At 35.3% G+C, this 57671-nt stretch carries 58 protein-coding genes, 2 tRNA genes, 1 pseudogene and 1 other annotated feature (1 of these 62 running past the window's edge); of the genes and pseudogenes, 8 read left to right on the top strand and 53 right to left on the bottom strand.

All coding sequences use genetic code 11. From position 1 onward, the window contains the following. Window positions 1-44: 44 nt before the first annotated feature. From R4Y45_RS03710 to R4Y45_RS03635, 16 genes are all read right to left on the bottom strand, one after another. Window positions 45-251, bottom strand: a complete 207-nt coding sequence (locus R4Y45_RS03710; protein ID WP_339969406.1) for a cold-shock protein — start codon at window positions 249-251, stop codon at window positions 45-47. Then, a complete protein-coding gene (gene ileS, locus R4Y45_RS03705; RefSeq protein WP_339969404.1) occupies window positions 251-3031 on the bottom strand; it encodes an isoleucine--tRNA ligase in 2781 nt (926 codons plus the stop codon). Before ileS ends, R4Y45_RS03710 begins: the two co-directional genes overlap by 1 nt. Before the next feature lie 234 nt (window positions 3032-3265). Continuing rightward, entirely contained in the window at window positions 3266-3958 is a 693-nt protein-coding gene (locus R4Y45_RS03700; RefSeq protein ID WP_339969402.1) for a DivIVA domain-containing protein, read from the bottom strand. 6 nt (window positions 3959-3964) lie between these two features. Next, window positions 3965-4795: a YlmH family RNA-binding protein gene (locus tag R4Y45_RS03695; protein WP_339969400.1), complete on the bottom strand. Its 831-nt coding sequence runs from the start codon at window positions 4793-4795 to the stop codon at window positions 3965-3967. Beyond that, a complete protein-coding gene (locus R4Y45_RS03690; RefSeq protein ID WP_339969398.1) occupies window positions 4795-5085 on the bottom strand; it encodes a YggT family protein in 291 nt (96 codons plus the stop codon). The genes R4Y45_RS03695 and R4Y45_RS03690 overlap by 1 nt, the downstream gene beginning before the upstream one ends. Further along, the gene (locus R4Y45_RS03685) at window positions 5085-5516 is read right to left on the bottom strand and encodes a cell division protein SepF (RefSeq protein WP_339969396.1); all 432 of its coding nucleotides are present in this window, start codon (window positions 5514-5516) and stop codon (window positions 5085-5087) included. Before R4Y45_RS03685 ends, R4Y45_RS03690 begins: the two co-directional genes overlap by 1 nt. A gap of 35 nt (window positions 5517-5551) precedes the next feature. Further along, window positions 5552-6913: a cell division protein FtsZ gene (gene ftsZ / locus R4Y45_RS03680; RefSeq protein ID WP_339969394.1), complete on the bottom strand. Its 1362-nt coding sequence runs from the start codon at window positions 6911-6913 to the stop codon at window positions 5552-5554. 20 nt (window positions 6914-6933) lie between these two features. After that, complete coding sequence (gene ftsA, locus R4Y45_RS03675; RefSeq protein WP_339969392.1) at window positions 6934-8334, bottom strand: cell division protein FtsA; 1401 nt, start codon at window positions 8332-8334, stop codon at window positions 6934-6936. A gap of 79 nt (window positions 8335-8413) precedes the next feature. Continuing rightward, a complete protein-coding gene (locus R4Y45_RS03670; protein WP_339969390.1) occupies window positions 8414-9289 on the bottom strand; it encodes a hypothetical protein in 876 nt (291 codons plus the stop codon). 27 nt (window positions 9290-9316) lie between these two features. After that, window positions 9317-10417 (bottom strand): undecaprenyldiphospho-muramoylpentapeptide beta-N-acetylglucosaminyltransferase, encoded by a 1101-nt coding sequence (murG, locus tag R4Y45_RS03665; RefSeq protein ID WP_339969388.1) that lies wholly within the window; start codon window positions 10415-10417, stop codon window positions 9317-9319. Next, complete coding sequence (gene murD / locus R4Y45_RS03660; protein ID WP_412747369.1) at window positions 10418-11791, bottom strand: UDP-N-acetylmuramoyl-L-alanine--D-glutamate ligase; 1374 nt, start codon at window positions 11789-11791, stop codon at window positions 10418-10420. It abuts the gene before it with no gap. Further along, on the bottom strand, window positions 11792-12760 hold the full coding sequence (gene mraY, locus R4Y45_RS03655) for a phospho-N-acetylmuramoyl-pentapeptide-transferase (protein WP_339969384.1): 969 nt from the start codon (window positions 12758-12760) through the stop codon (window positions 11792-11794). Window positions 12761-12779: 19 nt separating this feature from the next. After that, entirely contained in the window at window positions 12780-14948 is a 2169-nt protein-coding gene (locus R4Y45_RS03650) for a penicillin-binding transpeptidase domain-containing protein (RefSeq protein WP_339969382.1), read from the bottom strand. Then, complete coding sequence (locus R4Y45_RS03645) at window positions 14945-15331, bottom strand: hypothetical protein (RefSeq protein ID WP_339969380.1); 387 nt, start codon at window positions 15329-15331, stop codon at window positions 14945-14947. The genes R4Y45_RS03650 and R4Y45_RS03645 overlap by 4 nt, the downstream gene beginning before the upstream one ends. Before the next feature lie 19 nt (window positions 15332-15350). After that, on the bottom strand, window positions 15351-16307 hold the full coding sequence (rsmH, locus tag R4Y45_RS03640; protein ID WP_339969378.1) for a 16S rRNA (cytosine(1402)-N(4))-methyltransferase RsmH: 957 nt from the start codon (window positions 16305-16307) through the stop codon (window positions 15351-15353). A 160-nt stretch (window positions 16308-16467) separates the two neighbouring features. Next, on the bottom strand, window positions 16468-16806 hold the full coding sequence (locus R4Y45_RS03635; protein WP_339969376.1) for a hypothetical protein: 339 nt from the start codon (window positions 16804-16806) through the stop codon (window positions 16468-16470). A gap of 131 nt (window positions 16807-16937) precedes the next feature. Between R4Y45_RS03635 and R4Y45_RS03630 the strand changes: the two genes are divergently transcribed. Next, complete coding sequence (locus R4Y45_RS03630) at window positions 16938-17051, top strand: DUF4044 domain-containing protein (protein WP_339969374.1); 114 nt, start codon at window positions 16938-16940, stop codon at window positions 17049-17051. 43 nt (window positions 17052-17094) lie between these two features. On the opposite strand, the gene mreD is transcribed toward R4Y45_RS03630, so the two are convergent. The 10 genes from mreD to R4Y45_RS03580 form a co-directional block, all read right to left on the bottom strand. Continuing rightward, a complete protein-coding gene (gene mreD, locus R4Y45_RS03625; RefSeq protein ID WP_339969372.1) occupies window positions 17095-17622 on the bottom strand; it encodes a rod shape-determining protein MreD in 528 nt (175 codons plus the stop codon). Window position 17623: 1 nt separating this feature from the next. Next, window positions 17624-18484 carry a rod shape-determining protein MreC gene (gene mreC / locus R4Y45_RS03620; protein WP_339969370.1) on the bottom strand — a complete coding sequence of 287 codons (861 nt, stop codon included), beginning with the start codon at window positions 18482-18484 and terminating at the stop codon, window positions 17624-17626. A gap of 43 nt (window positions 18485-18527) precedes the next feature. Then, on the bottom strand, window positions 18528-19526 hold the full coding sequence (locus R4Y45_RS03615) for a rod shape-determining protein (protein ID WP_339970249.1): 999 nt from the start codon (window positions 19524-19526) through the stop codon (window positions 18528-18530). A gap of 91 nt (window positions 19527-19617) precedes the next feature. Then, window positions 19618-20196, bottom strand: coding sequence for a JAB domain-containing protein (locus R4Y45_RS03610; RefSeq protein WP_339969368.1), 579 nt, complete (start codon window positions 20194-20196; stop codon window positions 19618-19620). Between the two features lie 55 nt (window positions 20197-20251). Beyond that, window positions 20252-20905 carry an HAD family hydrolase gene (locus tag R4Y45_RS03605; RefSeq protein ID WP_339969366.1) on the bottom strand — a complete coding sequence of 218 codons (654 nt, stop codon included), beginning with the start codon at window positions 20903-20905 and terminating at the stop codon, window positions 20252-20254. Window positions 20906-20917: 12 nt separating this feature from the next. After that, entirely contained in the window at window positions 20918-22180 is a 1263-nt protein-coding gene (locus R4Y45_RS03600; RefSeq protein ID WP_339969364.1) for a bifunctional folylpolyglutamate synthase/dihydrofolate synthase, read from the bottom strand. A 1-nt stretch (window position 22181) separates the two neighbouring features. Continuing rightward, on the bottom strand, window positions 22182-24824 hold the full coding sequence (locus tag R4Y45_RS03595; RefSeq protein ID WP_339969362.1) for a valine--tRNA ligase: 2643 nt from the start codon (window positions 24822-24824) through the stop codon (window positions 22182-22184). Window positions 24825-24862: 38 nt separating this feature from the next. Then, window positions 24863-25084: a binding site (T-box leader), on the bottom strand. A gap of 28 nt (window positions 25085-25112) precedes the next feature. After that, a complete protein-coding gene (gene thiI / locus R4Y45_RS03590) occupies window positions 25113-26333 on the bottom strand; it encodes a tRNA uracil 4-sulfurtransferase ThiI (protein ID WP_339969360.1) in 1221 nt (406 codons plus the stop codon). A gap of 14 nt (window positions 26334-26347) precedes the next feature. Continuing rightward, window positions 26348-27496: a cysteine desulfurase family protein gene (locus tag R4Y45_RS03585; RefSeq protein ID WP_339969359.1), complete on the bottom strand. Its 1149-nt coding sequence runs from the start codon at window positions 27494-27496 to the stop codon at window positions 26348-26350. A gap of 116 nt (window positions 27497-27612) precedes the next feature. Next, a complete protein-coding gene (locus R4Y45_RS03580; protein ID WP_339969358.1) occupies window positions 27613-29319 on the bottom strand; it encodes a septation ring formation regulator EzrA in 1707 nt (568 codons plus the stop codon). A gap of 291 nt (window positions 29320-29610) precedes the next feature. On the opposite strand from R4Y45_RS03580, the gene rpsD reads away from it, so the two are divergent. The 4 genes from rpsD to R4Y45_RS03560 all read left to right on the top strand — a co-directional run bounded on the left by rpsD (window position 29611) and on the right by R4Y45_RS03560 (window position 32362). Further along, a complete protein-coding gene (gene rpsD, locus R4Y45_RS03575; protein ID WP_339969357.1) occupies window positions 29611-30225 on the top strand; it encodes a 30S ribosomal protein S4 in 615 nt (204 codons plus the stop codon). 85 nt (window positions 30226-30310) lie between these two features. After that, window positions 30311-30778 (top strand): YueI family protein, encoded by a 468-nt coding sequence (locus tag R4Y45_RS03570; RefSeq protein ID WP_339969355.1) that lies wholly within the window; start codon window positions 30311-30313, stop codon window positions 30776-30778. Window positions 30779-30780: 2 nt separating this feature from the next. After that, window positions 30781-32064: a replication-associated recombination protein A gene (locus R4Y45_RS03565; protein ID WP_339969353.1), complete on the top strand. Its 1284-nt coding sequence runs from the start codon at window positions 30781-30783 to the stop codon at window positions 32062-32064. Between the two features lie 4 nt (window positions 32065-32068). Beyond that, window positions 32069-32362: a hypothetical protein gene (locus tag R4Y45_RS03560; protein WP_339969351.1), complete on the top strand. Its 294-nt coding sequence runs from the start codon at window positions 32069-32071 to the stop codon at window positions 32360-32362. Between the two features lie 26 nt (window positions 32363-32388). On the opposite strand, the gene R4Y45_RS03555 is transcribed toward R4Y45_RS03560, so the two are convergent. The 19 genes from R4Y45_RS03555 to R4Y45_RS03465 all read right to left on the bottom strand — a co-directional run bounded on the left by R4Y45_RS03555 (window position 32389) and on the right by R4Y45_RS03465 (window position 48368). Then, window positions 32389-33351 (bottom strand): DUF2785 domain-containing protein, encoded by a 963-nt coding sequence (locus tag R4Y45_RS03555; protein ID WP_339969349.1) that lies wholly within the window; start codon window positions 33349-33351, stop codon window positions 32389-32391. A 26-nt stretch (window positions 33352-33377) separates the two neighbouring features. Next, entirely contained in the window at window positions 33378-34556 is a 1179-nt protein-coding gene (locus R4Y45_RS03550; protein ID WP_339969347.1) for an FtsW/RodA/SpoVE family cell cycle protein, read from the bottom strand. 33 nt (window positions 34557-34589) lie between these two features. Next, window positions 34590-34820 (bottom strand): DUF2969 family protein, encoded by a 231-nt coding sequence (locus tag R4Y45_RS03545; RefSeq protein ID WP_339969345.1) that lies wholly within the window; start codon window positions 34818-34820, stop codon window positions 34590-34592. An 8-nt stretch (window positions 34821-34828) separates the two neighbouring features. After that, window positions 34829-35119, bottom strand: coding sequence for a membrane protein insertion efficiency factor YidD (gene yidD / locus R4Y45_RS03540; RefSeq protein ID WP_339969343.1), 291 nt, complete (start codon window positions 35117-35119; stop codon window positions 34829-34831). After that, complete coding sequence (gene mreB / locus R4Y45_RS03535; protein WP_339969341.1) at window positions 35119-36102, bottom strand: rod shape-determining protein; 984 nt, start codon at window positions 36100-36102, stop codon at window positions 35119-35121. Before mreB ends, yidD begins: the two co-directional genes overlap by 1 nt. Before the next feature lie 202 nt (window positions 36103-36304). Continuing rightward, on the bottom strand, window positions 36305-36733 hold the full coding sequence (locus tag R4Y45_RS03530; RefSeq protein ID WP_339969339.1) for a F0F1 ATP synthase subunit epsilon: 429 nt from the start codon (window positions 36731-36733) through the stop codon (window positions 36305-36307). 11 nt (window positions 36734-36744) lie between these two features. After that, complete coding sequence (gene atpD, locus R4Y45_RS03525) at window positions 36745-38181, bottom strand: F0F1 ATP synthase subunit beta (RefSeq protein WP_339969337.1); 1437 nt, start codon at window positions 38179-38181, stop codon at window positions 36745-36747. Between the two features lie 16 nt (window positions 38182-38197). Continuing rightward, the gene (locus tag R4Y45_RS03520; protein WP_339969335.1) at window positions 38198-39148 is read right to left on the bottom strand and encodes a F0F1 ATP synthase subunit gamma; all 951 of its coding nucleotides are present in this window, start codon (window positions 39146-39148) and stop codon (window positions 38198-38200) included. 15 nt (window positions 39149-39163) lie between these two features. Continuing rightward, window positions 39164-40672: a F0F1 ATP synthase subunit alpha gene (atpA, locus tag R4Y45_RS03515; RefSeq protein WP_339969334.1), complete on the bottom strand. Its 1509-nt coding sequence runs from the start codon at window positions 40670-40672 to the stop codon at window positions 39164-39166. A 21-nt stretch (window positions 40673-40693) separates the two neighbouring features. Further along, window positions 40694-41236, bottom strand: a complete 543-nt coding sequence (gene atpH / locus R4Y45_RS03510) for an ATP synthase F1 subunit delta (protein ID WP_339969332.1) — start codon at window positions 41234-41236, stop codon at window positions 40694-40696. Further along, on the bottom strand, window positions 41236-41748 hold the full coding sequence (gene atpF, locus R4Y45_RS03505) for a F0F1 ATP synthase subunit B (RefSeq protein WP_339969330.1): 513 nt from the start codon (window positions 41746-41748) through the stop codon (window positions 41236-41238). Before atpF ends, atpH begins: the two co-directional genes overlap by 1 nt. A gap of 46 nt (window positions 41749-41794) precedes the next feature. Continuing rightward, on the bottom strand, window positions 41795-42016 hold the full coding sequence (gene atpE, locus R4Y45_RS03500) for a F0F1 ATP synthase subunit C (RefSeq protein ID WP_056974883.1): 222 nt from the start codon (window positions 42014-42016) through the stop codon (window positions 41795-41797). A 27-nt stretch (window positions 42017-42043) separates the two neighbouring features. Next, window positions 42044-42754: a F0F1 ATP synthase subunit A gene (atpB, locus tag R4Y45_RS03495; protein WP_339969326.1), complete on the bottom strand. Its 711-nt coding sequence runs from the start codon at window positions 42752-42754 to the stop codon at window positions 42044-42046. A gap of 158 nt (window positions 42755-42912) precedes the next feature. Continuing rightward, complete coding sequence (upp, locus tag R4Y45_RS03490) at window positions 42913-43542, bottom strand: uracil phosphoribosyltransferase (protein WP_339969324.1); 630 nt, start codon at window positions 43540-43542, stop codon at window positions 42913-42915. Window positions 43543-43575: 33 nt separating this feature from the next. After that, window positions 43576-44814 carry a serine hydroxymethyltransferase gene (gene glyA, locus R4Y45_RS03485; RefSeq protein ID WP_339969322.1) on the bottom strand — a complete coding sequence of 413 codons (1239 nt, stop codon included), beginning with the start codon at window positions 44812-44814 and terminating at the stop codon, window positions 43576-43578. A gap of 34 nt (window positions 44815-44848) precedes the next feature. Then, window positions 44849-45862: an L-threonylcarbamoyladenylate synthase gene (locus R4Y45_RS03480; protein ID WP_339969320.1), complete on the bottom strand. Its 1014-nt coding sequence runs from the start codon at window positions 45860-45862 to the stop codon at window positions 44849-44851. Between the two features lies 1 nt (window position 45863). Then, window positions 45864-46709 (bottom strand): peptide chain release factor N(5)-glutamine methyltransferase, encoded by an 846-nt coding sequence (gene prmC / locus R4Y45_RS03475; RefSeq protein WP_339969318.1) that lies wholly within the window; start codon window positions 46707-46709, stop codon window positions 45864-45866. Next, complete coding sequence (prfA, locus tag R4Y45_RS03470; RefSeq protein WP_339969316.1) at window positions 46702-47784, bottom strand: peptide chain release factor 1; 1083 nt, start codon at window positions 47782-47784, stop codon at window positions 46702-46704. Before prfA ends, prmC begins: the two co-directional genes overlap by 8 nt. A gap of 14 nt (window positions 47785-47798) precedes the next feature. Next, window positions 47799-48368 carry a thymidine kinase gene (locus R4Y45_RS03465; RefSeq protein WP_339969314.1) on the bottom strand — a complete coding sequence of 190 codons (570 nt, stop codon included), beginning with the start codon at window positions 48366-48368 and terminating at the stop codon, window positions 47799-47801. Between the two features lie 147 nt (window positions 48369-48515). On the opposite strand from R4Y45_RS03465, the gene R4Y45_RS03460 reads away from it, so the two are divergent. Further along, the gene (locus R4Y45_RS03460) at window positions 48516-49868 is read left to right on the top strand and encodes a Mur ligase family protein (protein WP_339969312.1); all 1353 of its coding nucleotides are present in this window, start codon (window positions 48516-48518) and stop codon (window positions 49866-49868) included. A gap of 11 nt (window positions 49869-49879) precedes the next feature. On the opposite strand, the gene R4Y45_RS03455 is transcribed toward R4Y45_RS03460, so the two are convergent. Together R4Y45_RS03455 and R4Y45_RS03450 are read right to left on the bottom strand one after the other, a co-directional pair. Continuing rightward, on the bottom strand, window positions 49880-50887 hold the full coding sequence (locus R4Y45_RS03455; protein ID WP_339969310.1) for a serine hydrolase domain-containing protein: 1008 nt from the start codon (window positions 50885-50887) through the stop codon (window positions 49880-49882). Beyond that, window positions 50887-51561, bottom strand: a complete 675-nt coding sequence (locus R4Y45_RS03450; RefSeq protein WP_339970248.1) for a histidine phosphatase family protein — start codon at window positions 51559-51561, stop codon at window positions 50887-50889. Before R4Y45_RS03450 ends, R4Y45_RS03455 begins: the two co-directional genes overlap by 1 nt. A gap of 167 nt (window positions 51562-51728) precedes the next feature. On the opposite strand from R4Y45_RS03450, the gene R4Y45_RS03445 reads away from it, so the two are divergent. Together R4Y45_RS03445 and R4Y45_RS03440 are read left to right on the top strand one after the other, a co-directional pair. Next, a tRNA-Glu gene (locus R4Y45_RS03445) sits at window positions 51729-51800 on the top strand. 7 nt (window positions 51801-51807) lie between these two features. Next, window positions 51808-51880: transfer RNA gene (locus R4Y45_RS03440), tRNA-Gln, on the top strand. Window positions 51881-51913: 33 nt separating this feature from the next. On the opposite strand, the gene R4Y45_RS03435 is transcribed toward R4Y45_RS03440, so the two are convergent. The 6 genes and pseudogenes from R4Y45_RS03435 to dapD all read right to left on the bottom strand — a co-directional run. Beyond that, on the bottom strand, window positions 51914-52972 hold the full coding sequence (locus R4Y45_RS03435) for an aspartate-semialdehyde dehydrogenase (protein ID WP_339969308.1): 1059 nt from the start codon (window positions 52970-52972) through the stop codon (window positions 51914-51916). Window positions 52973-52974: 2 nt separating this feature from the next. Next, window positions 52975-54158, bottom strand: a pseudogene (locus R4Y45_RS03430) (aminotransferase class I/II-fold pyridoxal phosphate-dependent enzyme). A gap of 12 nt (window positions 54159-54170) precedes the next feature. Beyond that, window positions 54171-54950 carry a 4-hydroxy-tetrahydrodipicolinate reductase gene (gene dapB, locus R4Y45_RS03425; RefSeq protein ID WP_339969305.1) on the bottom strand — a complete coding sequence of 260 codons (780 nt, stop codon included), beginning with the start codon at window positions 54948-54950 and terminating at the stop codon, window positions 54171-54173. Further along, window positions 54943-55860, bottom strand: coding sequence for a 4-hydroxy-tetrahydrodipicolinate synthase (dapA, locus tag R4Y45_RS03420; RefSeq protein ID WP_339969303.1), 918 nt, complete (start codon window positions 55858-55860; stop codon window positions 54943-54945). Before dapA ends, dapB begins: the two co-directional genes overlap by 8 nt. Before the next feature lie 19 nt (window positions 55861-55879). Further along, entirely contained in the window at window positions 55880-57025 is a 1146-nt protein-coding gene (locus R4Y45_RS03415; RefSeq protein ID WP_339969301.1) for an N-acetyldiaminopimelate deacetylase, read from the bottom strand. Window positions 57026-57046: 21 nt separating this feature from the next. Next, on the bottom strand, window positions 57047-57671 hold the 3' portion of the coding sequence (gene dapD, locus R4Y45_RS03410; RefSeq protein WP_339969299.1) for a 2,3,4,5-tetrahydropyridine-2,6-dicarboxylate N-acetyltransferase. It continues 86 nt past the right edge of the window; the window shows 625 of its 711 coding nt (coding positions 87-711); its start codon lies off the right edge, out of view — the gene reads right to left on this strand; the stop codon is at window positions 57047-57049.

Below are 57671 nucleotides of genomic sequence, written 5' to 3'. Positions count from 1 at the left end.
AATAAAAAAGAAAAAGCCGATAGCACTCAACTTTTTCTTTTGACTTAATCTAATACTGTAACATTAATAGCTTGGTAACCTTTTGGTCCCTTAGCTAATTGAAACTCAACGTTTTGTCCAGGTTTTAATGTTTTGAACCCTTCTGACATAATAGCTGTATAGTGAACGAAGTAATCTTGATCCATAAAGTCTTCATAAATAAATCCAAAACCTTTTTTTAGATCAAATTCTTGTACTGTTCCTTTTATCATTAATCTTCAAATCCTTCTGCTACTGCTTCTGGGAAGTCTGACTCCACAATTTTAGCACAGCGAGCACATAGTTCAGGTAGTTTTTCATCAACACCTGTATCTGTACATACCTTACGACATCTTGGACAAACCTCACCATCAGCGTGTTCAACAACGACTGCCATATCTTCATAGTGGTCAGCGTTTTCTGGTGCTTGATCATCACTTACAACAAGTTCTGATGTAATCAATAATACACGAACATCTGAATTCAAGCTATCTAATAATGACTTCACTTCTGAATTAGGATAAATTGTCACTTTAGACTCTAGTGATTTACCAATTACTTTTTGATTTCTAGCTTCTTCAAGGGATTTCAAGACATTATGACGGAACTTCATAAATGCTTGCCATTTTTCAAGAAGTTCAGCTTCATTTTCAAAAGTTTCAACTTCTGGCATTTCAGCTAATTGTACATATTCTTCAGGTTCTTTCAAGAATGACCAAACTTCTTCAGCTGTATGAGTCAAGATAGGTGTCATTAGTTTTGTTAATTTCACTAAAACATCATACATAACTGTTTGCATTGTACGACGAGCTTTAGAATCAGCTGATTCAATGTAAACAACGTCTTTAGCAAAGTCTAAGTAAAAGGCTGATAAATCATTTGTGATAAATTCAAAAACGAGTTTATAAACATCATTAAAGTTGTAACTTTCATAAGCCTCTTCAACCGCTTTAACCACTTGGTTTAATCGAACTTCAATGTATTGATCAGCACCTGGCATATCTTCAAAAGCAACACGATTTTCTTTTGGATCAAAGTCAGTTGTATTTGATAGCATGTAACGCATTGTATTACGGATTTTACGGTAAACTTCAGATACTTGTTGCAAGATTTCCATTGACACTGCAACGTCAGCACTTGAGTCAACTGATGAAACCCATAAACGGATAATTTCAGCACCCATTTGTTTAATAACTTTGTTTGGTTCAATAACGTTTCCTAGAGATTTACTCATTTTACGTCCTTGACCATCTAACACAAATCCTTGTGAAAGTAATGACTTGTATGGTGCTTGTCCATGAACAGCAACACTTGTGATGATACTTGAGTTAAACCAACCACGGTATTGATCTGATCCTTCTAAGTAAAGGTCAGCAGGATAGCTTACTTCAGGACGAGCTTGTAAAACAGCTGTGTGTGATGAACCTGAATCAAACCAAACATCCATGATATCATTTTCTTTTGTAAATTCACCGTTTGGACTACCTTCATGAGTGAATCCTTCAGGTAATAATTCTTTAGCTGTTTTCTTATACCAAACGTTTGACCCTTCTTTAGCAAATAAGTCAGCTACATGTGCAATTGTTTCTTTTGTAATGATAGCGTCACCATTTTCAGCATAGAAAATTGGTAGTGGTACACCCCATGCACGTTGACGAGAAATTACCCAGTCACCACGGTCACGAATCATATTATAAAGTCTTGTTTTACCCCATTCAGGTAAGAAGTTCACTTTATCAATTTCAGCTAAAATTGCTTTTCTAAAGGGTTCGATTGAAGCAAACCATTGTGTTGTCGCACGGAAAATAACCGGTTTTTTAGTTCTCCAGTCATGTGGGTAACTGTGAGTAAAGAATGATAGTTTAAGTAGTGAACCATTTTCTTTTAACTTATCAGTCACCATTTTATTACCATCATCATAGAATACACCTTCAAATCCAGGTGCTTCATCAGTATAATGACCAGATTTATCAATTGGTGATAACACAGGTAAGTTATATTTCATACCTGCGATAAAGTCATCTGCCCCGTGACCTGGCGCTGTATGAACTAAACCAGTACCACTATCTAGTGTGACGTGATCTCCCAAAATAACAAGTGATTCACGGTCATATAGTGGATGTTTAGCCTTAACATATTCCAAGTCTTGTCCCTTGATTGTTTTTAAAACTTTAACATCTTCAAATCCTAAAGTTTCGCTAACTGTTTCAAGCAAGTCTTGTGCAACAACATATTTTTGACCATCAGCTTCTACTACCGCATAGTCAAAGCGAGGATTAACAGCAATGGCTAAGTTTGATGGAATTGTCCAAGGTGTTGTTGTCCAAATAATCATCTTAGCGTCTTCATCTAAAATGCCCTTGCCATCTAAAATATCGAAGGCTACATACATAGATGGTGATTTAACATCTTTATATTCAATTTCGGCTTCGGCAAGTGTTGATTCAGAAGATGGTGACCAATAAACCGGTTTTTTACCTTTGTAAATGTAACCATTTTCATACATTTGACCAAAGACTTTAACTTCTTCTGCTTCGTATTCCGGTTGCAGTGTAATGTAAGGATGATCCCAGTCAGCTGCAACACCTAAACGTTTAAAATCTTCACGCTGTTTATCAACTTCGTTAAGTGCAAAGTCACGACACATATCACGATATTCTGAAAGTGAGATTTCTTTACGATTAACTCCCTTTTTAGCTAGTTGTTGTTCGATTGGTAGACCGTGTGTATCCCAACCTGGAATAAATGGTGTTGAGTAACCTGTCATTGATTTATAACGGACAACAAAATCTTTACTAATTTTATTTAAGGCATGTCCCATGTGAATATTACCATTAGCAAATGGAGGGCCATCATGCAAAATAAATTGTGGTTTACCTTCGTTTAATTCTAAACGTTTTTCATATAATTTATTTTCTCGCCATTCTTCTTGCCATTGGCCTTCGCGATTTGGTAAATTCCCACGCATTGGGAATTTTGTTTTGCCTAAATTCAAAGTTTCTTTTAATTTCATAATTAAGTTCCCCCTTTTTTAAAATAAAAAAGCTTTCATCCTATATAGGACGAAAGCTTCGCGTTACCACCTAAATTGTATCGGAATTCAAAATTCCATACCACTTAATTGATATGTATCGTATACCTCACGCTAAAGTGTTATAAACAGCTGATGGACTTCTTTAATCTGAATTTGTTGGACTTTCACCATCACCAACTCGCTTTGTTCGATTTTAAGCCGCTACTGTTCACTTTAGTTGTGTTTCTTGTAATCATCAGGAAATACGATCACAGGACCATCATCATTTGATGACTCTTGTGTTGGTGCACTTTCTTCTGATGGTTGATTAGTATGTTCAGATTGTACCTCTTCACTATCAGCTGTGTCAAGGCTATTTACCGAAATAGGTTCTTCGCCGTTTGCTGGATAGATACGTTGACGACCAAAGTATCTATCTAAGAAATATTGCCAGTCATCACTTTGGAACTCTTCTAGCTGTGTTTGTAGTAATTGGCTATATTCTTGTCTAGTTTCTAATATTCTTTGCTTAAGCAATTCATAATCATCACTTAATGACTTAATTCTTGATTGTGCTTGAGCTTCTTCGCGTTGAATTCTTTGACTAGTTTCCTCTTTTAACGATTCCACATATTTCTCAGCCTCTGAAACTAGGTTATTAGAATCAGTTTGTGCTTGATTTTTAATTTGTCGAGCAACTTCTTGTGCACTAATGATTGAATCATTAAGAGAATTCTTTTTATGGTCATATTCATCAAGTTGTTGATGCATAATTTGACGTTCTTGTTTCAACTGATCAATCTCTTGAATCATTTCGCTATAATCGACAATTACTTGATCTAAGAACTCATCGACTTGATCAGGATCATATCCCCACATTTTTCTCTGAAAATCTTTTTCATGAACATCTTTTGGTGTTAACTTCATTAAATTCTATCCCCTTTTCTTGTTTCGCCATAATTTAATTACTAATCGGTGTTTGCCTCGTTTTGTTTCGCCTTGTTCTCCAATAAATTGAAAGCGACCGAAGTGTCTAACACTAATATAATCATTCAACGCTATAGAATGAGACAGTTGTTTAGCAGCCAATGGCACCCAATTTCGCTTAACAGCTGATGATTCTACTAACTGTTTTACAGCAGAACGGCTTTGATTAGTGGCTGAAGCAATTAAATTATCAATTCGTTTTGAGGTCGTTAAAATTGACATTTCCTCGTAACTTTGTTCAGGAATAATCACTTGTGATAGCGGTACATCAAGCAACTTGATCTTAATTTTAAAAATCGAGTTAAACTCTCGTCGAACATATTCTGCTATCGTTTGATCAGCAAAAAATTGCCAAACATCACCTTGGTTGATGATATCCCCAAATAAATGAAATTCCACACCCAGTTGGTGCAGTGCTGCATAAATTTTTCCATGAGATAACTCATTAAATTTATTATTATAGCCAATTTCAAATGCCGTTATCTCGAAATCATCTTTATTAAAGTTAGACCTCTTTTCAGTCGTTAATAGTGCGCGCTTTCTTTCTGATTCTTCATGGTCACTGTGATATCCACCAAAGAAAGAAACTTGGCACGTTGTTTGAGACAATTTAATTAATTGATTCAAAATAAACTGCTCTCTCAAGGTTAAAAAAGGTGTTAGAACTTCTCCACTATATGAAAAATGAGTTTGATTAATCAAACCCACTAAATAATTGATTATTTTTTGTTCATTAGTTTCAAAAAAACTATAAAAGTCACTAGCTTGTAATTTCATTAGCTTAAAAGACTCCATATAAATAAAACGAAATTAGGAAGTATATAAGTCTGTGCAACATATATAATAAATATTCCTACAACAGGAGCAAAGCTAATTCCACTAATAGTTGGAATAAAACGTTCAATTGCACCAATATAAGGATCGACAACTCTTCCAATAAAACGACCGAATTTACTATTTTGCATAGATGGAATCCAGCTTAAAAAAGCAGATATTATAATTAAGAGTGAATATATATCAAGTGCAAATTTTATTATTTGATAAATAAAAATAATAAAATTAACCATTAATCCATATCATCCTTATTTTGTTCCATCATTTTTGTGATTTTACCGTCAATTTCAAATTTAGGAGGAGTAGCTAGAAAAATTTTGTCGCCAACACGTTCAATTTTACCGTTTAATGAATAAACTGTACCTGTTAAAAAGTCAACAACTCTTTTTGCTTGGTCATCTTCCATTCTTGAAAAGTTAATGATACATGCACCATTATTCAAAACTTGCTCTGCCACATTTTTAGCATCTGAATAAACTCTTGGTTCAAATAAGAAAATCTTATTTGATGGTTTTTTATCAGAGTTTAAAGGAACAACATTATCTCTTTTTGTGTTAGTAGTTTCGTTTTGCTGGTAATCATTTTCTTTTTCATAATCATAAGTTTCTTGTTCAATATCTTCGTCTCCGAAACCAAAGAATTTTTCAAATTTTTCAAAAGCCATAATGATTCCTCCTAAATATCTTCATTCATTATTAATTAAAATTTATTTTTTCGACGTCTGAAGAATGGTGGTAAATTATTATCATCATCTTCATGTGTTTCGACATCAGTGTTCACTGCGTTATCGTGCTTTTCAGTTCTAAAACTGCCAAAAGGATCTGATTCGTTGTCATCATCTAAATGCGCATCAAAGGACTTTGGCTCTTTGTTTTCTTTCCAATCTGAAGTTGGATCGAACGTACTTCTTTCTTTGCTACTATCGTGATTATTTTCAAAAGTAAACTCTTTTTGAGGTGCAGGTTTTACTTCTGCCTCTGTTTCCTTTTGTAACTCTTGTTGTGAGTATGCAGAATGTGTCTCAGACTGAGTATTTAAGCTTTGAGTTGGTTGTTGAGGGCGAGTATTTAAAGGTTCTTTACTCATTGAAGGTTTTACACTATCGCCGTTTTCAATACCTGTAGCAATTACAGTTACCACAACTTCATCGCCTAAACTTTCATTGATAGAAGTACCAAAAATGATATTAATGTCATCGCCTGCTGATTGACTCACAATACTTGAAGCGTCTTGAGCTTCAAATAAGGTTAAGTCAGGTCCACCTGTAATGTTTAATAGCACTTGTTTTGCACCATCAATTGAAACTTCAAGTAATGGAGATGAGATAGCTTTCTTAGTTGCTTCTACTGTACGGTTTTCTCCTGTTGCATATCCGATTCCCATTAAGGCTGAACCTTGGTTTTGCATAACAGTTTTAACATCAGCAAAGTCTAAGTTAACATAGTCAGTTGATGTGATTAAGTCTGAAATACCTTGAACACCTTGACGTAAGACATTGTCTGCTTCTTTGAAAGCTTCAAGCATCGGTGTCTTTTTATCAACAATTTCAAGTAATCGATTGTTAGCAATAATTACCAAGGTATCAACGAATTCCTTCATGTTTGAAATCCCTTGAGCAGCATTTTTGCTTCTCTTTGGTCCTTCAAATAAGAAAGGTCTCGTTACAACTCCAACTGTTAAAGCACCTGTTTCTTTAGCGATCTTGGCAACAACTGGTGCTGCTCCAGTACCAGTTCCGCCTCCCATTCCTGCTGTCACAAAAATCATGTCAGCACCTTTAAGTTCGTCTTCAATAGCTTGTGCACTTTCTTCTGCAGCACTTTCTCCAACTTCTGGGTTAGAACCTGCTCCAAGCCCACGTGTCAATTTAGGTCCTAATTGAATTTTAGTTTCAGCTTTTGAACTTTCTAGTGCTTGAACATCCGTGTTTGCTACGATAAATTGTACACCTTGTACGTCTTCATCAATCATTCGGTTAACTGCATTTCCACCAGCACCCCCGACACCAATCACCTTAATGATGGCGTTATTTGTATCTTGTGAATCAAATGAAAAATCCATAAAATATGTGCCTCCAATTATTAGTCAAAAAATTTACTCCAGAAATTTTTGAGTCTTTGTTTTCCTTGCTTAGGTTGTTTCTTGTCTGAATTCTGTTGATTAGATGAATTATTATTTTCTGATGATTGATCAAAACTGTGATCAACTGTCTCTTGTTCATCATGAGAATTGCTAGAAGAGTTAGGTTTATTAAACTTATTAAATAAATTATTATTTTTTTTATCAGAATTTACACTAACGCCTTTATTATCTATATTAACACTAATTAGGTGGTTAATTAAACGGTCAATATCCTTTATTTGAGACATATAATGGATAATACCGTAAACGTTTGTGTATTCGGGATGTCTCATACCCATTTGATCTGGACTGTAGATACGTGTTTGAATACCATAAAAGTTTTGAACAAACTCTTCTAGACCGGCTAGTTCAGCACTTCCCCCTGATATAACAATACCACCAGGAGCTTCTAGTAAGTCATGTCGATATAAAGCTGACCCAACGTTATCTAAAATTTGGTCTACACGAGCACTAATGATTTGAGATAGATATCTTTCATCAACAATATCCAAATTCTTTTGACCAATTTTTTCAACTGAGAAAGTGTCTTCAGGACGAGTTTGTGATTCCATCGCATTACCAAAATCAATTTTTATCTGTTCTGCTGAATTCTTAGATGTGTTCAAAACAACTGCAATATCATTAGTAATATCACTACCTGCTTCTAAGTCTACGAATGCATAACGCAATTGATTATGTTGAATAACAGAAGCGGTTGTTTGGCCGCCTCCAATATCCAATAAAATTGTGCCAAATTCTTTTTCATCATCAGTCAATGCTACTGATGAAAAAGCTAATGGTGCTGCTACAAAACTTTGACTTTGGTAACCCGCCGTCTCTATTGCCTTTTTCAAGTTATGCATAAGATATTTAGGTGCGGTCATCATAGTCCCTTTAACTGCTAGAACTTGTCCCATCATACGTCTTGGATCGCCTACGTTTCCCAAACCATTGACCTTAAAATATAGAGGTGTAAAACTTACAACTGCTCTATCGCCTTCAAGATGTAGCTGAAAAGCTTGGTTCAAAGCATGTTCAACATCTTGATTATTAATTTCTCTTGCTTCTTGGTCAATTTGATACTCTGTTTCAATAATTTTCAGTTGTAACATGTTAGCAGGAATAGCTGTTACCACCTGTTTAACATTATGTGTACCAGCTTTTTCTTCAACATTACTTAATACTTGTTTGATTGCTTCTGCTGTTTGATTAATATCAACAATATTGCCTTTATCTAATCCCTGAGTTTTAACAGAGGAAACCCCGATGATACGGATATCATCAGAGGAAATATCAGCAATTGTGGCTTTGACATTTCTAGTTCCAATATCTAAACCAACAACTAACTTTTGATTACTCAAAATTTATCCCCCTATACCTTAGCGTGGATGCTGTAGTCTAAATTAAATTTTATCATAAATTTTAATTATTACGATACTACTAAAGCGAATTATTATAGTTTTTTTCAGTTTCATCAGATAATGGTTGAGCAAAGTAGCCCACTTCAAAATCAATTAAGTATTTTTGACTAGCTAATTTTTCCTTTATTTTATCGTAATAATTCATTTTATCAATAATTGTGTCCTGGCTTCCAAGAACAATATTATTATCTTTCATCACCAACACAATTTGATTTTGCTTAAGACCATCTACCCGAACTTTGGCAACCTGCGTTTTAACCTTATCCGGTAACTTATTAATCAAATCGATAGTCTGTGATAGCCTTTCCTGATAGTTGTCTCCCTGAAAAGCATAATAAATAATATGATCTTTTGGCTCGTTTATATATTCTGGTGAAACGCGGCCATCTGATACAATGCGCTGATAACCAGAAGTAGTTTGAAAGTATCCGATAACCTCAGCGGGTACTGCTGTCATCTGTAGTTCATTGTAGTTATTAATTTTTAAGTCTAATCGTGCAATAGAGGGATAACCCTCGTTAATTTTATGACTCAATGTCCCTTGATTGATGTAAGCAACTAATACTTTATCATTAGGATTGAAAACAACTAATTTTTCCAATTCTTCTTTTGATACAATGTTTTCAGAATTGATATCGACTTTGCTGACATTCGATATGGGTGACATATAATAAAGACTTGCTAAGATAACTAAGATAGCAATTGTGAAAATTAATAGTAACTTTTTAACTAAAGAACGTCTTCTTTGACTTTTTAATTGAGTTAATCGATGACTAGCTTTTTCTGGCTTATTTTTTACTTCTTGCCCTTTTTGACTAATCCATCCATCTAACTCTTGTCGCGGATCTTTTTTTGTAAATTTTTTGGACTTATCTTGTTTTTTGTGACGTCCCATAATCATTCACCACCCATTTTCACTTTGTTATTGTGTAATATTATGCATTAATTCAATTAACCTATCACTGGCATCATTAATACCGTGTTTTTTAGCAGCAAGTGACATTTTTTTAGCATAAGAAGCATCTAACAAAATATGGTCAATCGAGCTAACAAAATTATAATCATTCAAATCACTTTCAGCTAGCACAACAGCCGCGCCTGTTTTTTCTAAATCTTGTGCATTTTTAGTCTGATGATCATGTGTCACATTAGGACTTGGAATCAAAATTGAAGGTGTCCCAACAGCTGTTAATTCAGCAATTGTTGTCGCACCTGAACGTGAAACCACGGCTGTTATTTCTGGCAAAATAGCCGTCATATTATCGATGTAAGGCATAATGACAATATTATCTTGTACTTCTAGCTGTTCGTTAGCAATCGTTTCTTTAACCTCATTATAGTAATGGCGACCTGTCACAAACATCACTTGATAAGGCTTTTGATTTAAAACGTCCAATGTGTCTAAAACTTTATCATTAATCGCCTTAGATCCTTGTGAACCGCCAAAAACAAGAACAGTTGGTACATCATTTTCTAATCCAAAATCAGTTAAACGCGCAAATTCTGTCATTTCCGCTACCTCTTGTGAACGAGGATTTCCGGTTTTAACTAATTTTTTCTTTTGTGAAAATTGAGATGCTGCACCGTCAAAAACGTAAGCAATTTTGGTCACAAAGTGAGATAAAAATTTATTAGTAATTCCCACAACAGAATTTTGTTCATGGATAATGGTTGGCACTTTAAGCCTTGAAGCTGCATACACAACCGCTCCACTAACATATCCACCACTTCCAATGACAACATCGGGTTTAAACTCTTTAATAATTTTTTTAGCTTCACGTACACTCTTAAAAAAGAGATTTAATGTTTTAAAATTATCAAAAGTTAACTTGCGCTTGAATCCCTGAATTTCTAACGATTTAAACTTAATACCTTCTTTTGGAACTAATTCACTCTCTAGCCCTCTTTTACTACCAACAAAAAGAACGTCCTCTAATTCGCCACGTTCTTTCATTCTTTTTATCAAAGCTAGCATTGGATAGATATGACCACCAGTTCCGCCACCAGTAACTAACACTCGCATTTAATTTACCACCAAACTCTTAACATATTTTATAAAACAATCGCCACGTTCTTCAAAACTCTTAAACTGATCCCAACTAGCTGCAGCTGGTGAAAATAAGATAACTTCACCAGGAACACTTTTTGAAAAAGCTAAAGGAACAGCTTGTTCTAAAGTATCAACCACACTAATATCAGTAATTCCTGCTTGTTTTGCTGCTTTTGCCATCAATGCCTTAGTTTCCCCATATAAAACAATTTTATTAACGTGTTCCTTCAACGCTGGAACTAATTCATCAAATTCAAATCCTCGATCTAACCCACCTGCGATCAATACTTCGGGCTTAGCAAATGAATTAATAGCAACTAATGCAGCTTCGATATTAGTAGCCTTTGAGTCATTATAAACTTTTCGGCCGTCAATTTCATCAACATATTGAAGTCGATGTTTAACCCCTGTAAAACTAGTTAAAGTTTTTTGAATAGCTTCATTTCCAATCCCCATTAGCTTCACTATAGCTACAGCAAAACTAATATTTTGTAGATTGTGCTGACCTGGTAATTTGATTTCATCAATCTTGATAACAGGTTCATTTTGGTAATATAAGAAACCGCTTTTAATTGAAATCGCAGACTCTGATTTACCTTCTAGACTGATTGGTATCAGTGAGGCTTGACTATTGTCTTCTTCTATTTTAAAAATATCTGGTTGATCTTCATTAACTAGGAGAAATTGTTCTGCAGATTGATTGCTAGTGATAGACAATTTGGCGTTTACATAATTATCAAAGGTTTTGTGATAATCCAAATGCGTAGGATAAATATCGATAATTGCTGCAATATCTGGCTTAATTGATGGCATTCCCATCAATTGAAAACTAGATAATTCAGTGACCAATACATCTTCTTCAGTAACATTTTGGACAACATCACAAACCGGAACCCCTATGTTTCCGACAGCATAGGCTTTACCTTTTTGCAAACCATTATTGAGCATATCTGTGACTAAAGTCGTCGTTGTTGTTTTACCATTAGATCCTGTAATCCCAATAACTTTAGCACGACAAATGGAGAAGCCAATTTCGGGCTCAGTCACAATTGAAATGTTTTGTTCTAAAGCTTTTTTAACCATCTGGTTTTCATAAGAAATACCAGGACTTTTAACAACAACATCAAAATCATAGTGATCAAACCAATCAAGTGCAAGTTCTCCTGAATGGATAAGCACACCCTTTGCTTGCAACTCTTGTGCGTTTTTATCTTGTGTTAAATCTTTAGACTCATTTAAAAATACCTGACAGCCTAAACTCAATAAAACACGTGCAGCAGAGTAGCCACTCTTTCCCATGCCTAAAACTAGAACGGTTTTATTTTTATAATCTGCATTTTCCAAAATTTAAATTCCTCCAAAAATCAAGTAACAGATTGAAGCGATTAAACCAACCGCCCAAAACAAGCTGTCTACTTGCCATTCATTCATACCTAACATTTCAAAATGATGATGAATAGGAGACATTTTGAATAGTCTTTTATGCGTCATTTTAAAATAAGATACTTGTAAAATAACGCTTAGTGTTTCTAAAACAAAGACAATTCCAACAATCAATAATGACCATGGACGGTCAAGTAAAATCGACACTGTTGCCAGAATGCCACCCAGTGCTAATGAGCCGACATCACCCATGAAAATTTTAGCTGGTTTTTTGTTAAAAACCATAAATCCAAGTAAACTTGCAACCAAAGTCACAATAAAAATAAAGACACTCAAGTTGTTTTGTTGATAAGCAATGATACCATATGTTCCAAAAGCAATAATACTTAACCCTGTAGCTAATCCATCTAATCCATCTGAAAGATTGACCGCATTAGAAAACCCAACAATCCAAATTGCATAAAATGCAAATAAAACAATTAAAGATGAAATTGTTCCAACGATTGGCACCTGTAAATCAGGCAAAATATTATTAGACGTTGCGATTATCAGACTGATAACTGCGGCTAATACTTGCAAGCCAAACTTTTGATAAGCTTTTAAACCTAAGTTTTGCTTTTTAAAAACTTTAATAAAATCGTCAAAGAAGCCAATCAAGCCATACACCAATAAGATTACAAGTAGTACATAAAAAGAACTAGTTACTGTATGGAATAAGCTTAAATATACAAAAGAGAAAATAGCAGTGATAACTAAGAATACAATCCCTCCCATTGTTGGAGTTCCTGCTTTTTTTTCATGCCACTTAGGTCCTTCTTCTCTAATTTGTTGTCCTTCTTTATGTCTTCGCAAATAACTGATATAAGATGGCATTGTTACACAGATACCTAAAAAGGTAATGATAATTAAAAACGCCACACTAATATTAAACATTTAATTCCCAACCTATCTTTTATTTTAATGTTACGGTAATCTGTCCGTTGTCAGCCAAAGGTTGTCCTTTAGCAATAGACTGGGCAGTTACAACGCCAGTTGTATTTTGATTATCGTAATTAATTTTTTGTCCTGTAAGTGATGCAAATTCATCTACTGTATCTTTAGTCCACCCCGTCATATCAGGCATCGTCAATGCACCATTCGTTAATAATAACAATTTCTTGGAAGTTGAAATCATCGTTGAAGGTTGCAAACTTTGACGAACGATTTGTTGGCCATCACCTAAGATAACAGGTGTTACGTTAGCTGTTTTACTTAAACTAGCCGCTTCTGAAACAGTTTTACCTGTGAAATCAGGTGCACTAACTGATGTTGGTGCTGTATTTGTTGAACTTAACACACGTGTCATTAGTGGTTTAAAGATATTAGACATAATTGTTTCTGCTGCTGCAGTCATTTTTTGTGGCTGTTTAACTGTGATATACAACGTGTATTTTGGATCATCAGCTGGTGCCATACCTACAACAGAGAAAATATAATTATTGTTTCCAGTCAAATAACCACTGCCATTTGGATTAGCAATTTGGGCGGTCCCTGTTTTGGCCGCAATATCAAATCCTGGAACTTTGTAAGCTGTCCCTGTTCCATAGTTTTGGTACACAACATCTTTCATGGCCGAAAGCACTTGGCTAGCCGTTTTTTCTGATACAACAGGGTCCCCTACGTTTTGCACTTGATACTGGCTACTATTTTCTCCTGTATTAGGGTCAGTAACATGATCAATGATTTGTGGTTTAACCATCTGTCCTTTATTAGCGATTGCACTAAAGGCTTGCATCATTTGAACAGCTGTAACATTAATCCCTTGACCAAAGGAATTGATAGCAAAGTCTAAATCTGTTTTAGACTGACGACTTCCGACAACTTCTCCTGGTAAAGTAATACCGGTTTTTTGGTTAATTTGGAAACGTTTAAGGTAATCGTTAAAAACGGTACTGCCCATTTGTTGTTCTAATTTAACCACCCCAACGTTACTAGACCTTGGGAATGCCTGAGAAAGTGGGATACTTCCCCAACCAGACCAGTTCCAGTCTCGAATAACTGAACCATTAACATTAACTGCACCGGATTGATAATACTGATTAGGATCATAGGTGCCATTTTCAATAGCTGCAGCAAGTGTCAAAATTTTCATAACAGAACCTGGTTCATAACCATCTTCCACTAAAGTATCTCGCCAGGAGTTATTCAGATTGTCTTTGGTTGTTGGGTTAAAGGTTGGTCTTTGTGATGCCGCCAAAATTTTACCTGTTTTTGATTCAGTTAAAATAGCATTCATCCCTAAAGGCTCATACTTATTTTGAGTCTCGGTTAACAATTCTTCTAGGTAACTTTGCAAACGACTATCAATGGTTAGATGAACGTCTTTTCCATTAGCTGCCTTTTGAATTTCTTGTTGACTACCTGGCATTTCATAGCCCCTTGCATCAACCAAGGCCTTTTTAACACCATCAACGCCTCTTAATGTACTATCCATGAACTGTTCAATTCCCATGTTCCCTTTGAGATATTGGCTATTATTTTCATTGGTATCCAACTGCGTAAGTCCAACAATATTAGAAGCAAAAATACCATTAGGATAAAGTCGTGAAGGCGTTTCTGTGAAATTAATACCTGGCAGTTGTAGCGCTTCGATTTGTTTTTTCATCTGTAACGACAAGTTTATACCTGCCACACCAAAACTAACTTGAAAGGCGTTTTTAGTGTTTAAATAGTTCAGTAGTTGTTCTTTAGAGGCAGGTAAAACTGTACTTAATTTTTCAGCAGTTTCCTCCTTATTAACGACATATAACGGTGTTTTTTTATCAATCGAAACCTGCGTATCACTCAAAACTGCGTATATAGAATACAGTCTTGAATCTGTTGCGATTACTTGATTATTATTATCGTAAATAGTTCCTCTATTTGCTTTTTCCGTGATTGTTCTATCATAGGCATTTTTGATTAATTGGCCTAAGTTTTGACCATCAACCTGACCAATGGTTGTAATATAAACAAACCTTAATGCAAAAATAACGAAAACTAAAAAGACAATGAGCTCTAAAAAAACACCCATCACTCGACTGTATTTCTTAGCTTTCGTATTTTGTGTTGATGATTTGTTCGTATTAGGTTTCATACTCATTTTTGAATATTCCTTATATTTCCTTCAATTAATTGAAGTTGATTTTGTTGGGCAACGCCAGCTAGTTTTTGATTGTTAGTCAGTTCACCAATATCTTGCTGTAAGTCAATATTCTTATTTTGTGCCTGTGTTATTGAACTGTTAACACTTTGTAAATGTTGCTGAGCTTGTGTGCTGAGAACACTGGTAAAGACTAAAGCAATCATTGCTACAAATCCAGTAATCCCTAATCCCAATAACATCATTTTTTCGGTAGCAGTATGTTTAACAGCTTCCTTCTTAGGCGCTTGACTTGGCTGACTTTGAGTTTTCATTTTGAAATTAGTTGGCTGCTTAGCACGATCATAATCATAATTATGTTTTCTTAGTGGACTATCTGCCATAATATTCCAGTTCCTCTCTTTATTGCATCTTTTCAGCGACACGTAATTTCGCACTGTGTGCACGATTATTATTTTCTAGTTCATCTTCACTAGCAGTAATCGGCTTTCGAGTTACTAATTTTAACTCAGGCTTAAGATGATCTGGTATAACAGGCATATTCCCCGGAACATCGACTTCTGAATGCTCTTTGAAGATGCTTTTAACAATGCGATCTTCTAAAGAGTGGAAAGAAATAACACTAATTCTTCCGCCCGGTTTAAGTAACGAAATAGCTTCTTCAAGTGACTTTTCCAATGCTTCCAACTCATGATTAACAGCAATTCGAATTGCTTGAAAACTTTTTTTAGCAGGATGTCCCCCATGTCTTCTAGCAAATGCTGGGATGGCATCTTTTATAATCTCACTTAGTTGAGTCGTTGTTTCGATTGGTGCAATTTCTCTTTGCTTTTCGATATTTCTTGCGATATTTTTAGCAAACTTTTCATCACCATATCGTTTCAAAATACGATTAAGATCTTGAAATTTCCAAAAATTAACAACTTGATAAGCATCTAAGGCCTGAGTTTGATCCATCCGCATATCTAACCTAGCTTCGTATCGATAACTAAACCCTCGTTCAGGGATATCAAATTGAGGTGATGAAACACCTAAATCGTAGTAAATGCCATCAACTTTTTCTATTCCTCTTTGTTCAAGTTGTTCTTTTATATTTTCAAAATTAGAGTGAATCAAGTTCAATTGAGAATGTTCAGGATTAGTCCCCGCATCTAAATAGTCTTTGTACGTTTGTGCTGCCTTATCCAACGCCATTGTGTCTTGATCAAAACCATACACCGTTGCATTTTTTATTTGGGACAATAAGTATCGGCTATGACCACCACCACCAAAAGTACAGTCGACGTAAATTCCCTCGTTTTTAGGATGAAGTTGATCAATGGTTTCATGTAATAATACTGTTGTGTGATTAAATGTCATAATTTTAATTCCAAATTTCTGTAGTTTAATTGAGTTATGTTCATGTTCATAAGTGAACTAAATACACTTAAATAAACAGGCTCTTGTATCTCAAATTTACCATAAATTAAGGCTTTAGACTAGTCGTTTTATCCATTTGATGTGAGATTATATTGATTCTTTATAAAAATTTGTGTAACATAGTCAAAATAATCAAAATTAACAAACTAATTATTGATAAAAATGACTGAAATCGACAAAACTTAGCCAAAAAAACCTTCATATAAATATTACGATTAACAATCGCTGTGTAGATGGCATAACCACACAATAAACAAGCTAATAAAATTAAAATCACTGGTACAACATGAATAAAATCATTAATCAGCGATAAATTAATTACAGCTGACCATGCAAAAATAGAAAACACATCATAACCACTAAAGTATTGGCTATTTTTCAAGAGCATTTCTGCTAAATAAGAGACAATTAGCCCCACAGTAATAATAATAAAAATCAAGTGTTTCCCCTCCTCGTCCTCTTAGTTTATATTAGTTTAATTAGTCTCACTACTTTAATTAGTCTCACTACAACGGATTGCAATTATTAATTTCATCGGTTACAATTTCAATTAATAAAGGAGTTTTTCAAATGAACAAAAAAAAGAGTCCGTTTCAAATTGTGACAATCGTAGTAGCTATTTTTATGGCTGTACTTATGCTAGCCGGTTTAATTATTCCGATTGTTTCTCAACTTTTTAGATAACATTAAAAAAGCAAGTATCCAATTTACAGAGATACTTGCTTTTTTATGTTGATTTAATAAATGGATATTTTTTAATATATGAAACAAATAATTTGTCTAAGATAAAAAACAAGATCATTGTTAAAATAAGTGTTTTTAAAACCGCTGGCAGACCGTAAACAAGACCCGATTTTGTTTGGATTCTAAAAACTAGTGTCATGATACCAAATGATAGTTGATATCCTAAAGTACTCATTAACACAATAAATGCTCGAGCTAATTTAATATCTGGAAACTTTTTGGCGTTGATTTGTATAACGTAAAAAATGACTGCATATAAAGTAGCATTAATCCCAATTAAGCCGGCGTAAAAGATATCACCAATCAGTCCAATTCCAATAATGACATAAACCCAATACCTATTTGAAGGGTTATAAAAAGCAATTAGAGACTGAAAAATTAAAGACAGCTGCACTGGAACGATGATTGCATTATCACCTAATAATGGTGCTAATGATTTAGAAAGCACGCCATCTACTATCAAAAACAAGAATAGTAACAAAGGTAATATCCATTTTTTCAGCATTTCCATACTATCGGTCCACACTTCTTAACACCACCGATACTATTGAAAAATTATTAATATTGGCTGCCGGCTTTATCTTGATAATATTTGAAAAGCCATAGTCCCCTGCATCTGATTTTTCGACGGTTCCAATTAGTAATCCTTTGGGCGATGCATCTCCTAATCCACTAGTATAAACCTCTGTCCCTGGTTTAATCTCAGTGCTTGAATTTACCTGCGTCATTGAAAGCGTACCTGATTTGGCATCATACCCTGATATAACTCCGATATTACTATCTAATCGATTTTCTGCACCAGTTTGGACAGAAAATCGGTTGGACGAACGAGAAGTAGTTGAAATCAACTCAACTTTTGCACTAATATTGTCGGCTTCTAAAACACGCCCAACCACGCCTTTATCCGCCATTACTGTCATTCCCTTTTCAATACCACTTTGACTACCTTGATCAATAATCACAAGGTTAGACCAAGTTGCTGATGGACGAGAAATGACTGATGCGTTAACCAGCTTATAGTCAGTTAATGTTTTTTTCAAATCTAAAGCTTCCTTCAGTTCTTCATTTTCATCCGCAACAGCTTTAGACTTAACCTTAGTCTGTGCTAAATCGTCTAACTGTTTTTTTAAGTTTTCATTTTCTTGGTACGTATTAGCCAACTGATTAACAGTTGAAACACCCGAACTAAACCAATTGACTGGAACATTAATAACTCTAGTTACAACTGAAACACTATCATTTAAAAATGTTTGCAGAAAAAATGGTTTATCTTGTTTTCTTTGCAAACTAGCAGAAGTAACAATCAATCCGATAACTACCACAACTATTGCAAAAATAGACATTATTTTTTTGTTTTTGAGTATTTTCTTCATTTGCAATTAGTCCTAAATACTAAAAAGCGACCTTTAGTCGCTTTTATTTTTTGCGCATTACATCAATGCTTTTTAGAGATTCTCCTGTTCCAATAGCAACACAATCTAGTGGATCTTGTGCAATAAATACTGGAACTTTAGTAGCTTCAGAAATCACCTCAGGTAAGTGGTTTAAAAGTGCACCACCACCTGTTAATACGATACCGTGATCAATAACGTCAGCTGCAATCTCTGGTGATGTTTCTTCTAACGTTTCTTTAATTGCAACAATAATTTCTTCAACCACCTCATGAATGGCCTCAGCAATATCTTTAGGAGAAATTTCAACAGATTTAGGTAATCCTGTTAATAAATCTCGACCTCTAATTGACATCTTTTCTAACTCTTCAGATTTTTCAACAGAAGCAGAAGCAATGTTAATTTTGATATCTTCAGCTGTACGTTCCCCAATTAATAGGTTAAAGTGTTGGCGAACATGAGAAACAATCGATTCGTTAAAACGATCTCCAGCCATACGAGTTGAGCGAGATGACACAATCCCACCTAAGGAAATTGTCGCAACATCTGTTGTTCCCCCACCAATATCAACAACCATGGACCCTGTTGGTTCCATAACAGGAAGTCCTGCACCAATAGCTGCTGAAAAAGGCTCTTCAATCACGTAAGCGTCACGTGCGCCAGCAACTTTTGTAGCATCAATAACTGCGCGTTTTTCAACTTCTGTTACCCCACTTGGGACACAGACCATTACAAACGGCTTACTATTGCCAATTGTTTTTTCCATAAAGTATTTCATCATGGCTGCAGTTGTATCATAATCAGCAATAACCCCGTCTTTCATAGGTCGTATTGCTTTAATACTTCCAGGAGTTCTCCCAATCATAGCTTTAGCTTCTGACCCAACGGCTACTATTTCTCCAGTTTTCATATTCTTTGCTACAACAGAAGGTTCTCTTAAAACGATACCCTTACCTTCCATGTAAACGATGGTATTTGCTGTTCCTAAATCAATTCCGATATTTTTTGAACCAAACCCAAACAATAAAATCGCTCCTTTTTCATGCATACATATTCTAAACCAGTATATCATAAGGACTTTACACGAAAAAGAAATATTAAAGGTTTGCTAACAATTAAATAAAATCATAAGATTTCAAACTCATAAAATCATTTTTTGAAACAATAAAATGATCCAAACATTCAATCCCCATCAATTTTCCTGCTGCTACCATTTGTTTTGAAAAACTAATATCAGCACGAGATGGTTCTAAATCTTCACTAGGATGATTGTGTGCCAAAATAATCTTGGCACTTTGATTGAGTATTGCTAGTCTAAATATCTCTCGAGGATGAACAACCGTATGAGTTAATGTTCCCTTAAAAACAATCTGCTCACTAATAATATGATTTTTAACATCTAAACAAACCAGTAGCAATACCTCTTGATTAAAGTTGACTAATAAACTTTTTAGATGCTCTCCCATCAATTGATTACTGGTATATTTTGTAAGCTTTTTTAACCGCAGTTGTTTGAATCTATTGACAATTTCTTCAAAAATATCTTGTTCTTGGTTGCAATTATCAGTCAAAGATAAGCTAGTCACATATTGATGTAAATCTGTGACAGTAGTCTGCTTAGTAAAGTGACTCATAAATTTGATTAATAATTCTTTATCAGATGCTTTTATAACTTGAATTTTATTTTTAAACATAATTCTTCTTCCTGACGTTTGACTGTAGTCATTAAATACGCCAAAAAGAAATTTATCAGTTAAATTGACTTAAAGAATCTAATGTCAACGTTGCTTGCTGTCGTTCTTTTGCTGTTGCATCCCTTAAATCAGGGACCAATACACTATCAATTCCAGCACCATTTGCCGCTTTTATACCAGGACCTGAATCTTCAAAAACAATCAACTGACTAGGTGCAATTGCCAGTTTCTTCTGAGCTGCACAATAAATATCCGGACTAGGCTTTGGTTGGTTTACAGCTTCATGACTTAAAATCACATCAAAACAATTCCGAATTGCTAATTGAGTTAACACCTGCTCAATAAATACGCGATGATTATTAGACGCAATCCCTAGCTTTACACCCGCTTGTTTTAATTGATTAATAAGTTGTTTAACACCTGGCATTAGTTGTAGTTTTCCAGAATTTATTGCCTGTTCCACATAGCTATTGGTTTGCTTCATAAAATTAGCAAATGTTTTTTCATCGATAAAATTTAAGTAAAATTTTTTAAACTGATCAGAAGAATACCCTTTAATATCTAGATAAGCTTTTTTGGGAATTGGGAGATTATCTTTTTCAATAACAGCAAGCCCTGCTTCATAATAAAGTTGCTCGCTGTTAATCAACAACCCATCCATATCAAAAATTGCACCTTTAATATCTTTACCTAACTGTGAACTATACATCCTAAAGCCCCCTTAGTTCTTATTAAAGAACTTTATGACTTCAGATGCAAAATAAAATGATCCACAAATTATCAATGTGTCAGTTGGACGAGCTTGTTGCAGCCACTGTTTGATATAGGCTACATAGTCCTCAATATAGGTCAAATTTTTAAAGTCCAACTGAGCAAAATCTGTTTGTTTAGCTGCTCGGGGATTATCAATTGTTGTGACTTTAATCTTGTAATCTGCTAAAAGATTAAAAATGCCACGGTAATCTTTGTCCTTCATAATAGCCGTTAAAATTGTGACCTTGGTTTTGTCAGGATAATGACTAGCTAGATACTTCTTTAGTTCCTTAACAGCCGCCACATTATGAGCACCGTCAACAATAATATCAGGACCTTTGTGTACTAATTGATATCTGGCTGGAATTTGAACTGAATTAAGCACTTCAACTACTTCTTTGGGAGTTAGTAGCTTAGCTACTAATAACTCATAGGCTTGAATTGCTATGGCCATATCAATTTGCTCAACATTAGCTACTGACTTAATATTTGAATAAACCTGGTGTTGTGTTTTTATTACTTGCTGCGCAACATTAAATTGCTGGTTTAACCAATAGCTATCAGCATGTTGTTCCCGTATTCGTTTTTGTATAATCGGTCTAATTACTTTTGGAACATGTCCAATCACAACAGGCCGAGTTGATTTAATAATACCGACTTTTTCTGTTGTAATATCTGCTAAAGTTGGGCCAATAAGAGCTTGATGATCCATACCAATTGACGTGATAATTGACAATTCGGGGGTAATCACATTTGTCTTATCGTGTTCTCCTCCAATACCAACTTCAATAATGGCATAGTCCACTTGATTTTTAGCAAAAGCCAAATAACCAAGAACTGTCACAAACTCAAATTCAGTAATTACAAACTCAGGTTGTTGGTCACTAATTCTAGCAAGTACTGGTCTAATAATTTCGACCAGTTCAACCAGTTCTTTATTACTAATAGGCTGATTATTAATTTGAATCCGCTCATTAAATTGAATAATAAATGGTGAAATAAATAAACCGACTTTTTGATTAGTTGCCGTAAGTAAATGACTCAAATAATAACAGGTCGAGCCTTTACCATTTGTTCCTGTAACATGAATTGTCTTAACTTTATTTTGCGGATTCTCTAATTGATCAAGCACTAATTTGATATTTTTTAACGAATTAGTGCGTTGCATTTTCGGGAGATTATGAATAAAACTGACCGCTTGATCAGCCGTCAGTTTATGAGGTGTTGCCATATTATTGATTATCCTTCAATTCTTGAATACGTTCTAATACGCTATTAAGTTGTGATTGATAATCTGCTTTTTTATCTTTTTGTTCAGCTACAACTTTTTCAGGTGCTTTGCTTACGAACCCTTCGTTTGATAATTTTTTATCAATACGTGCAATTTCACTATTTAAATTGTCAACTTCTTTATTTAGTTTTTCAATTTCTGCTGAAATATCTACTAATTCTGCTAATGGCACAAAGATTTGGGCACCTGTAATCACTGCATTTAGTGCTAGTTTTGGTGCATTGATATCTGTAGCGATTGTCATTGATTTTGGATGAACAAAACGAGCTAAGAACTCAGCATTATTATTCAAAATATCAGCTTGTGCATCCCCATCCACACGAATTTTTAAGTCAATTGGTGTTGAAAGTGGTGCATTCGCTTCGGCACGAATATTACGGATTGATTTAATAACATCAATTAAGAAGTCCATCTCTTCAATCGCTTGTTCGTCTTCAAATTCAGCGTGAGTGATTGGATATTCTGCAACCATTAAGCTCTTACCTTCATGAGGCATTGATTGCCAGATTTTTTCAGTTACAAATGGCATAATTGGGTGCATTAAGCGTAAGATTTGATCAATAACATAAACCAAGTGGTTTGCTTTAATTGCTTTTGCTTCTTGATCTTCACCCGTAAAGATTGTTTTACTCATTTCAATATACCAGTCAGCAACATCGTTCCAGATAAAGTTATATAGTGCACGTCCTGATTCACCAAATTCAAATTGATCATTTAGACGTGTAACATCTTTAACAGTTTTGTTCAAACGAGCAAAAATCCAACGATCAGATAAGTCAAAGTTTTCTGGATTTGGTAAATGAGCATCCTGCGTACCTTCTGGTAAATTCATAATAACAAAACGGCTCATATTCCAAATCTTGTTAATGAAGTTCCAAGCAGCATCCATTTTATCGTAACTAAATCTTGTATCTTGTCCTGGAGTTGAACCTGTTGATAAGAACCAACGTAAAGCGTCTGCACCATATTGATCAATAATTTCCATTGGATCAATTCCATTACCCAATGATTTACTCATCTTACGTCCTTGTGCATCACGCATCAATCCGTGGATTAAAGTGTATTCAAATGGACGTTCATTAGTTAATTCTAGTCCTTGGAAAATCATACGTGCAACCCAGAAAGGAATGATATCGTAACCCGTAACTAGTGTGTTATTTGGATAGTAGCGTTTGAAGTCACTAGCTTCGACATCTGGCCAACCCATTGTTGAAAATGGCCATAACGCACTTGAGAACCATGTATCTAAAACATCTTCATCTTGTTCCCAGTTTTCAGCATCTTGAGGGGCTTCTTCCCCAACATAGATTTCGCCTGTTTCTTTGTGATACCAAGCTGGAATACGGTGTCCCCACCATAATTGTCTTGAGATAACCCAATCATGAATATTTTCCATCCAACGTGTAAAGGTTCCTTCAAAACGATCAGGAACAAACGTTACTTTTTGATCAGTTTCTTGATTTCTTAGTGATTCTTCAGCTAATGGTTTCATTTTAACGAACCATTGTGTTGAAAGTCTTGGTTCAACTGGTACACCTGAACGTTCTGAGTGACCAACATTGTGAGCCATTTCTTCAACTTTTAATAAAGCACCAGCTTCATCTAAATCTTTTACAATAGCCTTACGAACATCAAAACGGTCCATGCCTTCGTACTTACCAGCGTTTTCATTCATTGTACCGTCAGGATTCATAATGTTGATACGTTCTAAGTCATGACGATTACCTACTGCAAAATCGTTAGGATCATGAGCTGGTGTAATTTTTACTGCACCTGTACCAAATTCACGGTCAACATAAGTATCCGCAATAATTGGTAATTTACGGTCAGTTAGTGGTAAGATAACTTCTTTGCCGATGTAGTCTTTGTAACGATCATCATGAGGATGAACTGCAATCGCTGTATCTCCTAAAAGAGTTTCTGGTCTTGTTGTTGCAATTTCAATATAACCTGAACCATCAACATAAGGATATTTAATGTGGTAAAAAGCACCTTGGTCTTCTTGGTGAACAACCTCAATATCTGAAAGAGCTGTTTGAAGAGCTGGGTCCCAGTTAATGATGTATTCATCACGGTAAATTAAACCTTTGTTGTACATTTGAACGAATACTTTTTTAACAGCATCGCTTAACCCATCATCTAAAGTAAAACGTTCACGAGAGTAGTCAAGTGATAGTCCCATTTTACCCCATTGTTCTTTAATATTTTTAGCGTATTCGTCTTTCCAGTCCCAAACGCGTTCAAGAAACTTTTCACGTCCTAAATCATGACGTGTTAAGCCTTCTTCTTCACGGATTTTTCCTTCAACTTTTGCCTGTGTTGCAATACCAGCATGGTCCATACCTGGTAAGTATAAAGTATCAAATCCTTGCATGCGTTTTTGTCTGATAATCATATCTTGTAAAGTCGTATCCCATGCATGTCCCATATGTAGCTTACCTGTAACATTTGGAGGTGGGATAACAATAGAATAAGGTTTTGCTTTCTTGTTGCCACTTGGTTTAAATAGATCTTCATCTAGCCATTGTTGGTATTGGCCTTGCTCCACTTCTTGTGGATTGAATTTTTTAGATAATTCAGTCATATTATTCCTCCTAAATAAAAAATCCTAGACAACTTAATGTCTAGGACGAATTGATCGCGGTACCACCTAAATTGAACCTAATTGTTACAAGACAACTAGATTCCTCTTTATATCACTAAAGATAACGGGGTTTACCGGTTTAATTTACTCATTTCAATTAAACAGCTCGCAAGCTACCTGTTTTTTCTGCTTTAAAATCTTTCAGCGGGTCGATTTTATCTCTGTTAGTCGAAAAAACACCTCTTGGTCGTTGCTATTGACTATATTCTACTAAATTTATCTCAAATGTCAAAGTAAATCTTCAAAGTCTGCTTGATTATTTGTTGTTAAGAAGTCTTCATCTGGATAAATATCAGTTATTTGAATATTGTCTAAGGCCTCTTGAATCATCGCTTTTGAGTCTAAAGCTTTTTCATATAAAACTGCTTTTTCAGTCTTAGGTCTAGTCTTAGGTCTAGTTGGTGCAAAAATTGTACAACAATCTTCAAACGGCATAACCGAAAGATCAAATGTATCAATTTTTTCAGATATTCGAATAATATCTGTTTTATCCAAAGTCGCAACTGGACGAATGATTGGGGTATTGGTCACATCATTAATTGCCATCATACTTTCAAGCGTTTGTGAGGCAACTTGTCCAATTGATTCTCCATTGGAAATAGCTAATCCTTTACGTTGTTCACGAATTAAATCAGTTAATTTTAGCATAAAGCGACGTTGAACCGTCATCAAATATCCTTCTGGAATATTTTGCTTAATTTGTTCTTGGATATGGGCAAAAGGAACCGCGATAAATTTAATTTTACCTGAATAAGCTGCCAGCTTACTTGTCAATGCTTTAGCTTTAGCTAGTGCTTTATCTGTTGTATAGGGTGGTGAATAGAAGTGAACCATTTCTATTTCAATCCCACGTTTCATCGTCAAGTAAGAAGCAACTGGTGAATCAATCCCACCAGAAAGCATCAACATCGCTTTACCTGCAGTACCAACAGGTAAACCACCTGCCCCTTTAATTGTTTGGTTAGATAAATAAACGGCATCATGACGTACTTCAATTCGCAAAATAACGTCTGGGTTTTTCATTTTTACTGCAATATTAGGCAGGGCATCTGTCACACTACCTCCAACTAATTGATTAATTTCATTAGTATCTAGTTCATACTCATGGTCACTACGGCGTGTGTTAACTTTAAATGATAACCCTTCTTGATAAATAGCCGTCATCATTTCAACAGCAGCTTCTTGAATATCTTTAATATTCTTAGATACTTTAACGGCTGGCGAATAAGTTTCTATTCCAAATACTTTAGCTAGTTTTTGGTCAACGACTTCCCAGTCTTCACCATTCAACTTAATGTGCATTCGATCACGTTTAGTTGAGATATCAAGATGACTTAAATCATGCAAAGCACGGCTAACATTACCATGCAAACGGTTGATGAATTCTCGACGGTTCTTACCTTTAGTCGATAATTCACCATATCTGACTAATACTTCACTAAATTGCATAGATGCAACTCCTTTTAATAACTTATATTTTTAAAACGTTTGTAGATTGTTTCAAATTGACTGATAAATTCTTTTGCTTCAGCCAAGGTATTATCAGCTGAAAAACTCAATCTAATAGCACCTTGAGCAATACGGTCATCAACGGCCATCGCCTTTAGCGTACCTGAACCAGTCTCTTCCTTACTAGAACAAGCACTAGTGGTTGAAACATAGATTTCTTGTTCTTCAAGTAAATGAACCAATGTTTCACCTCTTACGCCCTCTAGAGCAAAGGTTAAAATATGTGGGGCAAAGTGATCTGATACAGGTGAAAAAATAGAGATACCCGGTTTATCAGTTAGGTAATTGGTCACTTCCTGTTTAATAGTTGCTGTTGTTTGGGCTGCTTGTGATTGCGTTTCAAGTGCTAATCTCAAAGCTTTAGCACTAGCCACAATTCCTGGCGTATTTTCAGTTCCTGAACGTAAATTTTGTTCTTGTCCACCACCACTGAGTAGTGGTTGTAATTGACGGTTGGCTTTTTTATGTAAAAAGCCTACGCCACGAGGACCATTAAACTTGTGTGCCGAAAAACTCATTAAATCAATGCGATCATGGAAAAATTTAGGCCACAGATTTTTGCCAATAGCTTGAACTGCATCAACATGATAATGAATCGACGGATAGTCTTGTAAAATTTCACCAATTTCTTGAATCGGCTGAATCGATCCTATTTCATTATTCACCGCCATTACTGAAACTAAAATTGTATCATTTGTAATGGCTTCTTTCACTGTTTGGGGATTGACTACGCCTGTATTGTCGACTGGTAAATAAGTTACTTTAAAACCAAATTCTTCTAGTTGCTTCATTGAATTTAAGACGGCTGGGTGCTCAATTTGAGTCGTAATTAAATGATTACCTAGTTTTCGTTTTGAAAATGCCGTTCCTTTGATTGCCAAATTATCAGACTCTGTCCCGCTACTTGTAAAAATTATTTCGCTACCTTTAACGTCTAATAAAGCGGCAATTTGTAAACGAGATCGCTCTGCTAACAAAAAGCTTTGTTCGCCAAATTTGTGCAAGCTTGAGGGATTAGACCAATACTTTTGACTAACTGCTTGATAAGTATTCAGCACATCCGAATTGATGAGCGTTGTTGAACTATTATCGAAATATATCAATTTAATATCCACCTTTTAAACTAAAAAAGACCAGTAATCTGGTCTAAGTCGTTTGTTTGAACGTCTAAAATATTATAGCGGAAATACGCTTAACATTCAACACGTTAACTTATTTTTTATAAGCCTTTGTAGTAGTCGTTTTCTATTTTTTGATAAGCACCAGGTTCAACTTTTTCTAAAGCGCTTGCTATTACGTCTAAAGCACCTTCATAATCAAAATCTTGATTATATAGCTGATAAGCTTTTCGAACAGCTTCATTAATTCCTTGATTATCTTGAATATATTTATTGCTGTACTGAATAGCAATCTCTGTTAGTTCTGAAACAGCCACAATATTTTCAGAATCTGTCGTTAGTTTATTTAAATCTTGCTGCGCTAAAATCAAATCATCTGAAATTTGTTTCATATCAATTTTAACTTGATTCAATTCATTATAGATTTTTTCGATTTCAGCTTCAACTAATCGATAATATTCAATAAAACGTGCTGGATAGCCAGGTAATTTATAACGATCTAATTTACGTTTTAGCATATTTAAATTCAAATTCATTTCTTGAACAGACTGCTGTGCTACTTTTTCTGCTTCGGTCAGTCCTTCAATATCTTGTTGAATTTCTTGCTGACGAATTGCAATTTCATCTAATCGTTGATTGATTCTCAAGAAGTCAGCCTTAATTTCAGAATAAACAGGTGATTCTGTTTCTATTTTTCTAAGATCTAAATCAAAGTCATTTTTCATTTGACTAATTTCAGAACCAATATGACCACTTTCCGTAATTTCATCATTCGTTAAAATATAACTTTGATCAATATGAACCAATAAATCCATTAGTTCTGAACTCGCTAATGAGACTTTTTCAAACTGTTCTGACAATCGAGTTTGAAAATCCATTACAAAGTTCTTAGCATTCATTTCATTTTCTAATATCTGCTCAATTTCCATCATTTTGTTAGTGATGCTGTCAATTGAACTTTCTACTTCATCTAGCTTGATTTCATTTAATTGCTGATTGGCTTGATTAAGTGTTGCATTTAAATTGTCGATAAGGGTTTGAACATTCACATTTGAAAAACGATAGCCTTGGTTTAATAACTGTTGATAGTCATCGCTGATTTCTTTGACTTGTTTAGGTAACTTGTCACTTAATTTTTCATAGCTTTTTTTAATTCTTGGCAATTTTTGTGCCAAATGATTAAGCTGCAATCTCAAATAACTTAAGACACGATGTGTCTCAATGTGATTACCTTCATTATTCAACTTTCTAACGTCTGAAAATTTATTTTCAAGCCCGAGTAAATAGTCCTCTAAAAAATGAATAGTTTGACCATAATTATAAGATTTAGATAAAATATCTTTTCTCATCGCCGCATATTTATCGTAAATTTGCTCGATTTCTTGTTCTGACTCACTATTTGCAGCAATCAACTGATCAAAAACAGACTCAACATCTTCAACATCTTGCTCAGCTTCAAACACTTCTTGCTTCAAGTCAGCTAACAACGCATTGGCTGTTAAAAGTCTGAGGTGATTTGTCGTTTGTGCAACTTTTTGATTTTTTTGTTGTAACTCTTCTGAGCGAGACTCTATTCCTAAATAGACCTTTGCCCAATTATTAAAAGTAATCAGACTAGACCCTGATAAAGTAATTCCTTTAAGGTGCTGATACTTCTCATCCAATTCAGCTGATTGAAAAGCATCAATAACTGCACCAATGTGTGTCGTAACACGTTTATTTCTAACAAAATTCATTAGTAATTGAATGACAACTGCAAGTATTATTAAAATACTTATTGAAAGCACAACTGTTTGCCCTACTGACATAAAAGCTTCCCCCAATATTCCATATAACTATTATTGTATCAAAAAATAAAGCCTTTGAAGAGGTTTTTTATTAAATAAATAAACTTGATTTAAAATGCTATCTCATCTATAATAATAGGAGTGTAAAATATTGCAGCAATAAGTGGCAAGAACGTCAACATTTTATGGCGCTTTAAGTGAACGAGTACCCCGCGGCTGCACGTGGTGAAAGTATCAACATAAAATGCACGAATGCCGAACTTATTTCTTATATTTTACTCCAATAATCAAATTTTATGGAGGAACATTTTTATGTCAAGATATACAGGTCCTAGTTGGAAAAAATCTCGTCGTCTTGGAATTTCTTTATCAGGTACTGGTAAAGAACTTGCACGTCGTAACTACGCACCAGGTGACCACGGTCCAAACGCTCGTCGTGGTAAACTTTCAGAATACGGTTCACAATTACGTGAAAAACAAAAACTACGTGTGATGTACGGTTTAACTGAACGTCAATTTATGAACCTTTTCGTTAAAGCTGGTAAAATTCGTGAAGGTAAACACGGTGTTAACTTCATGGTATTACTAGAACGTCGTTTAGATAACGTTGTTTACCGTTTAGGTCTAGCAACTACACGTCGTCAAGCTCGTCAATTAGTAAACCACGGTCACGTGACTGTTGATGGCCAACGCGTTGATATTCCTTCTTACGAAGTAAAACCTGACCAAGTTATCGGACTAAGAGAACGTTCACAAAACTTGGCTATCGTTAAAGAAGCAGTTGAAGCTACAGTTGCTCGCCCTGCTTTCGTTTCATTTGACGATAACAAACTAACAGGTTCATTAACTCGTTTACCAGAACGTGATGAACTAGAACCAGAAATCGACGAATCACTTGTTGTTGAATTCTACAACCAAAAACTTTAATATTTATATATTTTGTTTATTCCCCGGTATCCTTATCGGGGATTTTTTAATACACTTTTATTAGATACAAAAGGAGGTATTCTCATTGTCAGATAAATTAAATGAACGCTTAGAACAAAGTGGGATGACTTCCACCCCACAAACTAACCCGGATGAAAGAAGAAAATACTTAGGTTCACTTCGAGAACGTGTATTAGTTAGGCTTTCAGTTGCACAATTGAAAGACCAAAAAATTGTTAAAACTTTAGTTTCTCATATTCCGAGCTATCAAAATTATCAAGTCTTAATTAACAATAAAATCAATACCGCCAATGCTTCTTTAATCATCAAATGTTGTTCTCAAAATAATATCAAGTTTTCTTTAATTAGTGATCAATCCGCTCAAATTGAAGATGACAAAACGGGTGTATTAGTGGTTTCAAGTGAAGCTATCAATGAACCTGTTATCGATATTGCTCAAAAGTATAGTGAAAATGATGAGGTTGATGCTCAACCTAAATCTCAAAAACTTTCATTTTGGGGTAAATTAAAAAAATTAATTAAAGGAGATTAACCATGTCAGCTCCCCTAGCCTTCCGCATGCGACCTCAGACAATAGCTGATATTGTCGGACAACAGCATCTAGTAGGCAAAGACAAAATTATCAATCGTATGGTTAAAGCTAAACGGCTGACTTCCATGATTTTATACGGACCTCCAGGTATTGGAAAAACCAGCATCGCTAGTGCAATTGCAGGTAGTACAAAATATGCTTTTAGACAGCTAAATGCTGCTACTGATGGCAAAAAAGAACTCAAAATCGTAGCTGAAGAAGCTAAAATGAGTGGTGCTGTCGTTTTATTACTAGATGAAATTCATCGTTTGGATAAAACTAAACAAGACTTTTTATTGCCGATGCTTGAATCAGGTAAAATCATTTTAATTGGTGCTACAACTGAAAATCCATATATTTCGATTTCCCCTGCTATCCGATCACGAACTGAAATTTTCGAATTATACCCTTTGAGTTCTGATGACATTAGTCAAGCAATTAATCGTGCTTTATCTGATCAAACCAATGGATTAGGTAAGTATCACGTCGAATTAACAGATGAAGCAAGAGAACTGCTGATAACACGTAGTAACGGCGATTTACGAAACGCTTTAAACGGTCTTGAACTTGCTGTACTATCGTCTTATCAGGAAGAATCTGATCAACTTACTATTAATGAGGCAATCATTAAAGATTCTATTCAAAAGCAAAATATTTCTGCTGATAAAAATGGTGATAGTCATTACAACCTACTTTCTGCTTTTCAAAAATCGATTAGAGGATCTGATACAGATGCCGCACTCCACTATCTTGCTCGGTTAATATTATCTGGGGATTTACCTAGTATTATTAGACGGTTAACCGTGATAGTTTTTGAAGATATTGGTTTAGCTAATCCACAAGCTTGGCTGCATACAATGACAGCTATTGAAGCAGCTGAAAAAGTCGGCTTTCCTGAAGCCCGTATTCCATTAAGCAATGCGGTTATTGAACTTTGCCTATCACCCAAATCAAATTCAAGTTTGGCTGCTATTGATCAAGCCTTATCAGATATTCAGACCAAACGTATTAGCGATATTCCTAGCCACATTAAAGATGCACATTATAGTGGTGCAGAAAAGTTAGGAAGTGGTGTTGGTTACTTATATCCTCATGATTTTGAAAATGATTTTATCGCTCAAGATTATTTGCCTAATAGTCTTAAAAATGCTCACTACTTTAAGCCTAAAGGAAACAGTAAATTTGAAATCTCATTCAAAAATCAATATCAAAAATTAAAAGATTTACAAAGAAAAGGACGTCGTTAACGTTATGATTATCAAAATTATTATGATAGCCTTCATTGCTATTATTTGCTATATTGCAGGCTGTTTATTTTATACTAAGGATAAACCCTTCCTTGTTTTTCATCCCGAAAAAGATCGTTTTCTAAGTCGAGCACTATTAATATTTGCAATTATGTTAGTAATAGTTGCTATAATTGGTGCAATTGTTACTTTCACACTACCTGCTATTTATAATATTATTACACTCATCTTAACTAGTGTCATTTTAATTGTTTTATCCATTGTGCTATCGGTTTCAATCAATACGAATATCAAATAAAAAAAGCCATTTAAAAATGGCTTTTTTTATTTGATCTCATTTCTAATTAAATTACTAATAGATTCTGGCAAATCTTCCAAAACTAACAAACTATCTATAAGACGTTCACTGTTATAGACTTGATGCCAAAATCCCAATTGTTCGTTTGAACTATAATCATCTTTGTACTGATCATTCCATTGTGTTAAAAGCATCACAATAAAGTGATTATAAAAATTATCTCTTAATGAAAAAGTTAAGACTAACTCTGCTAATACTTGATTTTCACCAAAAATAAGAGGTACATCTGTTTGTAAATAAGCAAATAATACAGCTGTCACTAAGTAAACCTTTAGTGCCCGATGAACGGGTGCCTCACAAATCTTTTTAGTGGCCTCAACAATTAAACTATAAGTTTGAATCCAACCCATTTTGGGATTGTATCCTTGATAGTCTTGTTCCAATAATGAGTAAGTCACCAATTTCAATGCAATTTTTTGGTAATCTTGTGGAGATAATAAGTTATAAAACTTTTCATCTTCAACTAAAAGGGCATTTAAAATTAATAAAACACTACTACGGACTAAAACTGCATTATTTTTGGGTTCCAAAATATGAGCATACAAATTATCTGGATTTAAGATGAAATCTTTCAACCAAATTAACTGATTTTCACTATAATAATGTTTTTTAATACACTCAACAATTGTTTTTAGAACATATTTCTCTCTAATTTCAACATCCGTTACGCCAATAAATTGTGACAAAAACTTTAAATCATCAATTTTTGGAGATTGAATATTTTTTTCTTGAGCAAGAAACTTAATTCTCTCTTTATTATCATCAGTTAATTCTGCTACTTGAACTGGACGACGTCTTTTTTGATAGTTGACTTGTTCTTTTATCTTGTGAAACTGTTGGTAAAGCGTATTGTAAAAGTCACCTGTTTCAAAACGCTTAAACAAGTTACTGACATTTTGCTCAACTTCAACTAGTTGACTGCTAGTCATTTAGCCACTCTCCTAACTGATAAATACTAAAACTCTCCTTTTCCACTGAAAATATAACTCTTATGGTGATATTTCATCGAAAGAATCAATCCAACACCAATCATATTTCCTAATAAAGCCGATCCCCCTGCCGAAATAAATGGCAATGGGATTCCGGTTAGTGGTAGAAGATCAATACTCATCCCAATATTTTCAAAAACATGGAATAAAATCATCATAATGACACCTGTCGAAACATATGAATAAAAAGCGTTACGCGTTTGAAATGCAACTTTAACCATATTAAAAATCAAATAAAAATAAGTTAAAATAACACAGATAACACCGACAAACCCAAAACTTTCACCGATAATAGAAAAAACCATATCAGTAGTTTGAACAGGTACATTAACGACTCTGACACCGAATCCTCGACCAAATAATTCTCCTGAACCAATAGCCTTCATACTTTGCCATAACTGCATGGAATTATTAGCAGTATCCCCTGACGGGTCTAACCAACTATTAATTCGTTCAAATTGGTAAGCTTTGAAATTAAATTGTCTTAAGATTCCCTGACCATTTGGTGTTGATACTAACAAAATTGCAATTGTCCCAATAACAGCTACGGTTAAGAAAACAGGTAGCAAAATTTTCCAAGTGACCCCAGAAACTAGAATTGCTCCGCCTAAGATGGCAAAGAATACTAGCATTGTCCCAAAGTCATTTTGTAATTTCAAAAGCACCGCAACAGGCAACATTACTAAAATTAATTTAGCAATTAAAATACTATCATTTCGAACAGTATGTTCTCGATAAAGTTGGTTGTGACGATAAGTTAATCGTCCCAGCATCAAAATAAATGCCGGTTTCATCACCTCTGAAGGTTGAAAAGTAAATGGCCCTACTTTAAACCAACTCATAGCTCCTGTATCAGCAGCAAGCGATCGATCATGAAATATCAAAACCAAAAACAGCAACGTGAGTCCTGCAGCATACGCATAAGGCGACACTTTAAATAGCTGTTCAGAATCAAATTGCATAATAACAGCAACAATTAAAAAACCGACAAAATACCAAATAACTTGAGAAACAATTGCTCTTAAATTAGCGCCTGAAGCTAACCAAATCGCATACATTCCGACAATAGCTAATAGTAAAACAGGTACAATAATTCCAAAATCTAGTCGATCAATTAGGCTCGGCTTTTCATCTACTTGTGCCATAATTTATACTCCCCTAGATTTTTATTTTATAATTTAAATTTTGCCATGTAAGTTAAAGTAAACTAACAAATCATTAATGGCGCTTTCTAAATTGTTTGCAAATAGTGTTTTATTCGATTTTTCAATATCTATTTGATAGCGTGATTCTGCTTTTTTAATCGTTCCAATAACTTGTTTATTTGGAATCACTACTTCATAGTAATTTTCATTTTTTTTATTAACTTCGTTAACTTCTACATTAATGTTTTTAACTTTTTTAGACATAAAATTCTCTACTCACTACTTTTTTTATTTTTGTTAATTATTTCGTCACCAATTTTATCAGATTTCTTATTTCGAAACAGTGAAAACTTATCCGGAACAAAATCAAGACCACCTTTATTGAATGGCTGACACCTCAAAATTCTTGATATCCCCATAATAGTCCCTTTAATCACACCGTGTTTTTCAATAGCTTTAAAGGCATACTGAGAACATGTTGGATAAAAACGACAACGCTTAGGTAATAAAGGCGAAATTTGAGTTTGATAAAATTTGATACACCTTAAGAAAATAAATCGCATTATCTTCTCTTAGCAATATTATCCAATAAAATACCAGTTCCAATAGCTACAGCATCTAAACTATTATCTGCCACAATAACTGGCACTTTTAAGTGGTGGGCTAAAAGACGGTCTAGATTATTTAATAAAGCTCCCCCACCAGTCAACATGATACCACGATCAATGATATCTGCAGCTAGCTCTGGTGGTGTTTGTTCTAGAACTTCTTTAGCAGCATCAATAATGCTCATCAACCCTTCAGATAGGACTTGTTCGACTTCTACTGCATTGATTGTCATCACTTTAGGTAGACCATCAATCATATCACGACCACGAACTTCAATTTCTTGTGATTCTTCTGCTTCAAAAGCTGAACCAATTTCTTTTTTGATTGTTTCAGCTGTTCGTTCACCAATCAAAAGATTATATTTTTGCTTAACATAAGCAACAATATTTTGATCCATTTTGTTACCCGCATAATGTAGTGAACGACTCGTCACAACTTCACCCATTGAAAGTACCGCAATATCACTCGTACCCCCACCAATATCAATAACCATATTACCTTGAGGTTTAAAGATATCAAGGCCAGCACCAACTGCTGCTACTTTAGGTTCAAATTCTAAGTAAACTTTATTACCGCCAGCTTTTTCAGCAGCTTGAATAATCGCCTTTTGTTCAATATCTGTTACATTTGTCGGTGCACAGATTAAAATATTTGGCTTAGATAAAAATCCTTTTAAATTCAATTTTTCAATAAAGTAAGTCAACATTGCTTCTGTAATATCAAAATCAGCAATAACCCCATCCTTTAAAGGTCTAATAGCCTTAATATTACCAGGTGTACGACCAACCATACGATAAGCTTCTGTCCCTACAGCAACAACTTCATCGTTTTTTGTATCGATTGCAACTACAGATGGTTCATTTAAAACAATACCATCTCCAGCAACATAAATTAATACATTTGCTGTTCCTAAATCGATTCCTATATTTTTAACCACGATTATCTTTCCCTTCACATGTCAATCATGTCGAATTTTAACATATTATATGATGATAACAATCTCATCAGTTTGATTTATAAAATTCTCTCCTCATATAATATCATAAATTGAACAAGTAAATATCAATTATTAACTAACAAAAACAGAAATTTAATAAAAAATAGCATTAAAAAAAGCGAACACAAAATGTGTTCACTTTTTATAGGTGCTTAGAAACATTAATTCGGTTCATTGCTTTCTTCAAAGCAACTTCAGCACGACGTTGTTGATCAATATCGTGTTGTGTTTCTGCTTCATGAAGTTTTTTCTCAGCTTCGCTTCTTTCTTGCTCAGCTTTGCTTAAATCAATATCTCTAGCACGTTCAGCACCGTCAGCCACAATTGTTGCAACATTATCTTGAAATTCGATAAAGCCACCGTTTACTGCAATTGCGTCAACGTGAGTTGTGTCATCGGTTCTTTTTACCCTAACTTCACTAATTTTTAGTGGGGCAACAATTGGTTCATGGTTAGCCATGATTCCTAAATCACCATCAATTGACTTCACACTCACCATATGTGCACGGTGACTATATTGAATGCCATAGGGAGTAACAACAGTGACAGTTATAATATTATTATCTGCCATGATTTTCACTCCTATTCTTGAGCTGAAGCTGCTTCAGCTGGTTGATGGTCATATCCCATTGATTTTGCTTTTTCAATAACATCATCAATTGGACCTACACCACGGAATGCATCTTCTGGAAGATCATCTAGTTGTCCATCTAAAATTTGTTTAAATCCAGCTACTGTATCAGCAACTGATACATATGAACCTTTTACACCTGTAAATTGTTCAGCAACGTGGAAGTTTTGTGATAAGAAGAATTGAATTTTACGTGCACGTTGCACAACTAATTTTTCATCATCAGACAACTCATCCATACCTAAAACAGAGATGATATCTTGCAATTCACGATAACGTTGTAACATGTGTTGAACTTCTGTTGCAACTTCATAGTGTTCTTGTCCAACTGTTTCTGGATCTAATGCATTAGATGAAGATTCCAGTGGATCAACCGCAGGATAAATCCCTTGTTCTACTAAACGACGTTCTAGGTTAGTTGTTGCATCCAAGTGAGCAAATGTTGTTGCAGGAGCAGGGTCAGTGTAGTCATCAGCAGGAACGTAGATAGCTTGAATAGATGTGATTGATCCATTCTTAGTTGATGTAATACGTTCTTGTAGTTGACCCATTTCAGTTGCAAGAGTTGGTTGGTAACCAACAGCTGAAGGCATACGACCAAGTAAAGCAGATACCTCTGAACCAGCTTGTGTAAATCTAAAGATATTATCAATAAATAATAGCACATCTTGTCCTTCAACATCACGGAAGTATTCCGCAATTGTTAGTCCTGTTAGTGCCACACGCATACGAGCTCCAGGTGGCTCGTTCATTTGACCAAACACCATGGCTGTTTTTTCTAGAACACCGGATTCTTTCATTTCAAAGTATAAGTCATTACCTTCACGTGTACGTTCTCCAACACCGGTAAATACTGAAATACCACCGTGTTCTTCCGCAATGTTATGAATTAATTCTTGGATTAAAACGGTTTTACCAACACCGGCACCACCGAATAATCCGACTTTACCACCACGTGTATATGGCGCTAGTAAGTCGATAACTTTAATACCAGTTTCTAAAATTTCACTACCAGTACTTAGTTCATCATAGTTTGGGGCTTCTTTGTGAATACCTTCACGTTTGAAGTCAGCAGGGAATTCTTCCCCACCATCAATTGTTTGACCTAAAACATTGAAGACACGTCCTAGAGTTTCTTTACCTACCGGCACAGAAATCGGAGATTTTGTATCTTCAACGATCATTCCGCGTTGCAATCCATCAGTTGATTCCATGGAGATTGTTCTTAAAACACCATCCCCAAGTTCAAGGGCAACTTCAAGAATGATTGAGTCGTTATCGTTTTTAGTTACTTTTAAAGCATTGTTGATATCGGGCAACTCATTATCTAATGGAAAAGCCACGTCAACAACGGGTCCAATAACTTGGACAATTTTACCTTGACTCAAACTGTCAACCTCCTTTTTATTCTTGTGCGGCTGCACCACCGACAATTTCGGTGATTTCAGTCGTAATTTGAGCTTGACGCGCACGGTTTAACTGAGTCGTTAAATCCGAAACAACGCTATCAGCATTTTTAGATGCATTTTGCATCGCTGTCATGGAACTGGCATGTTCAGCCGTTTTTGAATCTAAAATAGCACCGTAAATCATACCTTGTGCAAACTGAGGTAGTATTCTATCTAATACAGCTTCAGTTGACGGTTCAGTAATAAATTGTGCTTTAGGTCCTTCATGAACAGCATCTTGAATATCGATATCAGAAATAGGTAACATTTTTTCAGTTCTAAATTCTGATGAAATCGTATTAATATGGTGGGTATAACAAACATATAGTTCATCATAAACGCCATCCATGTACATATTAACAGCAGTTGAAACAATTTCACGGGATTCTTCAAAAGTTGGGACGTCGCTAATTCCACGAAATTCGTAAACTAGATTCATGCCTTGTTTTTTGAAGAAATCTGCACCTACACCACCAACTGCTAAAATTTCGGCTTCACGGCCTTCTTCTTTAGCTTGCTTAGCAAGTGACATCATTTGTTTAATTGCAGTACTGTTATATGAACCAACTAGTCCACGGTCTCCGGTGATAACCAAATAGCCAGTTTTCTTAACGGGACGATGGCTAATTAAATCACTCATATCACTGTTACGGAATAATGAGGCATAATCAAAGTTTTCATCATCAACAACACTATCTGAACTAACACCTAATTCATTTGTAATACGTGCTGCCATTAAGTGGGCAACAGTATTATAAAGCATTTCTTGATAATGTATATAGCTTTGATTAATCTTTTCGGTTTGATTTAATTTAACACCTGAAACCATTTGCATAGCTGTCGTAATTTGACCAGTTTTATTAATTGAACTAATTTTTCGCTTTAGTTCAAGTGTTGAGTCAGCCATCTATATTCCTCCCTCTTATTTTGATGTGAAACCATCAACAAAGTCGGAAATTGCTTGATTTAATTCATCAAGATTTTCTGGTAAATCTCCTGTTTTTTCAATTTGTTCAAGAATTGAAGCATGATTACTGTCAAAGTAGTCAAATAATTGAGCTTCAAAGTCTAGAATTTGATCAACTTCTACTTTATCTAAGTAACCTTTTGTCAATGCGTAAAGAATTAAGGCTTCTTTTTCCATTGGAAGAGGTTTGTGAAGTGGTTGTTTTAAGATTTCAACTGTACGACGACCACGGTTCAACTTAGCTTGAGTAGCAGAATCTAAATCAGATCCAAACTGAGCAAAAGATTCTAACTCACGATATGAAGCAAGATCCACACGAAGTGTACCAGATACTTTCTTCATCGCTTTGGTTTGTGCTGAACCACCAACACGAGAAACAGATTCCCCAGCGTTAATAGCAGGACGAGTTCCAGCAAAGAATAAATCACTTTCCAAGAAAATTTGACCATCAGTGATGGAAATAACGTTAGTTGGAATATAAGCTGAAATATCCCCAGCTTGAGTTTGAATGATAGGTAGTGCAGTCATTGAACCGCCACCCATTTCGTCACTCAACTTAGCAGAACGTTCTAGTAAACGAGAATGCAAGTAGAACACGTCACCAGGATAAGCTTCACGACCAGGTGGACGACGAAGTAGTAAGGAAATTTCACGATATGAAGCGGCTTGTTTTGATAAATCATCAAACACGATTAAAACGTGTTTACCGTTATACATGAACTCTTCACCCATAGCAGAACCAGCATAAGGTGCGATATATAGCAATGGAGCTGGTTCACTTGGACCGGCTTCCACAACGATTGTGTAATCCATTGCACCATATTTCTTCAATGATTCTACTTGACGTCTAACAGTTGATTCTTTTTGTCCAATCGCAACATAGATACAAACAACATCTTTGCCTTTTTGATTCAAAATTGTATCAATTGCAACAGATGTTTTACCTGTTTGTCTGTCACCAATAATTAACTCACGTTGACCACGTCCAATTGGCACTAATGAATCAATCGCTTTTAACCCTGTTTGCATAGGTTCAGAAACAGATTGACGTTGCATAACGCCAGGTGCTGGACCTTCAACTGGTCTTGTTTTTGTCGTTTTAATTTCGCCTTGACCATCAACGGGTTGTCCTAATGGGTTCACAACGCGTCCAATTAGTTCTTCACCAACTGGAACTTCCATGATTTTACCTGTACGTTTAACTTGGTCACCTTCACGAATATCATCATAAGTACCTAAGATAATGATACCAACATCGTTTGTTTCCAAGTTTTGAGCAATACCGTATGAACCATTAGAAAATTCAAGTAGTTCACTACTTAACGCGTTATCAAGCCCATGAGCACGAGCAATACCGTCACCAATATAGGTTACTGTACCAACTTCATCCACTACTAATTTATCTTGGTAGTTTTCAAGTTGTTTTTTAATTAATGCACTAATTTCTTCAGCCTTAATGCTCAATGGGGTCACCTCTCTTTATCTTTAATTTTGTAATGATTGTTTAACTCTTTTTAGTTTTGTTTGAACTGAACCATCAATCACTTGTCCTTGTGCTTCAACAATTACACCACCAATAAGTGATGGATCGATTTCATTTTCAAATTCAAAAGTTTTAAGACCAAATTTTTTGGCATATGCTTTGGCCAATTTTTCTTTTTGATCATCATCTAAAGCAACAACACTCGTTACTTTACCTACTGCTTTTTGATAGTACGCATTGTAGTAGTCATTAAAAGCAGCAATGATAAATTCAATTTTATCGAATCGTTTGTAATCTTGAACTAGACTTAAAAAGTCTTGAACATTTTGACTAAATGGTTGTGAGATTGTGGCAAGCAGTTCTTTTTTTTCGGAATCGGTTAATCTTGGGTCAGTTAAAACTGCACCAAGTTCAGGATTCTCTTTAACTAACTGCATAACTACTGACAGTTCTTCAAAATCTGTGTCTAATGTCTGTCTTTCAAGAGATAACTCATAAAAGGCTTTGGCATATCTTTGACCGATTGTTTTATTATCCAATTTCATTAGTCATCCAGCCCCTTAATATAGTTATTAATCAAATCTTTTTGATCATCGGCTGTTAAATTCTTTTGAATAAGTTTTGAAGAAATTGCCACGGCAATGTCCGCAATATCAGCTTGAGCACTATTTAAAGCATCAGTTTTTGATTTTTTAGCTTCTTCTAGTGCGTTAGTTTTGATAACTTTAGCTTCATTGTTTGCTTCATCAAGCATTTGTTGTTGTGTTGCTTTTCCGTGAGCTTTCGCATTTGAAACAATTTCAAGTGCTTCACTACGAGAGTTCTTCAAAGCATCTTCACGCTCTTGTGCGAGACTTTGAGCTTTTTTCTTAGAAGCTGCAGCGTTGTCTAAATCGTTTGAGATTTGTGAACGACGCTTTTCTAACATGTTGTTAACAGGTTCCCAAGCAAAATGTTTGATGAGGAGCATTAAAACAACAAACATAACAAAGTATAAAATAACGTCACCTAGCTCAAGTGATGAAAGTTTCAATCCGATTAGTGGATATAAACTCATTTATCTGCTCCTTTCTTTGTCAAGTTTTGACTCACTAGTTCATTAATTATCCTTTGAAAACAAATAGGATTAGAAGTGAGATAACGATTGACAAGATAGGAACTGATTCAACTAACGCAACCCCAACGAACATTGTACTTCTTAATGAACCTGAGTTTTCTGGTTGACGAGCCATTCCTTCGATTGTTTTTGAAATAAGTAGACCGTTACCGATACCACCACCAAGGGCAGCTAATCCGGCAGCTAGAGCAGCAGCTAATAATTGCATAGATAAATCCTCCGTATATTATATATATTATTCTTTTTCGATTTTATGTGATATGTATACCATTGACAATGTCACAAAAACATAGGCTTGTATTGCACCTATAAAAACAGAAAATCCTTGCCATAGTAGCGTCAAGGGCATTGCGACAACGTATGTTAATGCTCCGTTACTTTGGGCAAGTTGTCCAATTAATCCTAGGACAATTTCACCAGCGTAAATATTACCGTATAAACGTAACGCAAGTGTTAAAAAGTTACTAAATTCTTCAAATATATTTAATGGTAGTAGAAATGATACAGGTTTTACGTAGCCTTTTAAGTAACCACTAAATCCTTGTTTTTCAATACCATAATAAAAGGCCATTAATAATACAAACGATGCAAGCGTCATTGTAATCAATGGACTCGACGTTGGCGATTTAATTAAAACATATTCTCCAAATTTAGGTTCTAAAAATAATCCCAATTGGTTTGAGAAGAAGATGAAAAGAAATAGTACAAATGAGAATAAGTAGAACTTCTTCCCTTCTTCACCGGGTATTGATTGTTTCACAATACTATTTGTAAACTCAATAACTCTTTCCAACACATTTTGTTTTCTTGTTGGTCTAACTTTTGCGTTGCGAGCTAGAAGATATACAAATAAAAAGACCATGATACAGACAATCAACCCTGACATAATGTTCGTGAGATTAAAATTTAGTCCCATGAACTGAACAACGACCGGTTTTTCGCCCACTTCGTGACCTCCCCTCTAAAATAAAATCTTATATAAATCTTTAAAAAGACAATCAAATGATACCACCACATGTTCAAAAAGACAAAGCAAAAAATACGTTTTTTTCAAATATGTCGTAAATTGCTTAAAATAAAGAGACTTACATCTCTTGTAAGTCCTTATTTTGTGCCAAACAAGCGGTCTCCAGCATCCCCAAGTCCTGGGAAAATATAACCACTATCTGTCAATTCAGTATCTAATGATGCTGCATAAATATCAACATCTGGATGTTCTTTTTGAATGGCTTCAACACCTTGAGGTGAAGCAACTAGAACAACTAAGCGAATGTTTGTTGCTCCACGTTTTTTAAGTGCATCAATTGCCATATTGGCAGAACCACCTGTTGCAAGCATTGGATCCACCACAAATAATTCACGTTTATCAATGTCTGCAGGCAACTTAACAAAGTATTCGTGAGGTTGCAGAGTCTTTTCATCACGATACATCCCAATATGACCAATTTTAGCGGCGGGAATAAGCTCTAAAACACCATCAACCATTCCAAGACCAGCTCTTAAAATTGGAATCACGGCTAATTTTTTACCCGCTAATACCTTTTGCATTGATTTACCCATTGGTGTTTCAATTTCAACACTTTCCATAGGTAAATCACGAGTAATTTCATAAACCATCAATTCTGCTATTTCATTTGCAATAGATCTAAAATCTTTAGTCCCTGTATTTTTATCACGGATCATTGTTAATTTATGTTGAATTAACGGATGATCTAAAACTGTAAATTTGCTCATCTCAAATAAACTCCTTTTATTACTTTTTTAGACTTAAAAATCTAAAGGAAATTGACTAGTTAAAGCCAGTACTTGTGCTTTAACTTCTGCCAGTTTTTCTTCATTATCAAAGTTTTCAATCGCTTTCAAAATTAAATGAGCGACTTCTTTAACTTCTTTTTCTTTGAACCCACGGGTGGTAACTGCGGGTGTTCCTAAACGGATACCACTTGTCTTAAATGGGCCGTTTTCATCATTCATAATTTGATTTTTGTTCAAGGTGATTAAGACTGTATCAAGTAAGTCTTGAATTTCGCGACCATTGTGTCCTGTTTTCAGAATATCTAATAGTAATAGATGATTATCCGTTGTTCCTGAAACAATTCTCACTTGATTACTTGATTCAAAAACTTCTGCCATTGCTTTAGCATTTTTGATAACTTGTTTAGAGTATTCTTTAAATTCTGGTTGCATTGCTTCGTGTAAAGCTACTGCTTTTCCAGCGATAACATGTTCTAAAGGTCCCCCTTGGTTTCCTGGGAAAACAGCTGAATTAATCGCTTTAGCATACTCTGCTTTAGCTAAGATTAATCCCCCGCGAGGTCCTCTTAGTGTTTTATGCGTTGTTGTCGTGACAACATCAGCATAAGGGACTGGATTTTGATGTAGACCACTGGCAACTAATCCGGCAATATGAGCCATATCAACCATTAATTTAGCATCAACTTCGTCAGCAATTTCTTTGAATTTTTTAAAATCAATAGCACGACTGTAAGCAGAAGCACCCGCTACAATCAGTTTAGGTTTAATTTCAATTGCGGCTTTTCTAATTTCATCATAGTCAAGCACTTCAGTCTTGGGGTCTAAACCATAGCTATAAAAATGGTAGGTACGACCACTAAAGTTTACTGGTGATCCATGTGTTAAATGTCCCCCAGCAGACAAGTCCATTGCTAGCACACGGTCTCCATGATTCAATAACGCATAATACGCTGCCATATTCGCACTGGAACCAGAATGGGGTTGAACATTAGCATATTCTGCTCCAAATAGTTCTTTAGCACGGTCGATTGCTAGATTCTCAACAATATCAACATATTGCGTACCACCATAATAACGCTTGTCTGGATAACCTTCAGCATATTTATTTGTTAATGCACTCCCTTGAGCGTGCATCACACCTTGAGAAACAATATTTTCAGAGGCAATTAACTCAATATTTTGTCTTTGACGTTCTTCCTCTTTTTCAATAGCATCCCATAACACTGGATCTTGTTGTTTATAATCGGTCATTCCTACATCTCCTTGAATTCTATTTTCAATAAAATTAAGCCTGGTAATGTTGACCACTAGCCGCCTTATTCAAACGATTCATATACGCTTGCTCTAAGTCATCACCAGAAAATCCTTGAACAAAAATTTCATTGATATCTTGATTATCGTCGAAAAAGCGAAGACCGTCAAACAGTTTATTAGCTGCTTCTGCTACACCTTGTCCTAAAGTATAGTAAAAACGAGGGTTTTGCGGTTTTAATTTTTTTATAATATTTTCTTCAGCTATAAAAGCAGTATGATTAAGATGTTTTAATTTTACAATATTCAAAAAATCCTCTGGCTTATCAACGACATATACAGAAGCATTCGGAGCATAATGACGATATTTCATCCCTGGTGCTTTAGGAATAGCCTTATCACTTGGCTTTAAGTGATTCATTAAGACTGGTTGGTGAAGGACTTCTTGCAATGCTTTTTGACTAATCTTACCCGGACGCAAAATGATAGGTTGTTCAACTGATAAGTCAATCACTGTCGATTCCAACCCAATTTGCGTTTGACCACCATCTAAAATAGCGGCTATTTTCCCTTTTAAGTCATGATAAACATGCTGAGCTGTAGTTGGACTAGGCTTAGTTGATGTATTGGCAGATGGCCCAACAATAGGTCTGTTAAATTGTGTAATTAATTCTAGTGTAAGTGGATTATCAGGCATTCTAAAAGCGACCGTTTTTAGCCCTCCTGTGACATGTTTTGGGAGACTTCCCGGTTTGATTGGCAAGATAATCGTTAACGGACCAGGCCAGAATGTTTTCATTAATTGTTGAGCTGTTTTTGACAATTCCTTAGCATATGACTTCACCATCTCAATCGAATTCACATGAACAATCAATGGGTTATCACTTGGTCGCCCTTTTGCTCGATAAACATTTTGAACGGCTTCATCATTAGTAGCATCAGCACCCAATCCATAAACAGTTTCTGTTGGAAAAGCAACTAGCTGACCGTCAGCTAACAACTCAACACCCTGATTAATTTGTGCTTTTGTTAAAATTTTAGTTTCCATACTACGCTTTAACTCCTTTCACCATACGAGGATGACCTGCTAAATCTTCTTTAAATAATATCGTATAGTTCGGTAGGTAGTATTCAAAGAGTTCTTGTAAGTCATCTTTTTGGGTATATCCAAATTCCAAATAAAAAGATCCTTGAGGTTTTAAATAAGCATCAACTTGTTGAGCAAACTGACGATAAAAATCTAAGCCATCTTCTCCTGCAAATAAAGCAATATCAGGTTCATTACTCAATACCGATTCATCCATCACTGCTTTTTCAGTTGTTTTAATGTACGGTGGATTTGACACAATGACATCAAATTGACCGTTAATATTATGGAACAAATCGCTTTCAATTGTTGTGATTTTTTGGTGATAAGCTTCAAAATTCTTTTGGGCGATAGTTAAAGCTGCTTTTGAAATGTCACTTGCGCTAATTTCCCAAGTAGCTGGCAATTGTTCACTTAACACTAAACTAATCGCACCGGACCCTGTTCCAATATCTAACAACTGGCCGAATGCTTTACTCTGGTTATCTTCAACAACTAATGCTACCAATTCCTCAGTTTCATAGCGTGGAATTAAAACATCAGACGTAACCGTTAACTTTTTACCGTAAAAATAACTATACCCCAAAATATATTGTGGCGATTGTCCCCGGGTAAGCTGCTTAATATCTTCGTTAAATTGTTGATATTGTGTGTCTGATAATAAAGTCTCTTGATTTAATTTAAGTTGTGTAGGCGAAAAAGCTAAACGTTCACCTAATAAAAAAGCAATGTCTTCTGGATAGCTCCCAGCTTCTATTACTTGAGGAGTTGCCCAGTCAATTGCTTCTTTTATTGTCGGATTAGTCATTTTGTAACTGCTCCAATTTTTCTGTTTGGTCATACACGATTAACGCATCAATGATTTCGCCTAAATCGCCATTCATGACACGATCAAGTTTATTTAAAGATAAACCAATACGGTGATCAGTTACACGGTTTTGAGGGAAGTTATAGGTTCTAATACGTTCAGAACGATCTCCTGTCCCAACAGCTGACTTTCTTTCAGCATCGTAAGCTTCTTGGTTTTGACTTTCGTAAAAATCATAGATACGAGCTTTTAAGATTTTCATCGCTTTTTCTCTATTTTGTTGTTGTGAACGTTGGTCTTGCATAGCCACAACGATACCTGTAGGCAAGTGAGTCAAACGAACCGCAGATGATGTTTTGTTAATGTGCTGCCCACCGGCACCACTGGCACGATAAACATCGGTACGAATATCTTTTGGATCAACATCAATTTCAACTTCATCATATTCTGGCATAACCGCAACTGTTGAGGTTGAAGTATGAACACGTCCTTGAGATTCAGTTGAAGGAACACGTTGAACACGGTGAGCACCATTTTCGTATTTTAGTTTTGAAAAGACATTTTCACCGTTAATCATGAAGGCAACTTGTTTGTAGCCACCAACCTCAGTTTCAACTTCATCAATCAGTTCAATTGTCCATCTTTGACTTTCCGCATATTTTTGGTACATGTGGAATAAATCTTTAGCAAATAAAGAGGCTTCATCCCCACCAGCTGCCCCTCTAATTTCCATAATAATGTTTTTATCATCATTAGGATCTTTAGGTAGCATTAAAATAGTTAATTTTTCTTCGAGTTCTTGCTTTTCACTTGAGAGGTCACTTAATTCAGCCTTAGCTAATTCAGTAATTTCAGCATCACTATCATCTCTAATTAACTCTTCATTATCTTTGATTGCTTGTGTTACTTCTTGGTAGCGTTTGAACTTAGCAACAATCTCACGAAGACTAGCTTCCTCTTTGGTAATTTCCATGTAACGTTTGGTATCATTAATAACTTCTGGGTCAGACATCATTTCTTGCAATTCTTCATAACGACTGACAAAAACCATAATTTGTTCAATTATTTTATCCATACATAATTCCTTTCTTAAATCGGCATATTTTGATAGTGAACACGACATACTGGATAGTATGATTCGTTTCCACCTATTTTAATTTGTTGCCCTTCATAAACGGGTTTACCATCTTCAACACGCACAACCATCGTTGCTTTTTTGCGACAGAACCAACAAATTGTTTTCATCTCTTCAATTTTATCAGCATATAGCAGTAAATAATAGCTCCCAGTGAATAACTCATTTTGAAAATCATTCTTCAATCCAAAAGCCATAACCGGAATGCCTAAATCATCTACTATTTTAGCACATTGTAAAATATGATCTTTACCTAAGAATTGTGCTTCATCAATCAACACACAAGCAGCATCAGGATTGGTTGATTTAACTTTTTCAAAAATATCCATCTTATCATCAATGGCGATAGCCGGACGGCTAATCCCAATACGTGAAGAAATTACACCCACTCCTGCACGATTATCAACTGCACTTGTCAATAAAATGACAGACTTATTTTGCTCTTCATAATTATGTGCAACTTTTAAAATTTCAATTGTTTTTCCACTGTTCATTGACCCATATTTAAAAAATAACTGCGCCACATTATCACCCTACTTTGTACTTTTTCACAATTTAACAGTATAACGGAATTTTAGTAAAAAATCATAAAAAATTGTAATGTCATATCCACCTACATTAAGATTATGGTATATTTAAACTTAACGTACGTGCAAAAAGGGAGACTGATTATGAGCTTAAGATCACAATTTGCAGTAACTAGTGGAAGATTAAGTTACTGGTTTTTAAATAACTTTAGAAATGGTGGGACATCCCTTCCAGGAAAAATCGCATACAAACTAGACCCTACGGTTCTAAAAAGCCTAGCCAAAAATTATCAAACAATTATTGTAACCGGAACAAATGGTAAAACCATGACAACCGCTCTAATTGTAAAAACTTTTGAACAACAATTTGATAATGTCTTAACCAACCAATCTGGATCAAATATGATTCAAGGTATCACAAGTTCATTTTTATCCTATAAATCAAAAAAATCAAAGCAAAAACCTATTGCAATTTTAGAAGTTGATGAAGCCAATGTAGCTGAAGTCACTCGCTGGACGAACCCAAAAGCTTTTGTCTTAACTAATATTTTTCGAGATCAAATGGATCGTTACGGCGAAATTTATACCACTTACGACAAAATTCTTGAAGGAATCCGTCTAGCACCAGAAGCGACAGTTATTGCCAATGGTGATGCTAGCATTTTTAATTCAAAACCACTACCTAATAAATTTGTTTATTACGGTGTAAACTCTGACAAACAACAACCACCAACTAAAGCACCCGTTAATACAGACGGTGTTTTATGTCCAAAATGTCAGCATATTCTCTTGTATCACTCTATGACTTATGCCAACTTAGGCGATTACTTCTGCCCTAATTGTGACTTCAAAAAGCCAGAGTTAAGCTACAAGGTTACAGAAATTAGCGATTTAACAACACAAAGTTCAGACTTCAAAATTGAACAAACACCTTTCCACCTTAATATTGGTGGACAATATAATATTTACAACGCCCTAGCAGCCTTTGCAACAGCTCGAGAATTTGGTATTACAGAATCTGATATCAAAACCGCTTTTGACCTGAACAAACGTGTCTTTGGACGCCAAGAGATGATTCATATCAATGACAAAGTGGCCAACTTAATTCTAGTAAAGAATCCAGTTGGTTTAAATGAAATTATTGAATTAATTCAACGTGAAAAAGATCCCTTTACATTGGTCACCATCCTAAATGCTAATTACGCGGATGGGATTGATACTAGTTGGATTTGGGATGGGGATTATGAAAAGTTTGCTTCTCAAAATATCAAACAAGTTCTTGTGAGTGGACACCGTCATCAAGACATGGCTTTTAGACTTAAAATTGCAAACCTTCCACTTGATAAAACAACGGTTGTTCCTGAACTAGCCAACTTACTTCAAGCGTTAGAAAACGCACCAACTAAAAAAATATATATTTTATCAACATATACTGGTGTTCTTGAATTCCGTAAACACCTCGCTGATAAAGGCATTATAAAAGCAGGACTTAATTAAGTCCTGCTTTTTTATGTGTTTTCTTTCAAAAAAGTCTCAATAATCAACTCTCTTGCAGTTAAAAAGGCCTGGTTATTCGACGAAGGATGGACACGGTTAGTTAAAACCACTAATCCTGTTTGTTTTCGCCGGTCAATTATCATGAAAGTCCCCGTAAATCCTGTATGATAAAGCAATGGATAATGATGGATGGGGTCAAATAATAAATCCCACCCATAAGTTCTTGATTTAACGTGTTTAGGTGTTTTATTACCAAATAATAGATTGATGGTTTCATTATCTAACACATTATTTTTTTTAACACCACTTAAATACTTAACAAATTTGGTTAAATCATAAAGAGGTGCAAATAACCCGCTTGACCCACACCTTTCTTGTAAAGTTCGGGCTTTAGGGTCATGAACAATCCCCTGCAGTAATCCTTCTCCTGGAATATAATTTGTAGGGACAGTCTTTTCTTTTTCAGGATGAAAAGTCGTATAGTTAAGTTGTAGTGGTTTGACTGCTTCAGCCATTATAAGGTCTTGAATTGGTTGGTTATAAATTTTTTCCGCTATCAAGCCTAATAAGATAAAGTTAGTATCTGAATAAACTGCTTTTTGCTCGAATTCATTTGTTATGGGCAAGTTCAAGATAGCTTCTATTAATTCAGTCTTTGATAGTTGATCTCGATTTGGAATATAACCTTTGATACCCGAGGTATGGGTTAACAAGTGTTGAATTCTAACAGGTGCTCCTTTAAAACTATCCAAAAAATCGCCGATAGGCTCTGTAAAATTCAATCGTCCTTCTTGGTATAATTTTAAAAACACAGTGGTCGTGCCCACAACCTTGGTTAAGGAGGCAATATCATATTGCATTAGCGGAGTTAGCTGTTTTTTCTTAGGAATCCATTGTGAATAACCCAGTGTCCCTGCTGTCACCTGCTTTTGGTTAATAATGGCAAAATTAAGTCCGGGGACAATTTTATCATGATAGAGTTTTTCTAACTGGACCTGTGTATTATAAAACTTCTCCATTAGTCTACCTTTAAGTCTTTAGCATCTGAAGCATTGGCAGTCTTAACTGTCCAATTACCATCTTGATAATCTAAAACTGAAACTGAGCCATTTTTTAAGAAGCCTTTGGGTAAAGCATTGGAATCAACTAAGTAAATTAACATACTCAAGACTAATGCATGAGCTACGATTAAGACATTGCCTTCGTGATCTGTCATTTCTGAAATGATTATTCTCATTTGTTCGATAACACGTTCTTTTAATAATTCGAAATTTTCAGCTTGTTTAGTCTGATCTAAATCGTACAGATTATTGAGTAAAGCTACCAAAAAGTCAGGATCTTGATGCATCCGATAAGTTTGACGAAGACCATGTTGTCTAATGACTGTCCAATAAGCTTTAATAGCCGAAGATCCTTCTAGATTTCCAAAATAAAACTCTCGTAATCCTGATCGATAAGTGAACTCAAATTTTTGCTGGTTATATCTTCTGATAATCTCACCTGTTTGTTTTACCCGACCGCTATCACTACTGTAGGCTTTCAAAAAAGGAATATCAGCCACCAATTCTCCTGCCTTAGCAGCTTGTTTTTTCCCTTTATCAGTTAACGAAGAATCCATAACACCTTGTAATTTTCGTTCAGCATTCAATTGCGTTTGACCATGTCTAATTAAGTAAAAAGTCAAATGCGTCATTTTTTTCACCGCTCTTTCACGTCGCTATCTTATATATTCAGCCTAAACATCCTATATCTAAAATGCAATCATTATTTGTAATATTAATCGTCTTTTATAAAAAATAGAACCATTCACTTGATTTTATGAAACTATAGGAATAGAATAGGCACTGTTGAAAGAGCTATTGCCCGTTGGTCAAATGGTTAAGACGCCACTTTCTCAAAGTGGAATCATGGGTTCAATTCCCATACGGGTGATTATTACTGGGATATAGCCAAATTGGTAAGGCACTGGACTCTGAATCCATAATCTGAAGGTTCGAACCCTTCTATCCCAATCAAAAAAACACCGACATCTTGTCGGTGTTTTTTTATTTAACTAATTGTCTTTTAACCAATTCTTCTGCAATTTGAACTGTATTCCATGCAGCACCTTTTAGTAAATTATCAGAAACAATCCACATATTAAAAGCACCTGGATTTTCTTTGTCGGGTCTAATACGACCAACAAAAGTTTCACGTTTGCCCTCTGCAGTTAAAGGTTGAGGATAAAGTTGTTCTGCTGGATTATCTTCAACGATAACACCAGGACTGTGACTAAGTAGTTCTTTAATATCATCTACTGTAACATCTTGGTTTTCCGTTTCAAAATAAACCGATTCACCGTGTCCAATCACCACTGGAACACGGACACAAGTTGCCGTTACTTTTAGTTCAGTATCATTCATATCATTTTTCATGATTTTTTTAGTTTCATGAATCATCTTCCATTCTTCATGAGAATAACCATCTTCTTCAAACACATCAATTTGTGGTAGTAAGTTAAAACCTAATGGAAAATGTTTTTTATCAGACTTAACGGGCATAATATCCGCTGACATTTCTTCACCATTAACGTAAGCCTTAACTTGTTCAATTAATTCATCAATCGCAGCTTGTCCTGATCCTGAGGCAGCTTGGTAAGTTGAGGTGATAATTTGTTTTAGTCCATATTTTCTTCTAATTGGTTCTAAAGCAACCATCATTTGAATAGTTGAACAGTTAGGATTAGCGATGATTCCATGGTGATTTTTAAGTTGATCAGCATTTACTTCTGGTACAACTAATGGGACATTTTCATCCATTCTAAAGGCACTTGTATTATCAACACATACTGCACCGCGTTTAACAGCTTCAGGTAATAATTCTTTAGAAACAGCACCACCTGCGGAAGCCAGTACAATATCAATTCCTTCAAAAGCTTCCGGTGTTGCTTCTTCAATTTCAACAGTTTGACCATTAAAAGTCACAGTTTTTCCTGCTGATCGTTTTGAAGCTAGTGGTTTCAATGAAGCTACATTAATGTTGCTATTTTCTAATTGTTCAATAATTCTTGTCCCAACGGCTCCTGTAGCACCTAAAATTGCGACATGATATCCCTGTTCACTCATCGTTAATTAATCCCCTTTGATTTTAAAAATTCTGCAATATTTTTAACGGCTTGTTTCAAATCTGTTAAAGAAGCCGCATACGATAGACGAAGGTAACCTTGTCCACCTTCACCAAACACATAACCTGGCATGGTCCCCACTTTAGCTTCATAAGCTAAGTCTAATCCAAACTGTTTATCATCATTCTGATAGTTATCTGGTACTTTTCAAACATGTAAAAAGCTCCTTGTGGATTAGTGACTTCAAATCCTAAATCCACTAGTGATTGGTAAAGAAAATCCCGTCTTTCTTGATAAGCTTGCTTCATCTTTTTAGGTTCTGCTAACCCATTTTCTAAAGCTTCAAGTGCTGCATATTGTGCTGGATTAGACGTTGATGTCACCATTAGACCATGTATTTTGGTTAATAATTTCATGAATTCTTGTGGTCCCGCAACGTAACCAATTCGATAACCTGTCATAGCATGCGATTTTGAAACACCATTAATCAAAACGGTTCTTTCAGGCAATAGTTCTGCAATTGATAGATGCGGTGTGGTATAAGTCAATTCATTGTAAATCTCATCTGAAATAACAAATAAATCATACTTTTCAATGATTTTGGCTAGTGCCTGTAATTCAGCTTTATTATAAGTAACACCTGTTGGATTTCCTGGATAATTCAACAAAATAGCTTTAACGCTATCATCAGATTTCACAACGGATTCCAGTAACTCTGGCGTTAGTTTAAAACCGTACTTTGAAGTATCAACCATTACACATTCTGCTTGAGCTAATTCAGTAACCGGAAAATATAGCGGAAAAGTAGGTGTTGGAATAACCAGTTTATCCCCTTTATTTAACATTGTCGTAATTGTTGCAAATATCGCTTCAGTTGCTCCCACAGTGACTACGATTTCTGATTCTGGATTGTAGGTTAAATGGTATTGTTTTAAGTAATTAGCAATAGCTTTTCTTAAAGGTAAAATACCTGGTGTAGCTGAATAATGGGATTGGTTATTTTCAATACTAGTAATAGCAGCTTGCTTAACACCTTGAGGAACATCAAAATCAGGTTCACCAATCGTTAATTTGATTAATCCTTCAATAGTTGATATCTGCTGATTAAATTGACCAATAGCAGGAGGAGCAATCTGTTCTAAGTGGTGGTTCAATTGACTAGTTAAACTAGTACTTAAGTGTGGCATTGTGCTTTCCTCCTATAAAATGTTTTCTAATCCAACAGTTAACTCGGTCAAATTCATGACTTCTTTAACAGCTAATCTGACACCAGTCATAAAGGATTGACGATCAAACGAATCTTGACGAATAGTCAATGCTTCACCTGGTGCTCCAAATAAAACTTGTTCATGAGCAACATATCCCGGCAATCTAACAGAATGAATTTTCATTCCTTCATAATCCCCGCCACGAGAACCTGGCAGCGTTTCTTTTTCTTGCTCAGCACCTTGTGTATGAGGCTGACGAACTTGACTAATCATTTCTGCCGTTTTAATTGCTGTTCCTGATGGTGCATCTTTCTTATTAGGATGATGCATTTCAATAATTTCGGCATCTGGAAAATATGCTGCAGCTTCTCTTGCAAATTTCATTAATAAGACTGCTGACATCCCAAAGTTAGGTGCAATTAAACCGCCCAATCCATTTGTTTGAATCAATTCATTTAGCTTAGTGATTTGTTCGGCGGTTAGTCCTGTTGTTCCAACAACTGGTCGCATCCCTTGCTCGATAGCATACGCAACATTTTGATAAACAAAATCAGGTAACGTAAAATCAATCCAAACATCTGCTTCACAATCAATTGCTTGTAACTCTCCATAAACACTAGTGGTTTCAGGTAAATCATAATCAGCAGCCGATTTTCCCTTTGCACTTGGGGCAAAAACACCTACTAATTCAAAATCAGAAGTATTTTGCACCATCTTAACTGTGTTTTGACCCATTTCTCCGGTAAATCCAGCAACAACTACTTTAATCAATGACGGTCATCTCCTTTGGTAATTCTTTTGTTAAGCCATCTTTTGTAAATCCTAGTTTCAAAGCTAATGTTTCTTTTTCATCATTAGTCAATGCTACCATTGGTAAACGACAGCCTCCAACATTAAATCCTTGTTGATTCAAAATTGCTTTTACAGGTGTGGGTGATGGATACATAAAGCAGGCTTGCATTTTAGGTAATAACCGACGTTGAATTGTCCCAGCTAGTTCTACATCACCAGCTTCTAAAGCATGATACATCGCAGACATATCACTACCATAGATATGAGAAGCAACAGATATCACACCCTGGGCACCTAAAACTTTAGCAGATAGTGCTTGATTGTCTTCGCCCGTATACACTAAAAACTGTGGCAAAGTCTCAACTAACTCTGCTAAATCTTCTAGTGGTCCACATTGTTTAATCCCCATAATGTTAGAATGTTGAGCTAATTCAATAACGGCTTCATTTTCTAAATAAACGCCAGTGCGACCAGGAATATTATAGATAATAATCGGAAGTGTAGTTTGGTTAGCTATTGTTTCAAAGTGTGCTTTAATACCTCTTTGACTTGGTTTGGTGTAGTAAGGAACAACAACTAGTGCTCCGTCAATCCCATCAATTTTTTCAACTTCTTGAGTAAACGCTAATGTTTCCCGGGTATTATTACTACCAGTTCCTGCAATAATAGGAACACGACCAGCTACAATCTCAGAAAATTTTTGATAAAGTTCAATTTTTTCATCGTGTGTCAGAGTCGCTGTTTCACCTGTCGTTCCTCCTATTACAAACCCTTCTGAACCATTTTTTAATAAATGTTCAGTTAATTCAGCTAAAGCAACAAAATCAATCGCTTCGTTTTGATCAAAAGGTGTCACAATAGCAGTCAAAATTGTAGCATCTGTTAACATTATTCTTTTCCTCCTCTTATTATCTAGACATTCGCCAGTTTAAAAACGCAACAATTGTTTCTGGGGCTGTCTTTAATGCTTCCTCACTAGGTGAAAAATACTCTGAATGTAATGGATGAGTATCTTCAACCCCTAGCCAAAACATCGTACCTGGAATTTTTGATAGTAAGTAACCAAAGTCTTCGCCAGTCATTGCCGGCGTTGTTTCAACAAAATTAACATCTTGATGAGTCGACATGAATTCGATAAACTGTGCCGTTAATTTGTCATCATTTTCAACTGGTAGATAACCACCTTGATTCAAGGTTACCTGAACATCTGCATTGAAGCTTTTGGCGGTAAATTCACAAATCGTTTTAATTCGTTCATTGATGGCTTCAATCATTGTTTGTGTCAGTCCGCGAACTGTCCCTTGAATCACAGCTTTATCCGCAATAACATTACGAATCGTTCCAGATTGAATTTTACCTAGTGTTAAAACGCCACTTTCAAGTGGGTTAATATTTCGTGAAACAATCGTTTGTAATTGTGTAATCAAATAGGCACTTGCCACAACCATATCATTGGCTGTATGAGGAAAAGCCGCATGTCCGCCTTTTCCTTTAAGTTCGATATCTACTTCGGTTGTCCCTGCAAACAGTGTCCCTTGACAACAACCAATTGCACCAGCTTTTAAATCTGGATTATCATGCAACCCATAAAATTCGTCTGGTCGCCATTGGCCCTCAAAAGCTCCTAACTCATAAGCGATTTTGCCACCGTTTTCACTTTCTTCTGCTGGTTGAAAAAAGAAAATCAAGTTATCTGTGGGTTGATTATCAGCATAATAACTTAAAATACTTAAGGCAACTGTTAAATGAATATCATGACCACAGGCATGCATTTTCCCTGCATTTTTAGAAGCAAATTCAAGCCCTGTTTGTTCTACTACTGGAAGGGCATCCATATCTGCTCGATAACCAATTGTTCGCTTGGGATTTGATCCTTCAACACGAACAAGCAATGCTGTTGGTAACGCATCTAGGTGCTTGAAACTTAAATATTGTTGGTTAAATCCTGCAATAATTTTTTGGATACGTTGTTTGGTTTCTACCTCTTCCAAAGCGAGTTCTGGATGCTGATGAAATTCTCTTCTAATAGCAACTCTTTGTGGTTGTGATAACATTTAACTTCCTCCTCAAGTTTCTTACATTTTTCTTAGGGCTTCTTCTAATCCTGTTTTTGATTTTGTTTGATCATCAATTTTTTTCAAGACTCTAGCAGGTACCCCACCTACTACGGTATAAGGTTCAACATCTTTGGTAACAATTGCACCAGCCGCTACAACTGCACCTTTTCCAACACGAACACCTTCAATCACAACAGCATTAGCACCAATTACGACATCATCTTCTACAATAACAGGTGTTGCAGAAGCTGGTTCAATTACGCCAGCTAGAACTGTTCCTGCACCAATATGGGCATTTTTACCAACAGTTGCACGTCCGCCTAAAATAACGCCCATATCAATCATTGTACCTTCGCCAATTTCAGCTCCAATATTAATTAAAGCTCCCATCATGATAACCGCGTTATCGCCAATGTACACTTGATCACGAATAATTGCACCAGGTTCAATACGGGCATTAACTGTTTTCATATCTAGTAGCGGAACCGCTGAATTTCTCATGTGGTTTTCTAACTCATATTCTGTAATAACATCTTGATTATCAGTTAACACTGGTTCAATATCTGCCCAGTTACCAAATAATGTCCCTGTTTTTGTTTCTACGAACGCTTTAATCGTTTCTGGGAACTCAATTTGATCAAGT

The organism is Holzapfeliella saturejae (assembly GCF_037546065.1).
Taxonomy (GTDB): Bacteria; Bacillota; Bacilli; order Lactobacillales; family Lactobacillaceae; genus Holzapfeliella; species Holzapfeliella saturejae.
This window is presented reverse-complemented; position numbering and strand designations above follow the sequence as displayed.

Coding starts and splice junctions, on each gene's coding strand:
- R4Y45_RS03710 (WP_339969406.1), bottom strand. CDS start 251: ATGATAAAAGGAACAGTACAAGAATTTGATCTAAAAAAAGGTTTTGGA.
- ileS (WP_339969404.1), bottom strand. CDS start 3,031: ATGAAATTAAAAGAAACTTTGAATTTAGGCAAAACAAAATTCCCAATG.
- R4Y45_RS03700 (WP_339969402.1), bottom strand. CDS start 3,958: ATGAAGTTAACACCAAAAGATGTTCATGAAAAAGATTTTCAGAGAAAA.
- R4Y45_RS03695 (WP_339969400.1), bottom strand. CDS start 4,795: ATGAAATTACAAGCTAGTGACTTTTATAGTTTTTTTGAAACTAATGAA.
- R4Y45_RS03690 (WP_339969398.1), bottom strand. CDS start 5,085: ATGGTTAATTTTATTATTTTTATTTATCAAATAATAAAATTTGCACTT.
- R4Y45_RS03685 (WP_339969396.1), bottom strand. CDS start 5,516: ATGGCTTTTGAAAAATTTGAAAAATTCTTTGGTTTCGGAGACGAAGAT.
- ftsZ (WP_339969394.1), bottom strand. CDS start 6,913: ATGGATTTTTCATTTGATTCACAAGATACAAATAACGCCATCATTAAG.
- R4Y45_RS03670 (WP_339969390.1), bottom strand. CDS start 9,289: ATGGGACGTCACAAAAAACAAGATAAGTCCAAAAAATTTACAAAAAAA.
- murG (WP_339969388.1), bottom strand. CDS start 10,417: ATGCGAGTGTTAGTTACTGGTGGCGGAACTGGTGGTCATATCTATCCA.
- mraY (WP_339969384.1), bottom strand. CDS start 12,760: ATGTTTAATATTAGTGTGGCGTTTTTAATTATCATTACCTTTTTAGGT.
- R4Y45_RS03650 (WP_339969382.1), bottom strand. CDS start 14,948: ATGAGTATGAAACCTAATACGAACAAATCATCAACACAAAATACGAAA.
- R4Y45_RS03645 (WP_339969380.1), bottom strand. CDS start 15,331: ATGGCAGATAGTCCACTAAGAAAACATAATTATGATTATGATCGTGCT.
- rsmH (WP_339969378.1), bottom strand. CDS start 16,307: ATGACATTTAATCACACAACAGTATTATTACATGAAACCATTGATCAA.
- R4Y45_RS03630 (WP_339969374.1), top strand. CDS start 16,938: ATGAACAAAAAAAAGAGTCCGTTTCAAATTGTGACAATCGTAGTAGCT.
- mreD (WP_339969372.1), bottom strand. CDS start 17,622: ATGGAAATGCTGAAAAAATGGATATTACCTTTGTTACTATTCTTGTTT.
- mreC (WP_339969370.1), bottom strand. CDS start 18,484: ATGAAGAAAATACTCAAAAACAAAAAAATAATGTCTATTTTTGCAATA.
- R4Y45_RS03610 (WP_339969368.1), bottom strand. CDS start 20,196: ATGTTTAAAAATAAAATTCAAGTTATAAAAGCATCTGATAAAGAATTA.
- R4Y45_RS03605 (WP_339969366.1), bottom strand. CDS start 20,905: ATGTATAGTTCACAGTTAGGTAAAGATATTAAAGGTGCAATTTTTGAT.
- R4Y45_RS03600 (WP_339969364.1), bottom strand. CDS start 22,180: ATGGCAACACCTCATAAACTGACGGCTGATCAAGCGGTCAGTTTTATT.
- R4Y45_RS03595 (WP_339969362.1), bottom strand. CDS start 24,824: ATGACTGAATTATCTAAAAAATTCAATCCACAAGAAGTGGAGCAAGGC.
- thiI (WP_339969360.1), bottom strand. CDS start 26,333: ATGCAATTTAGTGAAGTATTAGTCAGATATGGTGAATTATCGACTAAA.
- R4Y45_RS03580 (WP_339969358.1), bottom strand. CDS start 29,319: ATGTCAGTAGGGCAAACAGTTGTGCTTTCAATAAGTATTTTAATAATA.
- rpsD (WP_339969357.1), top strand. CDS start 29,611: ATGTCAAGATATACAGGTCCTAGTTGGAAAAAATCTCGTCGTCTTGGA.
- R4Y45_RS03565 (WP_339969353.1), top strand. CDS start 30,781: ATGTCAGCTCCCCTAGCCTTCCGCATGCGACCTCAGACAATAGCTGAT.
- R4Y45_RS03560 (WP_339969351.1), top strand. CDS start 32,069: ATGATTATCAAAATTATTATGATAGCCTTCATTGCTATTATTTGCTAT.
- R4Y45_RS03555 (WP_339969349.1), bottom strand. CDS start 33,351: ATGACTAGCAGTCAACTAGTTGAAGTTGAGCAAAATGTCAGTAACTTG.
- R4Y45_RS03550 (WP_339969347.1), bottom strand. CDS start 34,556: ATGGCACAAGTAGATGAAAAGCCGAGCCTAATTGATCGACTAGATTTT.
- R4Y45_RS03545 (WP_339969345.1), bottom strand. CDS start 34,820: ATGTCTAAAAAAGTTAAAAACATTAATGTAGAAGTTAACGAAGTTAAT.
- yidD (WP_339969343.1), bottom strand. CDS start 35,119: ATGCGATTTATTTTCTTAAGGTGTATCAAATTTTATCAAACTCAAATT.
- R4Y45_RS03530 (WP_339969339.1), bottom strand. CDS start 36,733: ATGGCAGATAATAATATTATAACTGTCACTGTTGTTACTCCCTATGGC.
- R4Y45_RS03520 (WP_339969335.1), bottom strand. CDS start 39,148: ATGGCTGACTCAACACTTGAACTAAAGCGAAAAATTAGTTCAATTAAT.
- atpH (WP_339969332.1), bottom strand. CDS start 41,236: ATGAAATTGGATAATAAAACAATCGGTCAAAGATATGCCAAAGCCTTT.
- atpF (WP_339969330.1), bottom strand. CDS start 41,748: ATGAGTTTATATCCACTAATCGGATTGAAACTTTCATCACTTGAGCTA.
- atpE (WP_056974883.1), bottom strand. CDS start 42,016: ATGCAATTATTAGCTGCTGCTCTAGCTGCCGGATTAGCTGCCCTTGGT.
- upp (WP_339969324.1), bottom strand. CDS start 43,542: ATGAGCAAATTTACAGTTTTAGATCATCCGTTAATTCAACATAAATTA.
- glyA (WP_339969322.1), bottom strand. CDS start 44,814: ATGACCGATTATAAACAACAAGATCCAGTGTTATGGGATGCTATTGAA.
- R4Y45_RS03480 (WP_339969320.1), bottom strand. CDS start 45,862: ATGGAAACTAAAATTTTAACAAAAGCACAAATTAATCAGGGTGTTGAG.
- prmC (WP_339969318.1), bottom strand. CDS start 46,709: ATGACTAATCCGACAATAAAAGAAGCAATTGACTGGGCAACTCCTCAA.
- prfA (WP_339969316.1), bottom strand. CDS start 47,784: ATGGATAAAATAATTGAACAAATTATGGTTTTTGTCAGTCGTTATGAA.
- R4Y45_RS03460 (WP_339969312.1), top strand. CDS start 48,516: ATGAGCTTAAGATCACAATTTGCAGTAACTAGTGGAAGATTAAGTTAC.
- R4Y45_RS03455 (WP_339969310.1), bottom strand. CDS start 50,887: ATGGAGAAGTTTTATAATACACAGGTCCAGTTAGAAAAACTCTATCAT.
- R4Y45_RS03450 (WP_339970248.1), bottom strand. CDS start 51,561: ATGACGCATTTGACTTTTTACTTAATTAGACATGGTCAAACGCAATTG.
- R4Y45_RS03435 (WP_339969308.1), bottom strand. CDS start 52,972: ATGAGTGAACAGGGATATCATGTCGCAATTTTAGGTGCTACAGGAGCC.
- dapA (WP_339969303.1), bottom strand. CDS start 55,860: ATGTTAACAGATGCTACAATTTTGACTGCTATTGTGACACCTTTTGAT.
- R4Y45_RS03415 (WP_339969301.1), bottom strand. CDS start 57,025: ATGTTATCACAACCACAAAGAGTTGCTATTAGAAGAGAATTTCATCAG.